This window comes from Ruegeria sp. HKCCA4008 (assembly GCF_013033125.1).
In the GTDB taxonomy this organism is placed as follows: Bacteria; Pseudomonadota; Alphaproteobacteria; order Rhodobacterales; family Rhodobacteraceae; genus Ruegeria.
Genome location: NZ_WQDM01000007.1, coordinates 167,459 through 219,658, shown reverse-complemented (window position 1 = coordinate 219,658; position 52,200 = coordinate 167,459). Strand labels below are relative to the sequence as shown.

Below are 52,200 nucleotides of genomic sequence, written 5' to 3'. Positions count from 1 at the left end.
CGTGGTCCTCCGTTTCCTAAACATAACGGTGGACCAGTTCAGTGGGGGAGGCTCAACTCAAATCACCGTTAGGCCGCGCGCCACGGATATCATTGGCGCAGTTGCCTACACCGGCATGTCCCGCGCAACACTGTATGCAGAGATGAAGACGGGGGCTCTTAAGTTTGTCAAAATCGGTGGCGCAACTCGTTTGGAATACAACGAGTTAGACCGCTGGTTTGACGAGAAATCAAAAGAGGTCGCTGCTTAAATCGAAACCCGCGCCATGGGTCAAACATTGGCACGCGGCATTTCGTTTGTAAGTCGGTGGCTATGACTGCAAGAAATGCAACGTGTTCTGACCTAAAGCGCAAGCTTGAGGAATTGAGCATGAATACCAAAACCCCCGAACTACTCGTAAGAAACGCATTGTGGGTTACCGCATGGCGTGACCTTTCGCCAGACACCGAACCGGCTGAGTACCGGGTAACCGGTGAGTCAAGTGAAACCCGCAACATCTGGGTAAGTAAGAAAAAGCGCCGCATGCTGGATTCGTTGATTGACGGCCCGGTTCACTGCGCATCGCCCTGCAGTTTGAGCCACTTCGTCATGGGTCTACGAGATGAACAGGGCCCAAACATTAAGACGATATGGTTCTACAATGACCCAAAGGCCGGACGCAGCCGGTTTGGCGTTTACAACCTTTTGGACAGCGTGACCCGTATTGGCGGTCAGGAGTTAGCGGCATGAAAACCCGCGACCTTCAGATCCACACATTTCGCCGCAAGCATGGCCTCTCGGACTCTGCTGCACGCATCGTCGCAACGCTGTACTACGGGGAGGGCCGCTAATGGCCCTCATCACCCAGATCCCCAAGAACAACCACGAGGAATACCGTGTCAGCCGGAATGACTTTCAGGGGCATGACCTCATCAATATCCGTGTCTATTTCGTCTCTGAAGATGGTGAGATGCGCCCTAGCAAACAGGGCGTGTCGTTCCGGGCTGAGTTGCTGCCAGAGTTCATAGCCGCGCTCAACAAGGCGGAGGCTGCTTAGATGGGATATCATAAAGCGCTCAACGCCCAATCGGGCTGTGTGCCGGTTGAGGAGATGGCCCGCCTTCAATCGCTTGGCCACAGCTTGTTGCCGCTCGGAGGTGGCATCGATGGGAAGTCGCCCCTTCTCGGTTTAACCGACCCAACACGCCTGTCCCTCAAGCGCGTGCTTGGACCGATGTACGGCAAGGGCAGTTCCTGCTATGGGGTTCGCCTTGATGGGCTGGCAGTAGTCGATTGCGACGAAAACAACCCATCTTTGCTAACAGACATGGAGGCGCGCTTTGGGATGTCTCCGGTCCAAGTTTCGACCCCGCGTGGCGTGCATCTGTATTTTAAGGGTGCTGGCGGTAAAGTGCCTAACCTGCGCGCTCAAGGTTATCCTGTAGATGTGAAGCGCGGTGCCAGCAGCTATGTCGTCGGGCCGTACTCTGTCCGACCAGATGGCGGCGAATACCAACCACTAGCCGGTGCTTTGGGCAAGAATGATTTGCCTACGATTTCACTAGAAACCAGCGAGGTACAATTCCGCGCCGGAGCCATTACTAAAGGCAACCGCAACCGTGAGCTAAGCCTAGCCGCCATTAAAATGGTGGAGGCCGTTGAAACGCTCGACGAGTTGTTCTGCAACCTTGCATTCATTCGGGACGACGAGTGCGAGGATCCGGCCACAATGCCAGATTCTGAACTTCGCAAAATTGCCGATTGGGCCTGGACCAAGCGATTGGAGGGCAAAGTGTACCAAGGCCGCGACAGTGAATTTCGTGTCAACCGAACAGCGTTGGACAGGTTGTCCACTTTTGACAATTCTTATGACGCAATCGGCCTATTTGTAGTTCTTCAATCCAACCACGGGCATATTCCCGGCCAGATATTCCCACTCGATCATGCTGCCATGACCAAGTCGGGGCACACCAACCTTGGCCGCCGCCGCTTCAGGGCTGCCATTCAAACACTGCGCTCTGCGGGCCTTTTGGGCATCGCAAAGGAATACTCCGCCGGTAACCATCCTCGGTCGTATCAACTGGTGTGCTCTCGCCCAGATGCGCCCAACGTCCGTTCGCTTCTAGTTGCCAAGGAGGTGTCCTGATGCAGGGGGGAGGGGTTTATCTATTACTTATGTTGACCGCTTCCGGTCAAAAGGGGCTTTGCCCCAGAAATCACCAAAAAACCAACCACATCGAGGCATGAGCAATGACGGATGAACCCAGCCGAAAAAACGGAACTAATACGGACGAACGAAACCCGGATGGAACCTTTGCGACTGGTAATCCCGGCAAGCCCAGAGGAACCCGAAACCGGGTCACTCGGGCAGTAGAGGAACTGCTTGAGGGGCAATCGGAGGCAATCACGCAAAAAGCGGTTGAGTTGGCGCTTGAGGGTGACAGCACGGCCCTCCGTCTTTGTCTGGAGCGGATTGCGCCCACCAGAAAGGACGCACCGGTCAGTTTTGACCTTCCCCCCATCAGATCCGCTGCCGACGCCTCAGAGGCCGCACAGGCGGTGCTACAAGCCGTTTCTCAGGGTGACGTGACACCTTTGGAGGGAGCGACGGTCATGGGGCTTATTGAGCAATACAGGCGGGTTCTGGAAACGACGGAACTAGAGAAACGAATAGCAGCTTTGGAGGCTTCAAAATGAGTGTTCGTAGCAGGGTGGAAAAACTGGAAAAGGACGCAGGAAACCAGTTCAATGTCGTCGTCACTCAGGGCGAGTTCTTTGACAAGCACGGGAACCCAATTTCGACCGAAAACGGCTGGCCCCCCAATCTAAAAGAGGACGTTCATCGTGCCATAGTGAGCGTTTCGGATTCAGAGGAAACTGTCACTTTGCAACGGAGACAAGACGAGTCGGGCGCTGAGTTCATGCGTCGCTTCGACCAGACAGGCATCGAGATAGGTAAGAAGGTTGGCACGACCGTTTGCCTGCCCTGGGATGCCAAGTGGACTTAATTGCATGTTTGAGCTTCGAGCCAGCCGGAGTCTGAGCGTGAAAAGACTGATTAGGATCATATTGACCAGCTCTGGGCCTACCAAGACAGGTACTGCCGCTCGGGTTCTAGCCCAAGGATTACTATTCGTGACAATCTCCTCTGGCTTGTGTCTCTTCGTTGCCATGCTGATCTTCGGTTTTCCCAAGCATAATGGCGGACCAGTTCATTGGGGGAGGATCAGGCCAACTCATTTTGGCGTTTCAGTCGCGGCAATCATTTTGGCGACTCAGCCCGATGACCGCACCTCCGTTGCTCAAACCCCTAATTTTGCCTGAAGAGTGCTGGCTTCAGGCACCTGGGGTCAACAGTCAAGGTTACTCTGCCGCGATCGCCTTCTCTTGCCGTCTCTCGACGTCTTCGATCAGCAGCGTGCGGGTTGGAAACGGAATATTGATATCGGCGTCGTCCAGCGCCTCTTTGACTTTGCGCTTCATGTCTGCCTGGTACTGGAAGTAGTCCGAAGTCTTGCACCAAACGCGGACAAGAAAATCGACGCTGCTGCTGCCAAGGTTGTTCACCTGGATGAACGGTTCGGGATCTGCCTGCGAACGGGCGTCCGACATGATCGTCTCGCGAATGACGCGCTCGGCCTCCGCCAAGTTGACGCCGTATCCAACGCCGAACGTCCACTCGGCACGACGGGTCTCGTAGACGGAATAGTTCTTGATGGTGTTTCCCCACACCTCGGCGTTGGGAACGATAACCTTGACGTTCCCCATATCCGCAATTTCGGTGTAATTCAGGGTGATATCTTTTACGGTTCCGAGCACGCCATTCACGTCAACGAAATCGCCGATCTTGAGCGGCCGGAACAGGATGATCATCACGCCGGCTGCAACGTTGGACAATGTACCTTGCAGGGCAAGACCAATGGCCAAACCCGCGGCACCTATCAACGCGATGATCGACGTCGTCTGCACCCCGAACGTGTTCAGAATGAACAGCGCGGTAAACGCCAGGATCGTATAGCGCGCCAGATTGCCCAGAAAGTTGAACAGCGTGTCGTCCAGGCGTTCCGATTTTTCACCGACGCCCCGGATCTTCCGGCTGACATATCTTGAAATCACAAGCCCGAGAACCAGAAGGATCAGCGCGGCGATCGTGTTCGCGACGAGGCCAAGAAGGGCCTCGAGCGTCAACAGGTCGCTCAGCGATTTCCCGTCATAAAGCTCGGTATTCAGAACTTGCGACAGTTCGGCCCAAACGGTGTTCGTCACGGTCTCTGCGGTCTGTGCAATCTCGTTTTCCATGGTGTTCCTCGTCGTGTCTCATCGCCTGAGTTTTCGTGTCTTGCAGCGCGGCCCCTGCCGCGTCAGACCTCGATCACGGCGCTAGAGGCAAAGAACATGGCCTGGCTGACGGCCGATTTGACCTGTTCTTCGGTGTAGGGTTTGGAAATCAAAAAGGCCGGTTCGGGCCCTTTGCCCGTCAGAAGGCGCTCGGGGAATGCGGTAATGAAAATGACGGGACAATCGCCGTGCTGGGCAATGATGCGGTTCACTGCATCGATTCCACTGGATTTGTCCGCCAGTTGGATGTCCGACAGGATCAGGTCGAACGGCTCGCGCTCGGCCAGTTCGATGGCGGCCGTCTCGGTGCGTGCGACCCCTGTGACCCGGTGGCCCAGGTCGGTCACCATAGTTTCAAGATCCATCGCGATGATTGCCTCGTCTTCGATGATCAAAATGCGCCCAGAAGTGTGGCGGGCCATTTCCTCGTAGGCGATATCGATCAGCTTCTGAGCCTCGGCAGGTTCTATCTGCATGATTGCGGCGATATCGCTGACCGAGAACTCTTCGACCGTGCGCAGCAGCAAGGCCTCGCGCGTATTGGGCGTCAGGCGTGCCAACTGGGCGTGGGCGCGCGTTTGGATGTCAGAGCTGTGGCCATCTGCGTCAACGGGCATTCCCGATGTTGACCAGATGCTGTGAAACACACGAAACAGCGCGACCCGCGGCGCGAGATCGGCATCGAACTGGGCGGGATCTGCAAGGATCGCCTCAAGCGATGCTGCGGCGTAGGCGTCGCCACTGTCCTGTGAGCCGGTGAGGGCACGGGCATAACGGCGCAGAAACGGCAAGAGCGGGCCAATTTGATCTGCGACGGAAACTCCGGTCAGCTCGGTCATCTATGTTTTCCTCATTTTTTTCTCTAAACTCGGGAACCAAACGCATACTGGGGCGTTATGGTTCCAGCAAAAGTAAAAAATTTTTGATGATGCCATGACAAAACCACAGCCAAGCCGAAGCCATCGGCAAGAAATAGAGCAAAGGATCGACGAAAACCTCAAGCGGGCTTTCGATGAGGTAGCCAACGAACCGGTTCCGGATCGGTTCGTCGATCTTCTTGAAAAACTGCGCAATCAGACCAGTGTTCCCAAAAGCGGTGACACGGGAGGCTCGGATGGTTGATCCGCGAGAAGAGCTTGTCGAACATATTGGTGCGATGCGTGCCTTTGCGATCAGCCTATGCCGAAACGGGGCCACGGCCGATGACATCGTGCAGGACGCATTGATCAAGGCATGGAGCAATATCGACTCGTTTCAGGAAGGCACCAACATGCGGGCGTGGTTGTTCACCATCGTCCGGAACACCTATTTTTCGCTGCGCCGCAAGCGCAAACGTGAGGTCGAGGATGTGGATGGCGCGATGGCCGAAAGCCTGTCGCAAAAGCCCGACCATGACGGACGGTTGGCGTTAAAGGATTTTGCTGTTGCATTTGACCAACTGACGGATGAACAGCGCGAAGCCTTGGTGCTGGTCGGTGCACAAGGGTTTTCCTATGAGGAAGCAGCCGAGATGTGCGGCGTCGCTCTTGGAACGATCAAAAGCCGGGTGAACCGTGCCCGCGCGCAACTGGCCGAACTGATGGATTTGGAAGATGACGAACCCATCGAATTGACCGATACGGTGACGGCGGCGATCGTTCAGACGCAACCGGCGGCCTGACGATCGATGGATGCGAAACCGCGCAGCCTAACCGTCTATCTTGCCGCGCTGGTCACCTTGGCGCTTTTGCCTTTGGGGCTGATTGCGGTATTGCAGACACGCGCTGTGATTACCGAAGCCGACGAAAGATCTCAGGCCTCGGTTTTGGCGCGCACGATCGAAGCTGCCACCCGGGAACGGGAGCTTCTGCAAAAAGCTGTTGGTGCCAGTTCGGGACTTACCGCCGCGCTTTCGGCTGTAGGTATGGACAAAGCCGCTTGCTCGGACCTTATGCGCCGGTTCGTCGAACGGCAGCCCGAGTTTGTATTTGCCGGGTTTATCCAGCCGAACGGTGTCATGGCTTGCTCAACCGTCGAGAAAGACATCGATTTGTCGGACGCACCCGGTTTCGGGCAGATCTCGGAAAATCCGCAGCTTACTTTTTCTGTCAGTCGTGCCGGGGCGGCGACAGGGCAATCAGTGATCATCGTAACCCAGCCGGTCATGAACAGGACCGAGCTTATGGGGTTCGTCTCCATCTCGATACCTCATGCGCTGGCGCGCACGCCCTTGGATGTTGGCAACATTGGTAGTGACGTGGTCATCGCCCTGTTCGACGCGACTGGAGAAGTGCTGTCATCAAATGTGGGCTTGGATGAGGTCAAACCATTCCTACCGCCCGCGAAAGAAAACCTGTTGGTTCTGTCCAGTTCCGGCAAAACATTTTCGGCTAAAACGGCCGACGGAGAGGATCGGGTTTTTGCAGTTGCCAGCATCATTCCGGGCGAAGTCGCCGTGATTGGCAGTTGGCCACGCGAGGCGGCGCTGGCCTCTGTCGGTGCAGGCAGCACTGCCCTGACCATTGCTTTTCCGATCCTGATGTGGGTGACCGGTCTGGGAGTTGCCTTGTGGGGCCTGCATCGATTGGTGATCCGGCATCTCGACAGCTTGCGTTCGGCCGTGCGTCGTTTCGCGTTGGGCGAGCGCGACCCGATTGAAAGCCTTGCAGGCGCGCCGCAGGAGTTCCAGCAAATCCAGACTGCATTCAACCGCATGGTCTTGTTGATCCGCGAGGCTGAGGCGCAGCACGAACGCGATCTTGTCGAAAAAACGCTGTTGTTGCGCGAGGTGCACCATCGCGTCAAAAACAACCTGCAACTGATCGCTTCGATCATGAACATGCATTTGCGCAAGGCCGAAACCCCCGAGGCCCGGCGCTTGCTGGAACAGTTGCAGCGGCGGGTTCGCGGTCTGGCCATGGTGCACCAGACCTTGAACCAAAACTCGCAGATGACGACGATCAACACCGAGGCTCTGATCGGGCATTTGGTCGCCGAACTGGCGCATCGACCGCCAATTCTGGGTCAGGTGGTCGAGGTTGACTGCCGGATCGCGCCGGTCGAACTGGGGCAGGATCAGGCCGTCACGCTGTCGATGCTGGTGGCCGAGGCGCTGACGAACGCGGTCAAATACGTAGGCGTTCCGCAGGACGGACCGCCGACAATTTCGGTGGAATTGACCCGACCCGAGGAGAGCACCCTGCACCTGAAAATCTCCAACACGCGCGGGCAGTCGGACGACGGTGCGGATCTGTTCCACAGCGGCGGGATCGGTCAACGGCTGATGCAGGCCTTCCTCCGCCAATTGGACGGTTCCGAAACCATAACCGAGACGTCATCGCATTATGTGTATGAGGTAACGTTCGATATCGCCGAAGTAGAAGGCGATAGCGAACCTCAGACCATTGCGGATGAGAGAGGCGGTGATGCCCGTGCCGCAGCAGAATGACTTTGAGGTCCTGATTACGGCCGCGCATGCCTGGCCCGCCTTGGAAAAAGCGGTTCTTGAGGCCCGGCACCAGATCAAGGCAAGTTTTCGGATATTCGATTTCATGACACGGCTGCGCAGCGATCAGGCGCGCCAGATTGGGGAAACCTGGTTTGACCTGATCGAGCATGTCATTCGCAAGGGTGTAACGTTTCATTTGGTCATCAGCGATTTCGATCCGATCTTCGCGACCGAGTTGCACGAGCTGAGCTGGCGCACGAAACGGCAGGCGGTTGCGCTGGCGGAAATCCTGGGTCCAGAAATCGCCTCGCGCTTGACCGTTCGCGTGTCCATGCACCCCGCGCAGGCCGGCGCATTGCCTTGGGCCACGCTGTTGCCCGCGGTTCTGCGTAAAAAGGCGCAGCGAATGCAGGAGCTGTCCCGCGAACGACGCAAACGGCAGGCGGTACGGCTGGGGTCGGACACGCTGCCCCGGCTTCACACCGTGTCGCACCATCAGAAAGTCGCCGTGATCGACAATGAGGTCTGCTACCTCGGCGGATTGGACTTGAACGAAAGGCGCTTTGACACACCGGATCACGATCGTCTGGCCAAAAACACCTGGTCAGACGTTCAATTGCTGGTCCGCGGACCCGAGGCCGCCGAGGCCGCACGCCATATCGACCGGTTCGAACATGAAATCGCAACCGGACAACCGGCCCCACAGGCAACCCACCTGCGCCGCACCCTGTCCAGCCCGCGCCGGTTTGCATTCTGGCGGCTGTCGCCAAAGACCATCGCGCATGAGATCGAGGATGAGCACATCGCCGCCTTTCAAGCCGCGCGGCAACTTCTGCACATCGAGACCCAGTATTTCAGATCAACCCGGCTAGCCGAGGCCTTGGCTGAGGCGGGCCATTCCAAGCAGGATCTGAAACTGGTACTTGTTTTACCAGCCTTGCCCGAGGAAGTGGCCTTTGGCGGGCATGACGGATTGGACGCGCAATTCGGGTTGGACCTTCAAGCCAAATGCCTGGAGATCATCCAGCAGGGGTTCCAAGACCGTGTATCGCTTTCGACCCCGGTCCAGCCGATTGCCGCCAGCGGGGCCGATGCCAGCGTCGAGGTTTTGAGCGGGTCTCCGATCATTCACGTTCACAACAAAGTTCTGGTGGTGGATGACCATCATGCTTTGGTCGGGTCCGCCAACCTGAACGGACGGTCTTTGCGGTGGGACACAGAAGTCGCCCTTCGGGTCACCGACCGGCAGCGGATCGCGGTTCTGCGGCAGGCCCTAGTGGACCATTGGTGGTTCTCGGATGATCTGAGCAAACCGATCGAGACAGATGCCATGTTCGCGTGGTGGGGGCGAGAGGTACAGGCCAACGGCGTGCGGCGCCCCGAAGCGCGCAGCGGCTTCCTGGTTCCGCATGACGCCGACGTTGCGCGCGACATGCGGCAACCGCTTCCGGGGGTAACTGAAAACATCGTTTAGGTGGTCGCGACCGGGCTCATGACCTTGGGGTGCATCAATACGCCGAACCACAGCAGGATCGGCAGTGCGACGATGGCGCCGACCGGCCCCCACAGCCAAAGCCCAAAGATGATGGCAATGAACACGACCAACGGGTTCACCTGCAGACGTTGGCCGACGAAGGCGGGTGTTACGAATTGTGCTTCAGAAAGATTGATCGCCAGGAAAATCAGGGGGGGCAACAGGGCCGCGGCTCCACCGAACTGGGTTAAACCGGCGATCAGAAGGCCGGTCAGGATCATCAGCGGGCCGAGATACAGCACAAAATTCAGAAGGCCGGCGGCCACCCCCCAGATTACGGCGTCATTGATGCCGATCAGCCCCAAGGCCACAGCCGTAACAGTCCCAAGGCCGATATTGACTAACGTCACGGCAGCGAAATAGCGATAGACCGCGCGGTCAGCCAGATACAGCCGCTCTGTCAACGGGCCGGCTGCGGCATAGAGCTCGGGTCGGGTCAAAACGAAAAAGAACAGCGTGCCGATGAAAATCAGGATCTTTGATCCAAAATTGGGCGCCAGCCACAAAGCATCCATCACCGACGGAAGGGCGGACTCCGTTTCCGCTGCCCCATCGGCGCCGACGGTTTCTTCGATCTCGCGTCCAAGCGTTTCGATACCCCGAATGAACTCGGACATCGCGGCGACCCAAGAGCGCAACTCGCGTTTGATTGCGGGCAACTGTTCGACCAGCGTGGACAGCAATGGTTCAAGCAGAAGGAACGCCGCGACGATGACGGTGCTGGTCACGAATAGCAGTGCCGAGGCAGATATCACTCGTGGGCAACCGACCTTCTCAAGCTTGTCGGCAAGCGGGGCGACCACGACCCCCAAAACCAACGCAAAGGTGATCGGCGCGACGATCGACCGGGCCAGGTACAAAGCGGTGATGACGGCGATCCCGGTCAGGATCGCCATCATCGCACGCAAGGCCGATGGAGAGCTGAAAGCAGTGGGCATGGGCGCGCTTCACTGACTGCGCAAAGCGTGAGAGGCCCGATCAGCCGCCTCATCCAGCCGTACACTTGCCGCAGCATGCAGCTTGTCCAGTTCTTCGTTCAAAACCCTTTGGGCCTGTCGCATCAGCTGATCGCGCCGATGGCCCAGCAGCTCGTCCTCCTTGCGAGTGTTGGGCAGCAGAGCACCAGCCAGAATACCTACGCCCAGCGCCAATGCGCCGGCCGCCAGCGGCTGATCATGGACGAAGGTCTGCGAGGCCTTCGTCGCCTTCCGCGCACGCTTCTCGACCGCTTGCTGCGCACCGATTGCGGCCTTGCGCGCTTCGATCACACGGGCACGGGCCTGGGGTGAGAGCTTGTCCAGACCACGATCCAAGGCGGCGGACAGCACGCTGGCAGATTGGCTGTGTTCAGTCATTCCGGTCATCTCCTGTTTCATGCGGCTGTCGGCGTCGGCGACACGCCGATCAAAGCCGTCGAAGGCCTGCTGCGGAGGTACGGCCTGGCGCGGGGATTGGGTGCTTTTTGAGCCAGACCCTGGACCCGCAACCAAAAGGGCTGCTCCTGCACCGAGCAGAGCAAAGGCGGCCGGGTTTTTTTGAGCCGAGGACCAGAGTTGCGCACCGATCTGCCCGCCATAGGCTTCGAGCGTCGATTTCGCCTCGTCTGCCAGGCGCGGCGGTGCCAGCGTATCCGACAGAGCATTCAGCGAGCGTGCAAGAGCGCTGCGTTCGTATGCGATCTGCGTTTCAAGAGGTGTCAGGTCAGACATGGGTCGACTCCTTCATCGCTTCGATGTCGCGCTGCAGGTTTTTCATGGCTTGCTCGGGGACCAGCGCGGTGGCGGACAAGCGGGACCGGCCAAAAAGCGCCAGGCACCCAGCAACCAGTGCTAAGCCCGCGCCAACGAGCAACGAGGCCATACCCACCGAAAAACCATTGGCGGCGAAATACGCGACCAGGGATGTCGCCATGAGGTTCAGTGCGATCATCAAAAGGATCAGAGCAACGCCAAGGCAAGCCAGCCCTAAGCCCGCTCGCGTCAGGTTTCGGGACAACTCCTCCTTGGCAAGCTTTACCTCAGCCTGAAGCAAACCCGACAGATGTTTGAGCGCGTTTGCCAAAAGCCCCGGTGCAGATCGCAGATCGTTGGGGTTATGCATCGCGGCCACCATTCATTCGCGTCAACGCGCTGGTGTGGCCCGAGATATCGACCGAGGTACCATGCAGCAGCGACGGATCAATATCCCAAGGATCTGCACCAAAAGATGCGGATTGGGCCGCGCCCGTATTGCGCGCGCTCAGGAAACGGGCCGCAGCAAACCCGGCCAAGGCAGCCGATCCGACGAACAACAGCGGGTTTTCGCGGGCGAAATCAGACACCTTTCGGCTCATAATGGCCAAGTCGGCAGAACGGACTTGCCCAGCCACAGCTTCCATGTTGTCCGCAATCCTCGACAAGACCTGATGCTGCACCGATTGGTCGGGAAATGCATCGGCAGCTGCGTCGGCTGCATGAGCGGCGCTCTCAACCTCCTGCGCTGCGCTGTCCTTCAGGGATTCGGCCCGGGCCGAGGCCTCGGCGGTCACGGTGTCCTTGACCTTGCCGGCCAGATCCTGGGCATGGGCTTTTGCTTTCTCCGTGGTCTCAGTTCGACGTGGCATGCTTCGATCTCCTGTGTTGAGGTCTCGGTCACCCAACGCATGGCCGGCGAGATTGTTCCCAAGACCGGTTCGAACGCCACGGTGGACCCAGTTCGGATACCGTCAGATCACCCTTGCACGGTGTCAGTTGCAGAAAAAACGCCGCCGCCCGGAACCAGCTCGCGTTTGGCGCGTTTCACTGACAGCGACGAAGAAATCGAAAGGAATTTACGATGAACAGGAACCAAATTCTTGGACGCTGGACCGAATTCAAAGGCAAGCTGATCGAGCGTTTCGGCGATTTGACCGATGATGAGATCGAGCAAGCCCGCGGCGATCGCGAGCAACTGGAAGGCATCATCCAAAAGAAATACGGAGATTCGAAAGAAGACGTTCGGGAAATCGTGGATCGCCTGATGAAGGACATGTAGCCCAAAGGTGGATTCGCACATCGCGTGGGGTGGCATCAAGTCAATGGCGCCCCACAGACTCCCAAGATCGACCCCAACAGGTAATCACGAGCGCCATGAAACTGTCTGACCTCATCAACACGCCCGTTGTCCCAGCTGGAACCGACCACGCAATTGGTCGCGTTTCCGATATCGCCATTCGCGCTGGGCAGACCGAGTTGGAGTACGTCTTAGTCAATCTGAGCGTGGCCGGAGGGAATGACCCGGTGGCGTTCACCGCCGATACGCTCGAACTTGGTGCAAGCGAGGTAGTGTGCGCGTTATCCCAACACCAAGTGAATCATCTTCGACAACGGGAAGGAGGAGAAGATCCCCTCGCAGTGGACATTAAAGGCCTGCCGCCCCTGGTCGTAGGGCCGTTCGGCAACGCGATTGCGCCGGTTGTGATGGGGGCGATCCTGAATCACGCTCTCCGCCAACGCCCCCAGCCCACGCCACCCGGAAGCAACTTCCGATGGTTTGCGAAGTTGCAGGGCAACCCCGTGTTTGACGCGACTGGTGAGTTGGGAAGGTTTATGGATATTGAGCTCGACCCAAACACCAAGGCTCTGCGGTTTCTCTTGATCGACGGGCGACCAGATATCCTGAGTTTTCCGTTCGCTGAGTTACGCAATATTCCCGACGATGAACACTACATGGTTCTGTCCAGATCTTCCGATCCTCTGCACCCGGTCTGAGGGTCTGGCCACGGCTTGTCATACCGCGCAGATGCGCGGTTTTTTCTTTTTAAAACAAATATTTTTGCATTTTTCTGGGAACAAGTCGCGGCGTCATTCGTTTGTTCAACAAGACCGCGGGAAACGCGGTCAGAACAGACCAAAGGAGTGAGCTATGAAACGTTTTCTGACCACAACTTCGATCGTTCTGGTGATGTCGGCATCGGCCTATGCAGAAAGCTCGAATGTCGAAGAAGTCGGCAAGAACCTGGAAGAGGCAGCCGAGGCAGCCGGTGATGCGCTGTCCAATACCGCGCAGGATATCAAGAACGCTGCGCAGAACACGGCGAAAGACGTCGACCAAGCAGCCGAAGCAACCGGTGAGTACATCAGCGAAAAAGCCGGTCAGATGGCCGATGCGGTTGACCCAACCACCATCGACATCAAGGGTTATGTCCCCGTTGCCCAAGGCACCATCCCGGCCGAAGATCTGACCGGCATGCGCGTCTATGACGTCTCGCAAGAGTGGATCGGCGAGATCGAAGAGGTCGTCGTCGACATGGACGGATCGGTAGATGGGGCCGTGATCGGCGTTGGCGGGTTCCTCGGCTTGGGGGAAAAGGATGTTCTGATCGATTTCTCGCGCGTGTCGCTGATGCGTGAAGTCAATGGTGACAACACCTATGCCTTCGTTCACGCTGACAAGGAGATGCTGAAGGATATGCCGGCCTACGAAGGGTCGTAAAACGGCTCCTCAGTCGCAAAGCATGTGATCAAGCCGTCGGCCGATTTTTCGGTCGGCGGTTCTTTAATTCCTGTCCATCCGCCACGTTTAGATCAGCGGGCGCGGAACGGCTTCGGTGATTTCGACCAAGCCAAGCTCGGCTAGACCCTCAAGATCGTTAATCTGCAGCACATTGTTGGACCATTCGGCCAGACCGAGATCCTTCAGCCGGCGCAGGGTCTTGTTCGTGTGAACCAGCGACAAGCCCAACGCATCCGCAAGATCCTGCTGCCGGTAGGGCAGCGGACACTGCAAGCCTTTGGCCAATCCGACAGCCTGCGACCTTGTGTAGAAGCGGTGCAGGCTCCACGCGATCTTCTCGATCGCGCCGCGCTGGCCGACTGTTGTCAGGGCGTCGCCCAGAAAATGCTCTTCGACGGCGGCCAGGAATGTCAGGTCAAAGGCGCGATCAGGCTGGTTCTGATATAACTCGAACAGCCGCGAGCGATTGAAAACGCACAGCCGCATCGCGGTTGTCGCTTCGACCGAGTGCCGCATCTCGCCCATGACCCCAGCTTGCAACCCGACCAGATCGCCGGGAAGCACAAAACCGATGACCTGCCTACGACCGTTTTCCAACGTTTTGTAACGAACGCCCATCCCGCTCAGAACCGTGAACAGATGCGCGGATTTCGCGCCCTCAATGAACAGTTGCGTTCCGGGTTCGGCCTGCATCTCGCCGGTTTTGAACCCCTGCATGAACCGCAGGTCGTCTCCCGAGAACGGCAGGAAGACATCCATCTGCCTCAGCGGACAGTCCGCACATGCGATCAGAGAAATTTTTCGTTGCTGTGTCATAGTTTATTGCGGCGCTGCGGGATTGCCCTACGGTGGCATCGAACAGATTTCAGGATGGTATTGATGAAAGCCTCTTCCCGCAGCGTAGCAGATGTTTTGATTGTTACGGAAAACTTTATCGAAGCAGCGGACATCAGTGACGCCATCCCCGGAGTTTCGCCCGATCGAATTGTCCATATCCGCGAGCTGCACGCTGGCGGGCATTTCTGGCAGGATCCCGAATTCGCCCCGGCCCTGAGCGTTCTGAGCTATCGCAGAAGTGAGACGTCATTCGACGCCGTCGCGCGGCTGTTGGTTGACCGCGGCAGTGCACTGTTGCTGCTGGACCCGTCCCCCGAGGTGCAAGCGCAATTTGAATGCGCGGCTCTGATACGGCCTTTCACGGCCGCAGATCTTGCCCGCAAGATCGCAGCCATTGATTTCAGTGGGAACGGCTTGAAGGTCGGTTCAGATCCTGGGTGAGCCGGCGCAGGGCGCATTGTGGCCCAAGACCATTGAACCAAAAAAGCGCGGCCGATGCCGCGCTTTCTTTTTGTACTGACAATTTCCGAACTGATCAGATCGCGCTGCGCGCGGCCTTCGGGCCAAAGATCAGCCAGCAGATGAATCCGATGACCGGAAGCAACAGAACGAAAAGGACCCACAGGATTTTCGCACCGGTCGTCGCAGACGAACCGATGATCGAGATTATGGCCCAGATCGACAAAACCAGGACGATCAGACCGCCAATGCCATATACTTCCACCATACCGAAGTTCCTTTCGAATTACGTGTCGTTGTTCCTACGAGGAAACAACGCGATAGGTGGCCGAAAGTTCCCGACAAAGATCTGGGCGTGATCCCAGTTCTTTCAGAAGGTTTGCGGAACTTTGTGGCTGACGGAACCAAAACGACCGGCAGAACGTTGGGTTTGAAGGTCGATACATGGGGTCAAAATGTCCGATAAAAACGAAGCGCCGCGAAAAGATCTTGTCGAGAAAGAGAGCGAGCGCGAAGCGGTCGAAGAAGCGTCCGGCCTGTCTCCGCGCCTGATATTCGAGACCATCCGCCAAAACGGTGAGGAGGAACTGGACCGCCCGACCAAAGCGTTGTTCTGGTCCGGGATTGCCGCTGGAGTGCTGATCAGCTTTTCGGTGCTGGGCGAAGCGATCTTGCGGGCACATCTGCCCGAAACCAACGGGCGCTTTCTGATCGAGAACCTGGGTTATTCCCTCGGCTTTGTCTTAGTCATCCTGGGGCGGATGCAGCTATTCACCGAGAACACGATTACGACCGTCGTTCCAGCCATGATAAATCCGTCCGTCGCGTGCTTCACCAAAACCGCGAGGCTGTGGGCAATCGTTCTGGGTGCCAATGTGCTGGGGGCGTTTGCGATATCTGCCTTCCTGATCTATACGCCAGTGTTGTCGCCCCAACTCGTCGCGGTCATCAACGACCTGAGCCACCACGCCACCGGCATGGGCGCCTGGGTTGGCTTTCTGCGCGGAATACCGGCGGGGATCCTGATTGCGGCGATCGTTTGGATGCTGCCTTCGGCACAGAACAACGAGGTGCTGGTCATCGTAATCTTCACCTGGATGATTGCGGCCGGTGACTTTACCCACGTCGTTGCCGGATCGGTGGAAATGGCGGTTCTGATGCTTCAGGGGCAGTTGCCACCAGGCGCAGCCGTTTTCAGCTTTTTCCTGCCCGTTCTGGCCGGCAACATCATCGGAGGAACCGCTGTCTTCACGATGCTGGCCTATGCCCAGATCAAACCCGAAATAGAAGAAGACCCAAAGCGCGACTGAGGCGCTTTGGGTCGTTGGGATGGCGGGTTGGTTGGCATGGCAGTGAAGAATAGCGCTGTCAACGATTCCTGATGAAGAACCAGATCAGTAGACCGGCCAAACCCAAGCCGAGCATGGCCGGCAATACGTACTCGATGCCCATATCGGTCGCAAAGTATCGCGTGTTCTAACCGCGGTCCGCTTTGCGCAACGCGAGGCCCAGCAGGACACCCGCGCCCAACGCTCCGACCATAGCCAAACCCGGGTTCTCGCGCACGAATGCGGCGCCCTTCTCGGATGTGTGCGTCAGCTGCTTTTGCGCCTCGTCGCGCGCCGTTTTCAACGTGTCGCGCGTTGCGGTTACGCCATCTTCCAAGGCTGATTTGGCCTCCTTGGCCACTTCGTCGATCCGCGCCGCCATTTCCGCATGCGGAGTGTCCTGAGGGGCCTTTTTCGCCGTTTTCTGTGTCATGTCAGATCTCCTTTCATCGACCCAACGCGGGCGCTCGCCAAAGGTTCCACCGAAATGACCCGGAACCAATCTGGGGTTCCAAGCGTTGACCCGTCAGTAGCCACAGAAATGAAAGGAAATCCCATGTTGTCCTGGGCGCTGATCTTTTTCGCACTTGCTATCGTTGCTGGCATCTTCGGGTTTGGCGGCATCGCGTCGGCCTCGGCCGGTATCGCGCAGATCCTTTTCGTGATCTTTCTGGTCCTGTTCATCGGTTCGCTGATCTTGCGGCTGATCCGTGGGTAAGCCCCCGCGCATCCGCACTCCCTGAAACAGTACCCCGAGGTTCAAAGCCCTATGAAAGATACCATCCATACCCAAACCGCCGCCGAATTGCTGATTGCCTGCCTGGAAGCCAACGGCGTGACCTGTGCATTCGGTGTTCCGGGTGAGGAAACAACCGATCTGATCGCCGCATTCGACAAGTCGAGCATCGACTTCGTCCTGTGCCGGCACGAGCAGTCGGCGGCGTTCATGGCATCGGTTCACGGTCGATTGACAGGGAACCCCGCGGTATGCCTCTCGACACTTGGACCTGGGGCGACCAACCTTGTCACCGGTGTGGCGGACGCCACGCTTGACCATGTGCCGCTGATCGCCCTCACGGGACAGGGTGCGCGGTCCAGTCTGGGTCGCGAAAGCCATCAGATCATCGATCTCGAAGCACTCTTCGCGCCAGTCACCAAGTTGAGCCGAACGCTGATGGTTGCGGATGAAATCCCCCAAGTCGTGGCCGAGGCCGTGCGATTGAGCAAGCTCGACAAACCCGGAGCCGTCCATCTTTCCGTGCCCGAAGATCTGGCCGAGGTCCCGATTCTGGCCGAACCTTTCGTGGCGCCGCCCCCAGCCGAGGTGCGACCGGCGGCCGATGCGGTCATCCGTTCCGCGCGCCTGCTGGCCGAGGCGAAAAAGCCCTTGATCCTTGCAGGGCACGGGGTCATCCGATCTGGCACCGCAAGCGACGTTCGGGCACTTGCAGAAAGCCTTTTTGCCCCGGTCGTCACGACATTCATGGCCAAAGGCGTTTTGCCTCCGGGGCACCCGCTCTCGTTGCATTCGATCGGTCAACCGGGCAAAGAATTGGCGTCTGAAGCCTTCGACCTGTGCGACCTGATCATCGCCATCGGGTTTGACCCGGTTGAATATCCACCCTCGAACATTTCGATGGGCGGTAAGAAGCCGGTTCTCGAGATCTCGGACGTGGCCTCGACTGTTGATGTAGACTGGCCGGTAAAGGCCGCTCTGACTGGCGACCTCCCGCACTGCATCGACGTTCTGGCGAAGGCCACGGCCGAACGTCCCCCGCAAAGCTGGTTCAAAGATCTTCAGCGGAGGATTGACGCCTCGCTGGAAGGTGGATCAACAGCTACCGATGCCGCTTGTGCCGCGCCGTCGGACATATGTCAGGCGATTTCCGAAACGCTTCGCGAAAGCGACGTTCTGTTGTCTGGCGTGGGCCTGCACAAGCTTTGGGTCGCCAGCAAGGTTCAAGCACGCCGGGCGGGTCAAATCATTATTCCGAACGGCCTCGCCGGTATGGGCGTTGCGCTGCCCGGAGCGATCGAGGCGGCCCGTCTGTTGGACGAGGGTCGGGTGATCGCCGTTTGCGGTGATGGGGACTTCCTGATGAACGTTCAGGAGATGGAGACGGCGGCCCGGTTGTGCGTGCCCATTACCGTTCTGATCTGGGAAGACAACGGCTATGGTCTGATCGACGAAAAACAGCCAGGTGCGCGCGAGTTTTCCTTCGGCAACCCCGATTGGGAGTCACTGGCCCGATCCTTTGGCTGGGTCTACCACGATATCGAAAGTCACAGCAAACTTGCTCCTGCGCTGCAGGCGGCAGCCGGCGTCGCCGTTCCGACCTTGCTGCGGGTGTCAGTCGACTATTCGGCTGATGGCGGGATGCCCACCGTCACCTGATTTTTCCGCCGAAAGTGGAACCAAATCCGCCTTTGGGCGTTTCTTCCCCAGTAGAAAAAAGGAGTTGTCATGACCGACGCATTGAACGTTGTCCCGAACGAAAACCCCGTTTCCACTGGCGTGCGCGACACCGCGCCCTTGGCCAAGGGTCTGGCTGATGTTCTGGCCGACACCTACCGGCTGACCTTCAAGACACATGCGTATCACTGGAACGTGGAAGGCCCGCTGTTCTATTCGATTCACAAGCTGACCGAAGAACAGTACGAAAACATGTTCGCCGCCGCTGATGAGATCGCGGAACGCATCCGCGCGCTGGGTCATCTGGCACCCTCGCGTATGTCCGACATCCTCGATTTCTCGGCCATCAAAGATCGCGAAGGGGACCTGTCCGCCGCCGACATGATCGAAGATCTGGCCGCCGATCACGAGCGGGTGGCGCACCGCCTGCACGCCCTGACCGAGCTTGCAGGCAGCCGCAAAGACGTCGTGACCGAAGATCTGGCGACCGAACGTTCGGCATTTCATGAGCAGGCAGCTTGGATGCTGCGGGCGATCTCGAAATCAAGCTGACGGGGTGACCGGGCGCGTGTGTCGTTTTGCGACCCAACTTTGCGCGTCTTAGGTCTTGTGCAGACTTGCCGAAAAACCGGCAAGCCTGCACATTCCAATCTGGTGACTAGTCCAAAGGGCGGCAATGTCTGAAAAAAACACGAAAAGCCAAAACTTGGCCGAGGAGCGGACCGACTGGGCCGAAGACCGCACCATTTTGGCAAATGAGCGCACATTTGCGGGATGGATGAGAACCGGAATGGCATGCGTGGCCATCGCCCTTGGCCTTAAGGCCGTATTTTCCGCTGTCGAACCCGAGTGGCTGGCGAAGGCTGCAGCCACCCTTTTTGTGTTGATCTCGCTGCTGATCTATTGGGGAGCCTGGATGAACGCCCGACGCGTGTATTCCCGATTGGAAGCGCACAGCGCCCAACCGGCATCTCGCTTCCACTTGCAATTGGTTGTTGGAAGCCTGTCCCTCGGATCAATCGCATGTTGCCTTGTGTTGTGGCTTGTCTAAGCGGGCTTGCGCCGACATCGCCTTCGTGCCAGTCAAGACCGGACTCCTGAATCTCGTGGCGATCGCGGACTAGGCGTCGTACAGGGCTCTGAGCTGTCATTCCAACGTTGACTTGTGTGTCGAGGCCCGGAACGAGGCCATCATTGCACATAGCCCGCCCGCGCAAATCAATACACACTCGCCGATGAAAGCTGGTCAGCATTTTGACGAAAGATGATGCAGACGCACTTCCTTTGAAGGAATGCTAAAAAACCTGACATCAGCTAGGCTCGCTACGGGTTTGAACTAGGGTTAGAAATCAGCGGCTTTTGTCCCCCATATGTCCCCCATTCAAAGCAGCTGTTCTTGCTGAGCAAGTAGTAACACAATCGCTACAGCGCATAACACATTATTTTAACTTAGAAAAAAGTGGTGAGCCGTGCAGGATTCGAACCTGCGACCCACTGATTAAAAGTCAGTTGCTCTACCAACTGAGCTAACGGCCCACTCTTTTGTTGGATCTGTCGATCCGTGGCGCTCTTTACGGCAATTCCCCGACCGAGTTCAAGCCCTTATTTCGCGCCTCGTTTCGCCGTAACAACGCGTGTTTCCGGCAACCCGATAGGCGGCCTAATTAGGCAGGTGGCGCTGGAGGGTCAACCCCTTTTTTGAGGAATCTTCGCGACAGGGTGGATTCATGTTCGGACCGACGTTATATGCCCGCCATGCAACAGAGACTCGACACCGGACTGCCGTTCATAAAGATGCACGGGCTGGGCAATGACTTTGTCATTGTTGACGCACGCGCGCAGGATGCCCCGATCACGCCGGCGCTGGCCCGGGGAATCGGGCATCGGCAATTTGGTGTGGGATTCGATCAGTTGGCCGTTATCGAAAAAGGTGAAGCCGACGCGCATCTGGTGTTCTACAATTCCGATGGATCAACCTCGGCCGCCTGCGGCAACGCCACCCGCTGTATTGCACGATTGCTTATGGATGAGACGGGTCGCTCTGCCCTGAAGCTCACCACGGAACGTGGAACCCTTCATGCGCGGGATGCCGGCGATGGGCTTACCTCAGTCAACATGGGGCACCCGCAGCTGGACTGGCGCGAAGTTCCTCTGGCAGAAGAGATGGACACGCTGGAATTGCCAATCGAAGGCACCCCGACGGCAACGGGAATGGGAAACCCGCATTGCACATTCTTCGTTGAAAACGCCGAAGCGATCCCGTTGGCAGAATTTGGCGCGCGTTACGAATACCACCCGCTTTATCCCGAACGCACTAATGTCCAGGTGGCCCAGGTCATTGGCCCGGATCACATCCGTATGCGCGTCTGGGAGCGCGGAGTAGGCATCACTTTGGCATCTGGGTCTTCATCCTGTGCAACAGCCGTGGCTGCCGCGCGACGGGGGCTGACCGGTCGCAAGGTGCGGATTGATTTGGATGGTGGCACGCTTTGGGTCGACTGGCGCGACGATGGTGTCTGGATGACCGGCCCGACATGTCACGTTTTCTCTGGCACTCTGACGCCTGAATTTCTGAGGTCGCTGGGATGAACCCGCCCAAGTTCACCACGTTGGGCTGCCGCCTGAACGCCTATGAAACCGAGGCGATGAAAGAGCTGTCGCAACAGGCCGGTCTGACAGACGCTGTGGTGGTGAACACATGCGCAGTGACGGCTGAGGCCGTGCGCAAGGCCCGGCAAGAGATCCGCAAGCTACGGCGCGAGAATCCAAATGCCCGTCTGATCGTCACAGGCTGTGCCGCCCAGACCGAGCCCGAAACCTTTGCACGGATGGACGAGGTCGATGCGGTCATCGGCAACACCGAAAAGATGCGCCCCGAGACCTGGAACGGCATGGCCGCCGATTTCATCGGCGAGACCGAGGCGGTGCAGGTCGATGACATCATGTCGGTCACCGAAACCGCAGGCCACCTGATCGACGGGTTCGGCACCCGCTCGCGCGCCTATGTGCAGGTTCAGAACGGCTGTGACCACCGCTGTACCTTCTGCATCATTCCCTATGGCCGGGGCAACTCGCGCAGCGTGCCGGCCGGTGTTGTGGTGGATCAGATCAAGCGGCTTGTCTACAAGGGCTATAACGAGGTCGTGCTGACCGGGGTCGATCTGACATCCTGGGGTGCCGACCTGCCCGCAAGCCCCAAGCTGGGCGATCTTGTGATGCGCATCCTCAAGCTGGTGCCGGATTTGCCACGCCTGCGCATCAGTTCGATCGATTCGATCGAGGTTGATGAGAATCTGATGCAGGCCATCGCAACCGAACCGCGCCTGATGCCGCACCTGCACCTGTCGCTTCAGCACGGCGACGATCTGATTCTAAAGCGCATGAAACGCCGCCATCTGCGCGACGACGCCATCCGCTTTACCGAAGAGGCACGCAAGCTGCGCCCTGAGATCACTTTTGGCGCGGATATCATCGCAGGCTTCCCGACCGAGTCCGAAGCGCATTTCGAAAACTCGCTGAAGCTGATCACCGACTGCGACCTGACCTGGCTGCATGTCTTCCCCTACTCCAAGCGTGAAGGCACACCGGCAGCCCGCATACCGCAGCAGGTGAATGGAACGGTCATCAAGGAACGCGCCGCCCGCTTGCGCGCGGCAGGCGACGGTCAGGTCACAAAGCACCTGTCGCAGCAAATCGGCAAGACCCATCACATCCTGATGGAAAACCCGCATATGGGCCGGACCGAGCAGTTCACCGAGGTGTCCTTTTCGGCCCCCCGGACCGAGGGCGAGATCGTGACGGCGGCAATCACCGGTCATACTCAAACCCAGCTGATCGCGTGATGGCGTCGGCTGCCGGCGGCATTCATTGCCGGGTCACGGCAGCGAGGGCGGCCGTGTCGTAGAATTCCTGATATTCGCAGACCCGGTCGCCGCAGAACTTGCAAATTACAACGACCGGCGTTTCGACCTTCTGGCCGGTGGCTTTGTGTCTCCAGGCCGTGACGCCCACCCCGACGACCCGGTCGTCCTGGGCTATGGTGTCCTTCAACGTCCAGTGGATCATTTCGAAGGCATCCGTCAATTCCTTCAGATATTGGTGCATCTGATTCTGCCCTTTGCGGGCGCAACTGAAGTCCAGCCCGTTTTTCCCGTCGCCAAGAGAGCGGATGCAGATATCGTCGGTCGTGTAGTCGTCCCACATCCTCAGATCCGAACCCTTGCATTCGTTCCATCTGGCAAAGGCCTCGCGCAGTTTCGCGGCATTCGACAAAGCGTTCATGACAATTCACTCCAAAATGACTTCTACAATGCAACCAGCGTCGTGCCGCACGGGGTTGGCGTCAAGGAAGAAGTTGTCGAGCGGTTTCAAAGAAAAAGCCCCGCGCGATGCACGGGGCCTTTCAAACTTTCTTAAACTTACCCTAGACGGGTCAGACCGATTTCTTGCCCTTATGCGGAGCCCACAGGCGCTTGTTGACCAGATAGAGAAGCACCGACAGAACGGTCAGGAAAATCACGCCAACAAAGCCAGCGTTCTTGCGCTCCATCATCTTCGGCTCGGCCGCCCACATCAGGAACGCCGAGACGTCCTCTGACATGTGTTCGACAGAGTTCGAGTGCCCGTCAGCGAACTCGACCTGTTCATCCGCCAGCGGCGGTGCCATCGAAATCCAGCCGCCGGGGAAGGCCTTGTTTTCGTAGAGGACAGTTCCTGCCTCTTCCTTCTCTTCACCAGTATAGCCGTCCAGCAGTGAGGCGATGTACTCGGCTCCGCCCATGCCTTTGACCAGCTGATTGATGCCCAAACCGTAAGGTCCGTGGAAGCCCGCGCGGGCCTTGGCCATCAGGCTCAGGTCCGGTGCGCCGACACCGTTGTTGGCCGGGAAGTGGTCTGTCGGAATCGCCGGGCGGAAATCGTCCAGCTCGGGATCGAACACTTCGAAGTTGTCAGCCGCATAGGCGATGACTTCTTCTTCCGAATAGCCCAGCGCTTCCAGATCGCGCAAAGGCACATATTGCAGACCGTGGCAGGCTGCACAGACCTCGGTATAGATCTGAAGGCCGCGCTGCAGCTGATGCTGGTCCCAGGTACCGAAGGGTCCTTCGAACGAGAAGTCGAAGTCTTCGATATGCTGCTCACCCCCACCTGCTGCAATGGATGCAACAGGGGTCAGGGCCAAGGCAAACGCGGCGCCGATTGCAAGTTTCTTGAACATGTTTCCGGTCCCTCTTCTTACTCGGCCGGCGTGGCTTTGGCGTCAGCCTTGCCATAATGCGCGTTGAAGTCTTCTTCGATGGTCTCGGGCTGTGCCAGAGGCTTCTCGATCACTCCGAGGATCGGCAGGATCACGAAGAAATAGGCGAACCAGTAGGCGGACGCGATCAGCGAGAAGGTCGCATAGGGCTCTTCCGCGGGCATCGCACCCAGCCACATCAGGGCAAAGAAGTCGATGACCAGCAGGTAGAACCACCATTTGAACATCGGACGGTACTTACCCGAACGCACGTTAGACGTGTCCAGCCAGGGCGCCAGCGCCATGGCCAGGATCGCGCCGAACATCGCAAGAACACCGAAGAACTTGGCATCGATGATACCGCCGGTGATGAAGCTTGCGAATTGAACGACCCAGACCTCACCGGTGAACGCACGCAGGATCGCGTAGAACGGCAGGAAGTACCATTCGGGAACGATGTGTGCAGGTGTCACCAGAGGGTTGGCTTCGATGTAGTTGTCCGGGTGGCCCAGATAGTTCGGCATAAAGCCCACGACGGCCCAGAACACGACCAGGATCACGGCCAGCGCGAAGAGATCCTTGATCACGAAATACGGCCAGAACGGCAGCGTGTCTTTCTCGGCCTCAGCTTTCGAGCCCCGGCGCACTTCAACACCTGTCGGGTTGTTGTTGCCGGTGGTGTGGAAGGCCCAGATATGCACCACAACCAATGCCGCAATGATAAACGGCAGCAGATAGTGCAACGAGAAGAAGCGGTTCAGCGTGGCGTTGTCCACGGCGGGCCCGCCCAGCAACCAGGTCTGAAGCGCGTCACCAACAAACGGGATCGCACCAAACAGGCCGGTGATCACGGTCGCACCCCAGAAGGACATCTGACCCCAGGGCAGAACATAGCCCATGAAGGCGGTGCCCATCATCATCAGGTAGATCAGCATACCAATGATCCACGTGATCTCACGCGGGGCTTTGTACGAGCCATAATACAGGCCGCGGAACATATGGATGTAAACCGCCACAAAGAACAGCGATGCGCCATTCATGTGCAGATAGCGGATAAAGTGACCGCCATTCACGTTGCGCATGATGTGCTCGATGCTGGCAAAGGCCAGATCAACATGCGGGGTATAGTGCATCACTAAAACGATACCGGTGATGATTTGCAGCGCCAGGCAGAATGCCAGAACGATGCCCCAGATCCACCACCAGTTCAGGTTCTTGGGGGTCGGGATCATAAGGGTATCGTACAGCAGGCCGACAATCGGCAGGCGGCTGTTCAGCCACTTCTCGCCGTTTGTCTTCGGCTCGTAATGATCGTGGGGAATTCCGGACATAAGTTTGGGTCTCCCTTAGCCGAGTTTGATTGTGCTGTTGTCCACCCATTCTGCGGGCGGGACAGGCAGGTTCTCAGGCGCGGGGCCTTTACGGATACGACCGGCGAGGTCGTAGTGCGAACCGTGGCACGGGCAGAACCAGCCACCGAAGTCGCCGGCATCCCCCAAAGGCACACAGCCGAGGTGCGTACAAACGCCCATCTGAACGATCCAGGCACCCGGCGCTTCGCCTTCCGGTGACGGCATGACGCGGTTTGCGTCAGTCGCAGGCGCATCTGCGCTCAGGTTGAAGTTGCGTGCAAGCGGATCTGGCAGCGCATCAACACCTTCGGCGTCCTGTTCCTGGGCTTCCTGAATCTCGGCACCAGTGCGGTGACGGACAAAAACGGGTTTTCCCAGCCATTTTACCGTCAGTTGCGTGCCCGGCTCGACGCCGCTCACATCCACACGGATCGAGGACAGCGCCTGAACGTCTGCCGACGGGTTCATTTGGTTGATCAGTGGCCATACGGCTGCACCCGTTGCAACGACACCTGCGCCGCCAGCGACGTAGTACAGGAAATCTCTGCGGGTGCCTTCGTGGTCTTCTGCGTGGGACACGAGGTTATCTCCGATTATCTGGCGCCCGCGGACGGGCAAATAGCTCGCGCACCGCACGAATGCGGTGTCTTAACCGCGCTTACTATCGGGGAGAATAGTGTTCGTCCAGCGTTCATAAACGCGCAATACGCCGCATGTGTCCCTTCGTGCACGTGAGGAGGGGCTTTTTTTGGTGATTTTTTTGGTGATTCTCGTCCGCAACTTTGCCTGCGACTTCGAATCAAGGGGGGGTTGATTCGAACCTCGAACTCCGTTTTGCAGGCGAAATCCAGCCCGATTCTGACCACCAGTCGGCCAGTCATTTGAGAGCGTATTCTTGACAATCAGCATCACGAAGCAACGATTGTCTGCTGAGTAAATCATATTCGCCAAATAGATGATTTAAATCGAAAATTGAGCGCAATTACACAGTTGCACTTTTTCCGTGAATACCGGACAGCGCAAAAACGCGCGAACTCCTGCAAGGAGACCCCAATGTCAAAAATCACCCTGGCCACTGCGATATTCACATTGGCCCTGTCCTCGCAAACACTTGCGGCAGGTGATCCTGCGAAAGGCGAGGCGATGTACAACCGCTGTTCATCGTGTCATGCGATCATCAAGGACGGTGAAATACTGGTCAAAGGCGGAATCACCGGCCCGAATCTCTATGGCGTCGTCGGACGTGTCGCCGGCTCCGAAAAAGACTATCGCTATGGCAGCGAGCGCCTGCCGGTCGGTATGTTCACCGATGACATGATCCGCGCCGGCGAAGAGGGTCTGATCTGGACCGAAGAAAACATCGCCGCCTATTCCAAAGACCCCATCGGTTTCATCAAAGAGTATCTGGATGACGAAACCGCCCGCCCGAACATGAGCGTCAAGCTCAGGAAAGGCGCGGAAGATATCGCCGCCTATCTGGCAACGTTCAGTTCCGAGTAATCCTTTTTCCCGGTGCTGGTTACGCCTTGTGCATCAAGGCGGCCAGCTGACCGGTTTCACTGCCAAATCCGCCGGGCACTTTGTCGGCGGCAGCGATTCTTGCCTCCTCCGGCTTGTTCTGGCCCAGTTTCCAGGTGCCCTGGATATCCTCTACCTGCATCCGGCATGGTACGATCATCCGCATCATACTGGCCAACGCGTCATCAGACATTTTCCCGGTGACCCATGGCGCCTTGGGCAGCAGTCGATCTTCAAAGAATGCGGTTTGTCGGTCCAGCAAATCACGCAGCTCGTCCTGCGGGCGCAGTTCAAGCCGTCCGGTCAGGTGCACGGCGACATAGTTCCACGTCGGAACCTGATCGGCGACACCGTACCAGTCGGGCGAGACATAGCCATCAGGCCCCTGCACCGCGATCCTGACCTCTTTCGGCCCGTGCAGCATACGGACAATCGGGTTTGATCGCACAAGATGAAGATCGACCACCGCACCGTCCTCTGACAGCAGAAAGGGCACGTGACTGATCAATGGCGCGCCGTCGCCGGAAATCGCCAGAACGCCAAAAGCCCGGTCACGGGCAAATTCAATATGACGCGCACGATCCTCGGCGCGGAAGGCTGGATTTGGGTGCATGGGCGACCTCCTGCCAAATCTCTTGCAGATGGGGTTGGTTCTTGGCAAGGTCTGCCTCGTTCTCAGGGCGGGGTGGAATTCCCCACCGGCGGTATGCGGGCCATGACCCGCAAGCCCGCGAGCGGCTCTGCCGTGTCCACGATCCGAACGGCAGGGGCCGGTATTCGGACAAAGTGTGGAACCACGAAAGAGTGTCAGCAGATCTGGTGAGAGGCTAGAGCCGACGGTCAAAGTCCGGATGGAAGAGAACGTGCAAGCCGTGCCGGTGAACCGGCGCGCCTGCTCGTGATCGCCTTGGGTGACGTGTCATGCCGGGCTGGCAGCGAAGGTTTTCGCAACCGCCAGCAGGCCACCGAACTGAAAGGAGATCACGATGACACACACCCGCTATGCTTTTGTCAAAGCCAACTGGCATTCCGACATCGTCGACCGCGCGCTTGACGGTTTTCTGGAACTGATCCCGGCCGATCAGGTCGATGTTTTCGACGTTCCCGGCGCGTTCGAGATGCCGCTGCTGGCCCGCGATCTGGCCCAAACCGGCCGCTACGCCGCTGTCGCCTGCGCCGCATTTGTCGTGGATGGCGGCATTTACCGTCACGACTTCGTGGCCCAGGCCGTCGTGGACGGTTTGATGCGCGCCGGCATGGATACAGGCGTGCCGGTCCTGTCCGTTTCCCTGACGCCGCACCAGTACCAGGAGACGGATCACCACAACGCCATCTACCGTGCGCATTTTGTTGAGAAAGGCCGCGAAGCAGCACAAGCCGCGCTGAAAATCACAGCGACCCGAGCGGTGCTGACGCAGGCCGCCTGATCTTCATCTTTTCAAAAATACTCATTCGCGCCACCGCAAGGTGGCGCCCACCAATTCGCAAATCCGCTTGAGGCCAAGGGCCTTGCCCGCTAATCACGACGCTCAAAGGAGCACGCCCCATGTCGATGAACAGTTTTGGCCATCTATTCCGCGTCACCACCTGGGGTGAAAGCCATGGACCCGCCTTGGGTGCCACCGTTGACGGCTGTCCGCCGGGTGTCACCATCGACGAGACCATGATCCAGCACTGGCTGGACAAGCGCAAACCGGGGCAGAACAAGTTTACCACCCAGCGGCGCGAACCCGATCAGGTGAAAATCCTGTCCGGCGTGTTCGAAGGGCAAACCACCGGAACGCCTGTGCAGCTGATGATCGAGAACACCGATCAGCGCTCGAAAGACTATGGCGATATCATCGACAAGTTCCGTCCGGGGCACGCCGATATCACATATTGGCAGAAATACGGAATCCGGGATTATCGCGGCGGCGGGCGCAGTTCTGCACGCGAAACAGCATCACGTGTTGCAGCAGGTGGATTGGCGCGTGAGGCGATCAAACAGATCGCACCCAACGTGCAGATCACCGGGTACATGACCCAGATTGGGCCGCATAAGATCGAGCGCGACAATTTCGATTGGTCCCAGATCGAACAGAACCCGTTCTGGACACCGGATGCGCAAGCCGCCGAGACGTGGGCCACCTATCTGGACGATCTGCGCAAGTCCGGCAACTCGGTTGGCGCAATTGTCGAAGTTGTGGCGCGCGGCGTGCCCGCAGGGCTTGGCGCGCCGGTTTACGCCAAGTTAGACACTGATCTTGCTGCTGCGATGATGTCGATCAACGCGGTCAAAGGCGTCGAAATCGGCGAAGGCATGGCCGCGGCTGAACTGACGGGCGAGGCCAATGCCGACGAAATATTCATGGGACAGAACGGCCCGCAATACAGCTCGAACCATGCGGGCGGGATTCTGGGCGGCATTTCTACCGGGCAGGACATCGTCGTGCGCTTTGCGGTCAAGCCGACCTCGTCGATTCTGACCACACGCAAAACCATCACCAAATCAGGCGAAGAGACCGAGATCATCACCAAGGGCCGTCACGACCCTTGTGTTGGTATTCGCGCGGTCCCGGTAGGAGAGGCGATGATGGCCTGCGTGATCCTCGACCACCTGCTGTTGCATCGCGGCCAGATCGGAGAGAACCGTGGACGGATCGGCTGATCTGCGCACCCGCCTGCGGGCCGTGGTCGCACATCGCATGGAAACGGATCCAGCCCATGATCTGGCCCATCTGGATCGTGTTTGGACCAACGCCCGAGCCATCGCAGATGATCAAACCGATATGTCTGTGCTGCTGGCCGCAAGTTACCTGCACGATCTTGTGAATCTGCCCAAAGACGATCCCGACCGGCATCTTGCCTCGCGCAGGTCCGCAAGGGAATCAGAGCCTATTCTTGAGGAAATCGGGTTTTCGGTCGATCAGGTCCGTGCGATCCAGCACGCGATCGAAGCCCATAGCTTTTCTGCGGATATCCCCCCTGAAACGATCGAGGCGCGCATTCTGCGCGATGCGGACCGCCTTGACGCCCTGGGCGCCATCGGTATCGCCCGCAACTTTTCCGTTTCCGGAGCCTTGGGGCGTACTCTTTACGATCCGGCTGACCCTTTTGCCCAAGCCCGGCCACTGGACGACCTTCATTTCTCGCTCGACCACTGGAAGGTGAAACTTCTGCGCCTGCCAAGTGACATGTTGACCGAGACCGGAAGGCGGATTGCAGAACAACGCACCGCGCGCATGATCCGCTTTCTTGAAGAATTCGCCGAAGAAATCGGCTGTTCCTTGCCGCAATCCTGGGTGAATTGCTGAATCCACCCGTTGATCTTTGCCCGTCAAAGACGCAGGTTCGCGCCGATGACAAAACCCTTAACTTCGCATCGACCTCTGCTTGCCGTAACGCTGAAGCTGTGCGCCTTGTTCCTGTTCACGTCGATGTCCGCGCTGGTCAAAGCACTTTCTGATGAATTCCCGCCGGGCCAATTGGTGTTTTTTCGGTCCCTGTTCGCAATCCCCGTGATCATTCTTTGGCTCATCGCGCGGGGGGAGTCGTCGAAAGGCTTCGTGGTCAAGAAACCCATGGGCCATTTCTGGCGCGGTGTTTTGGGAACAAGCGCCATGGGTCTTACCTTTACCGGCCTCAGCCTGTTGCCCCTGCCGGAAGTCACCGCCATCGGCTACGCGACACCGATCTTCACCCTGATTCTGGCCGCCGTCATGCTGGGCGAACGGATTCGGCTTATTCGTATCGGCGCGGTGGCTCTTGGTCTGTTGGGCGTTTTGATCATGATTTGGCCGCGCCTGGGCACCACTGAAATGGAGGTTGCAGCCACCATTGGTGCACTTTGCGTTTTGGGCGCGACCGTCGCGCGCGCCTTTGTTCAGATCCATATCCGGCAATTGGTCAAGGTCGATCACCCTGCGGCCATCGTGTTCTATTTCTCGATGACCGCGACGCTCCTGTCCGCTCTGACAGCATTCTGGGGATGGACGATGCCCACCTGGAATCAGGCTCTGATCATGGTCATGATGGGCCTGATCGGCGGCGTCGCGCAGATTTTGGTCACATCTTCCTATCGGTTTGGTCAGGCCTCGATGCTGGCACCTTATGACTATGCAACGATGCTTTTTGCGATCGTGATCGGCTATGTCTGGTTCGACGAACTGCCAACGCTTGCAATCCTGATCGGGGCCGCGCTGGTGATTGCAGGCAATGTTGTCGTCATCTGGCGCGAACACCAGTTGGGGCTGGAGCGGGGCAAAGTCCGATCGGTTACAGACCCCAAAGCATGACTTTACCTTTTGCAATCTTCCCCTAGGTTGGGCCGAACAGTCAAAGAGGTTCCCAAATGAGCGACGCGCCGGATCACAAGGAAAAGATGCAGAAGGTGCAGGCCCAGCACCGCAAGAAAGTGTCCGAGGCCGTGGATCCAGGCCGCGGTCTGGTCCTGATCAATACCGGCAAGGGCAAAGGCAAGTCCTCGGCCGCGTTCGGCGTGGTCATTCGCGCCCTGGGCTGGGGCCAGAAGGTTGCTGTGGTGCAGTTCATCAAGGGCAAATGGAAAACCGGCGAGCGCCGTTTCTTCGAAGAGCGTGATCTGGTGACATGGCATACGATGGGCGAAGGTTTTACCTGGGACACACAGGACCGGGAACGCGATATTGCAGCTGCCAATGCCGCCTTTGACAAGGCCCGCGCCCTGATGTCCAGCGGCGAATACGATCTGGTTGTGCTGGACGAGATCAACATCGCCCTGCGTTACGAATACCTGTCGGTCGAACAGGTCATCGAAGGTTTGAACGCGCGTTCGGAAAAGACCAGTGTTTTCTTGACTGGCCGCGATGCGCCGAACGCGCTGCGTGACTATGCTGATCTGGTCACCGAAATGACCGAGGAGAAACACCCGTTCCAAGCGGGCATCAAAGCACAGCGCGGCGTGGATTTCTGAAGCAACGTTGCTGCAAGGCTGGCGGTGCATAGCCGCCAGTTCCGGTCATCGCCCTACCGCGTTGACCGGTTCTGTCATGTTGCAGGTTCCGGGAAACGCTGGCGTGTTCGGTTGGCGAAAGCCACAAGCGACAGCATCACCGGCACTTCGACCAGGACCCCCACGACCGTCGCCAGTGCCGCGCCGGAATGAAGACCGAACAAGCTGATTGCGACGGCAACGGCCAATTCGAAGAAATTCGATGTCCCGATCATGGCACAGGGCGCTGCGATCCGGTGGGGTACCTTCAGCGCATAAGCGGCACCATAGGCAATGGCAAAAATACCATAGCTTTGGATCAGAATGGGAACGGCGATCAGAACGATGACCGTAGGTTTCGCCAGAATGGTCTCACCTTGCAGGCCGAACAGGATGACCACGGTTGCAATCAATCCCATGACAGACCACGGTTTTACCCGCGAAGAAAAGGCTTCTATCGCTTGTTTAGAGCCTAATTTGCGGCGGGTGATCAACCCGGCGACAAGCGGCAGCACCACATAAAGGACCGTGGCCAAAACCAAAGTTTGCCACGGCACTTCGATGTCGGCAACACCCAGCAAAAAGGCCACGATCGGCGCAAATGCCACGACCATGATCAGATCATTGACAGAAACCTGAACCAGCGTGTACGTCGCGTCGCCTCTGGTTAGCTGCGACCATACAAACACCATGGCGGTGCAAGGGGCGGCCCCCAGCAGGATCAGACCGGCAGTGTATTGCGCGGCATCTTCGGGCGCGATCCAGGGTGCGAAGACATAGTCGAAAAACAGGACGGCAAGCAGTGCCATGGTGAAAGGCTTTATCAGCCAGTTCACCACCAGCGTCACAATCAGACCACGTGGCTGGCGGGCGACTCCGGCGACTGCACCGAAATCGACGTTGACCATCATCGGGTAGACCATTGCCCAGATCAGCACTGCCACCACCAGGTTGACGCTGGCAATTTCGGCGCTTGCCACCAACTGCACCAGCCCTGGCGCGGCCAGCCCGATCAGGACGCCACCGATCATCGCAAGTGCAACCCAGATCGTGAGATATCGTTCAAAAATGCTCATGATAACGCCTCAGTCGTTTGATCCGTAAGTTTGCCAGAGGTCAGCGCGGCCGGCCCGACCATCACGGCCGCCGTGCCCAGCACCAGGGGCAGCCCCCCGACCTGATAGGTCAGGCCAGACAAGACGGTGCCGGCCAACCGCCCCGTCGCATTTGCCATGTAGTAAAAGCCGACATCCATCGTCACACGCTCGGACCGGGTGAAGGCAAGAATCAGATAGGAATGCAGCGATGAGTTGACCGCGAAGATCGCACCAAAGACCAAAAGCCCGACGACCAGCGTCAGGGTCAGCCAAGCCTCGGGCCCATTTGCCAGCAAAACAGCCAGTGTCAGAGCCGCAGGAACGCAGAACAGGATCGCCGCCCAGCTGCGTGCGGCACGGATCAGATCACCTTCGGTGCGATCCGACGCACGAAGAATCCTTGGCGCGTTGGCCTGCACGGCGCCATAGAGGATGATCCACACCGCCATAAATGTTCCGATCATGAAGAACGCGGCCCGATTGCCCTCTTCGGTGCCATCTGAAAGAACAGCATAGAAATAGATCGGGATGCCGACCACGAACCAGACGTCCCGCGCGCCGAACAGGAAGACACGCGCCGCGGACAACCAGTTCACATTCGCGGATTTTGAAAAAACCTCAGAGAACTTTGCGCCCTTGCGCCCCTTCGGCAGGCCCGCTGGCATGAACAGCATCACTGCGACCAGGATCACCGCCAGAACGACGGCCATGGCAAGCACTGCCGGAATGAAGCCCAGCGTCGCAAGCATGGCGGCACCCAACAGGAATCCCAGCCCTTTGACCGCGTTTTTCGAACCCGTCAGTACCGCAACCCATCGAAACAACGCGCCTCCTTCGGAGGGAGCCAGCAATTTGACCGCCGATTTCGAAGACATCTTGGCCAGATCCTTGGCCACGCCGCTGGCCCCTTGCACGACCATGACAAAAGTGACCGAAGCGGCGACGGTCCAGTTTGGATCAAGCTGCGTCATGGCGAGCAACGCGACGATCTGCACCCCCAACCCTGCATAGAGGGTCGAGGTCAGCCCGAACCGTGCGGCGATCCAACCGGCGGACAGGTTGGTGACGATCCCGGCGATTTCATAGAGCACAAACAGATAGGCAAGCTGCACCGGCGAGAAGCCCAGGGTGTGAAAGTGCAACAGCACCAACATCCTGAGCGCCCCGTCGGTCAGCATGAAGGCCCAATAGGCAGCCGTGACCGCGATATAGGCCGACAGTCCTTCGGGGCGTTGCGTCACAATGATGCCCCGACCATCAGCGCAACATCCACCAGCCGATGCGCATAGCCCATCTCGTTGTCATACCACGCATAGATTTTCACCTGCGTCCCGTTCACAACCATGGTCGAGGGCGCATCGACGATCGAAGAGCGTTCGTCATTGGTATAATCGGTGGACACCAGCGGGCGCGTCTCATAGCCCAGAATGCCCTTCAGTTCGCCCTCGGCAGCGGCTTTGAAGAAGGCGTTGACCTCTTCAACCGTGGTTTCACGCTCAACCTCAAACACGCAATCGGTCAGCGAGGCGTTCAGCAACGGCACCCGAACCGCATGGCCGTTCAGACGACCTTTGAGTTCCGGATAGATCAGAGTGATGGCCGTGGCCGAGCCGGTCGTGGTCGGGATCAAAGAGTTCAGGGCCGAGCGTGCGCGCCTGAGATCCTTGGCAGGCCGATCCACGATTGTCTGCGTATTGGTTACGTCGTGAATCGTCGTCATCGATCCATGGCGGATGCCAAGGTTTTCGTGAATGACCTTCACGACAGGCGCAAGACAGTTTGTCGTGCACGAGGCCGCCGTCACGATCTTATGCGCCGCGGGGTCGTAGGTTCCGTCATTCACACCCATGACGATATTGGCCGTCGGCCCGTCCTTGACCGGAGCAGAGACAACAACCTTCTTCACCCCAGCGTCAAAATACGGTGCCAGCTTCGCTTCAGTCTTGAACACGCCGGTGCAGTCGATCGCCACGTCAACACCGTCCAACGGCAACGCGCTCAGGTCTTTTGTGCCAATGAACGGAAGGCGGGTTCCGTCGACCGTGATGCTGTCTGCATCATAGTCGAATTCCGCGTCCCAGCGCCCATGGACGGTGTCGAACTCCAGCAGATGCGCATGCATCTCGGGATCACCGACGGCATCGTTGATCCAGGCTATCTTAGCGCCTTTTTCAAGCAAAGGCTTCAGGGCCAGTTTTCCCATACGGCCAAGGCCGTTCAGTGCGTAGGTGGTCATTTCGTTTCCTCGGTAGGCGTGCGCCCGATTTCATCGACGGCGGATTGCAATGCGATCCGGTCAAGGCTTTCGACCGGCAATGATGAAAAGGCCTGAATCCGGCGCTTCAGTGCGCCGTAGGCGGTTTGAAAGGCCAGGCTTTTCTCGGCGTCGGTACCTTCGGCCTTGACCGGATCTTCCACGCCCCAGTGGCCACTTATCGGTTGACCCTCCCAAGCCGGGCATTCCTCGTTGGCGGCCTGATTGCAGACAGTAAAGACAAAATCCATGACAGGCGCGTCCGGCGCCGAAAACTCGGACAGATTCTTCGGCCGCAGGACCGAGATATCGTGCCCCTTGTCGCGCAGAACCTGCACAGCAAAGGGATTGAGTTCTGAACTGGGCCGCGTCCCGGCCGAATAGACGTTGAACCGGTCGTCGCCGATCTGTCGCAGCAAGGATTCGGCAAAAATCGAACGGGCCGAGTTGCCGGAGCAAATGAACAGCACATTGAACTTTCGGTTCGTCGCGGTGTCTTTGGGAATGGGCATGCAGATATCCGGTCGGCCACGGCAGCAATCCACGATCAGGAAATCGAGCATTTGCTGCACAGTTTTCATTTCAATCGAATAGAGCAGAGACGTCCCGGATCGTTCCTGTTTCACCAGCCCCGACCGCTGCAAAGCATTCAGATAGTTCGACATGGTGCTGGGTTTGACATCCAGCTCCGCCGCCAGCTCGCCCGCGGGAACCCTGTCAGGAAACCGTCGCATCAACATGCGAAACACGGTGATGCGCTGCGGGTGGCCAAGGATGGTCAATTGATCGGTTATCTGTTCTATCATATTTCATGAATTATTGAAATATGGAATGCGAGTCAATTTCATTCCGCGCCGTCACAAAAAATTCACGGATCAGAGCGCCAATTTGAAAGATTGGCCGCAGGCTTTCGGTTCACAACTCGAGGCCCGGCCGTACTGAGCAACGCCAAAACGGTTACAACCGGGCTTGCAGGCGCCAGACTGACAGTTTAAACGAAGCTTCGCATCCGGTCATAATGTGTTCGGTATGACCTACGGTGCCGCTGTAGCTCAGCTGGTAGAGCACGTCATTCGTAATGATGGGGTCGGGGGTTCGAGTCCCTTCAGCGGCACCAGATTTCATCGAATTCGTATGGAAAAACTTCTGCTAAGAAAAAATGTTCCCACTATGTTCTTATGCCGGGATTTATATAACGCAGTTAAAACGGACGTCCGCACGCTCTATAGCGGATGATCGCTTCGAGCCCGTATTGACCGATGCTGCACTGATCACGAGCGTCTGGTCTCAAAAAAACGGGCCAAAATGTCACAAAATCAAAAGCAATTTTGTCAATGGTTCGTGACACAAGACTTATCAACGGTTTCGGTGATGGTGCGAAAAGTGACAGAATCGACCGTTTTTTGCAACAAACCGACCTGAGTTCTGCCACTTTGAGTAGAGACTGTGATGGGTTCGGGGCACTTATCTTCCCAAGGAATGTGTTGACACTGGCGGCTCCCATTCCGAGACTATGCAAACCATTTTATCTCCTTTAGGTTCGCCGTTTGCCTAACCTAATTGCCTGTCCATCATGCGGCAATGAAGTCAGTCGAAGGGCTCGATCCTGCCCACAATCCGGAGAACCAGAACCGGGAACGGCACAGCGGCGATATGACAAAGAGAGGCTTCTGAGCGAGTTTCAGGGTCGAGTTTTACCCGCCAAAGTGATCCATATCGTCGATTTTGGCGCTTATGCGCAAATCTCCTATGATGGGATGATTTTTGATGGTCTTGTCCACGTCTCACAACTCTCGAACTCGCGTTTAGAGCACCCTAGTGAGATAGTTTCAGAAGGAGATACTATCTCCGTAAAAGTCCTGGGAATGAGTGAGCACGGTATACCCCGCTAATCAATGAAGGATGCGTGACCGGGAATTCTAAGATTTACATCGATCAACTCAGGGCGGTGCACGCACTTCAAACCCAATTCGACCGTTTTTGATAATGCGGCAATCGTTAAAGCAACCATTGGCGTAGCCGCAGCGAAGGGGCGCTTTGTCCGCATAGCGATCGCTCGCGATATTCGGGCGAACGACTAAAACGAACCCATTTTAGCCATGAAACATGAGCGCGTTTACGGTGAAGTGTTATCCCTCCGGAGTGTACCAAATGGGCGAAGTATAAGCCCGTTCTTGTGTGGATGTCGGTACTTCTTCGGGTAGTTCGTCGCCGAACCGAATAGCTTCGTAAACCGTCCATCGTGGCGTGGGGATTTCCAGCACGCGCGCGTAGTAAAAAGCCTTTTGTTCCGGATCAAATTCGGGATCAGACCAGACGGTTATCAATTCTGGCGATCCGATTGAGTTCGTGAACGTACCGGTTTCGACGTCCACGGTGTTGCCGACAGGCGGCAGCTTGCCTTCCGCACCGAGATCCCGATCGCCGGACCAGACGACATCAAAAACCTTTTCTTGTGTCTCACCGTCTTCTGTTACCCAGCCCTTGACTATCTGAATACGATCCAGATTACCCGAGTACGGATCCTTGAGTGCAGCGACAAGAAAACTTGGCGCAGAGGCATCACCGGGCGCTTCCGGTAGATCTGCCCCCATGGGTACGCCTTTGTCATAACCAATCTTCGCAGGAAGCCGCGATTGAGCGTCGTTTTCTTCGAAATCCCATCCCCCGAAGAAACGTACCGTGATCCGACTACCTGTTGTACCATATACTTCCTTGCGTTCCATCGCGTCGAAAATAGATGCTCGCGTATTTTCCTCGGCCCAAACGGCCGCATAACCAGAGGCAGCCATCTGCCAGCCCAGAATTCTGGTTGCTTCAAACTCGCCGACAACATGCTGCCAGCGCCCAGGCTCAGGTTCCACGCCCGAGTGCTTACCAAAAAAGTTATCTTCTTGGGCTGTCGCCAAAGCCGTGTGACTGTCTGTGGATCCCACGACACCGAACTTGTAAGGGTTGGTCCCAAGCTGCGCCTCGAGCTTCAGGCCATTTTTTAAAGCCTCGCGAGCATACTCGTACTGCAACATCCAGTCTTCTTTGGGGACAGGGCCGAGGTTTGCGACGTCCCACGTTTCGTAATCTGCAAACTCGTCATTTGGGCTCAGGAACGGGTGGGCCTCGCCGTCGCCTTTGATCTGAGTGATCTCATACAGTGGCTCCCATTTGGCGCGTCTTTCCGCGTAATCTCCTGTGAGCGGTTCGCCGGTATCGGGGTTTGTCTCGACAGGAAACATCAAACCATTAGAAACATTTCCGTTGTGCGCCAATGCAAGGACGCGCCCGCCTGTCGTTTCTTCGTATCTTTCCATCCAATCCCACAGATCTTCCGGATTGAATGTCTCGGCAGTCGTAAACGGCAACATTTGCCGCGCCCGAATTCTGTCGTCCCTATAGATGACATTGCGGTGCAAGTTGTTGCCACCTTCCGTCGAGGTCCATTCGTAGCCGATAAACGCGGTAAACGATCCCGGTTGATCATAAGCATCTGCAGTTTCCGTAAAGTCATCCCAAACTGACTGTACGAAACGACGGTCAGCAATCGCCTCTGGCAAAGCTTCACCGGTAATTCCAGCGAAAGTCTCGATAACCTCCATTGTCGCTCCAAGGGCAACATTCCCTCCTTGGTTCAACCTGTCGTTCCAGTCACGTAACGTTGGGTCGCCCATCAAAGTTGCGTTCCCCGCGACGATCTCGTTCATCGCGCCCATCGCGTCTGAATGGTCTGAAACAACGAGCCAATCCAGCGGGCGAGACAGCTTCGCCCGTAGGCCGTGAGAAGTAGTTACTTCTTCTCCACGCGCAAACCGAAACGCGTCTGAAGGCGAAAGAAGTACACCAAACGCACGCGCGTCGAGTGAGAGCGATGTATGCAAGTGGGTGTCGCCCCAAAGAGGTCTAGTTGGAAAGTCACGTCCTGCATAAGGCGAAAACGCATCTGATGCAGGGGCATGCATGTCGGCCCCTGAGATGGTCATCTCACCAACTTGTCCGCCCTCGGCGGTTTCCTGTGCCCAAGCAGAGGTCGAGGACATACAGAGATAAAAGAATAAGGTCGCACTGAAAGGAACTTTCATGGCTGTATTCCCTGCAAATCAGATTATAGCTCATGCGACCATTCTCATATGCTTGCTGTCAACCTCGTTTTTGTTTCCGCGAAGAGCGTCTGTACTTGGTTGAATCGGTGTGTAACTACCCAAATCCCTGGCCGCGTCTTAGTCTCGTTTACGGCGGAACCAAACAGCGGCTTTGTCCGCAGAGCATTCACTGATGCACTGCGCAACGAGGACTGTTCCGAGCCCAGATCAAACGTTCATTTCTAACCGCTTATAGCCTTTGAAAGTCGCATGCGGGCGTTCAGCGAAAGCCTGATGGTAGCAGCTTTGGTTGACTTCCGACTTCCTCAAAGTATGCACATGCGATTGCACTAGAGCTTGATGCGGAATGCCGCGAAGCCATCTGCACCATCTCCGGCATCTTCGATTAAAACGCCTTTGACATCGGCGATGTAGTCTCGGGCCTTTGGGCCGGTCTCGAATAGCACGGTTGTGTTCTTCAAAGGAGCAAATGACCAGTTGCCGTCCGCTTTTGGGTTGATCGTTCCCTGTTCGACAATATAGCGCACGATAACGTCGCGATTAGTGTCCGGGGCTTCGAACACGATTGTATCACCCAATGCGCCGGGGAATGAACCGCCACCCGATGCACGATAATTGTTTGTGGCGATGATAAACTCCATGTCATTAGTGACCGATTCGCCTTGGAAGGACAAGTTCACAATTCGGGCGGCATCGGGATTCACCTCTTCCCCCTTTGGCCCAAAGCGCGACGGCTGCGACAGGTCGATCTGGTATGTCACGCCATCCATCACATCGAAATTGTAGGATGGAAACTCTGGATTCAGAAGAACCGCATCCTCTGAGCCTCGCTCGATCTGGTTGAACATACCGGCCGAACGTTCCAGCCAACCACGCAGTTGAACACCGTTCACTCGCACCGCGCGCACTGTGTTGGGATAGAGATACAGATCAGCCACATTTTTGATAGCAACATCCCCAACCGGGACGTCGGTGTAATAGTCCGGGCCCCCGCGACCACCCGCCTTGAACGGCGCCGCCGCTGACAGGATCGGCAATCCTTCGTGCTCGGTGCCTTTCAGCATCTCTTCGACATACCATTTCTGTGCGATCGAAACGATCTGTACAGACGGATCATCAGCAACCAATGCAAAATAGCTGTGCAACGGAGCAGATGTTTTGCCAACGGCTCGGCGGACATAGGCGAGCGTTTCGTCGTGATCCTTCGCAACCGAGTCGAGAACCTTCTGATCGTCTCCGACCAAAGCGGTGATTGAGCGGTCTTCATTGCGTTTGGAAATCGCGCGGGCCTCGGACGTGGTGGTAATCACGCGCCACTCATTTCCTTCCCGTTCCAGCAGCAGGTCCAACAACCCAAGATGTGAGCCCCAGAAGCCGCCCATAACAGCAGGTTTACCCATCAGGGTGCCCTTTTCGACGTCGATGCCGGGTCGGTCCGCAAATGTCGGCGAGGGAAAGACAAGGTGATTGTGCCCCGTGACCAGAGCGTCGATTCCGTCAACACCCGCCAAAACGACTGAGGCGTTTTCCATACCGTCCACATGATTGGCGTCGCCGATCCCAGAATGTGAAAGGGCGATGATTAGGTCACATCCTTGTTCCTTCATCTCTGGCACGTATGCCCGCGCGGTTTCGACGATATCGCGGGCCTGAACATTTCCTTCCAGATGCTTTCGGTCCCAGTTCATGATCTGCGGCGGCGTAAAGCCTATGACACCGATTTTGATTGAGTGCTTGGTCCCATCACCCATTTCGATTTCACGGTCGATGATTGTATATGGTTTGATCAGCGTTTTGTCGTCACGCGGAGTTGCGCCTTGTGACTTTGCAACATTGGCCAAAACGACCGGGAACTCTGCGCCCGCGAGTGATTTTTCCAGGAAATCCAGCCCGTAGTTGAATTCGTGATTGCCCAGAGTTGCAGCATCATAGCCAACCGTGTTGAACGCGGTGATGATGGGGTGAGCGTCCCCTTCTTTCATGCCACGCTCATAGGCGATGTAGTCGCCCATTGGATTCCCTTGAAGAAAGTCACCGTTGTCGACCAAGATCGAATTTGTCGCCTCAGCGCGAATTTCGTTGATGATTGAGGCCGTACGGGACAAGCCCACTGTGTCACGGGGTTTGTCAGCATAGTAGTCATAGGGGAACACATGAACATGGATGTCCGTTGTTTCCATGATGCGCAGATGCGCTTGATTGTTGGATGCCAAAACTGAAAAAGGATGCAAGGTGATGGCCGCTGCACCGGCTGTTGTTGCAAGAAATTGGCGACGCGAAATTGACGAGCGGTTGGAAAAAGACATGGGTCACCTTTCGAGTTGGCTGGCAATAAGAATAGTTGCCGGTATTGCATAACGATCTTATGACAGTGTCTTCTAACACATTTTACAGACTTATTTCAGGGGGTATGGACGAGGCCATGCGCCAGATCCGTGAAGTCGCTGAATGATTGGATCAGGTGAAACCAAGCCGGGACTGGTTTGACAACGTATGTGAAGAATAATCAGTGCCTTTTCCCATCACACGTGCTGTATTGTCGGCGCAAAACTATTCTGGAGGTTGTTGTTGGAGCGGGCATTTGCCGATGTGTTGCCCATGCCTGCCAGCGACGTACACTACCGATAATCGACGTGAACGACACCGCCGACACTACCGTCGCCATGACTAAAGAAGGACGCAACGGGATACATCTTTTGTTGTCACGCAATCTCCGTACCTGAGGCCCAGTGAAAGCTGACTGTAAACATCTGGCCAATCGTCGACTCGGAGCAGGCGGGCGAAAAACATTTAGCTCCGCCGCGACATTTCGAAAGTCTGGTGCTACTGACGGTGAGTTATGATGCTAAAACCCTCTTCGGGTGATGGTGGCACAAAATGCCGCGCAATACGCCGATATTGATCTTCCGTCGCTGCAAATGCGTGCGCGCCTTCTTTGTTGCGCTTGTGGAGCCGGTGCAGACAAACCTCATCTGACACATCCAAAAAGTGAAGGTGGTGCTGCGCAGCAGTGTCTTCCAGCAGGTCGCGCATCCAAGCCCTGTTGTCAATTGTGTTCGCTGGAAAATCGAGAACGACCGAAACGCCAGCCTTCAGCAGAGCAGCCACGTGAGGACCCATGACCAGTCGCAGTTTCAAAGCGCAGTCCACATAATCCTGCAAGGACTTCATTTGATCCCCAAACAGCGCGCTAAGCCATTCATCTTCTGAAATGAGCACGGCCCCGTGACTTTTCGCAAGTCTCGCTGCCAGAGTTGATTTTCCAGAAGCAACTTTGCCGCATAGCAAGTGGAACGTTGGAATAGCCTGTGACATAGAGCGAACTCCCGGATTACCTAGTGGTCCCTGCGCTAAGTTGGTCTGCCAGTTGATCAAACACCAACCTGATCCTTCGTGCGGTATGTAGCTCGGAGTGCGTCGCCAGCCAAATCGGGAACTTAAACGGCTCGCGGTCGGGAAGCACGCGCTCCACTCCTGGTGTTAGGGCAGCCACGTCATCCGACATTACACATATGCCAAACCCTTGGCGCACCAGCTCCCAGGATACAATCCCGCTTTGTGAGCCGACCCGGAAGCTTTTTCGAGTGACCTTAATGCCCGCCGGATCAAGAAAACCGATCATCGTGTCAATGTCACCAAATCCGACAAAGTCCAACTTAGCGAGTTCGTCTTCATTTTTTGGCCGTCCAACCTGATCAAGGTACGAAGGTGCCGCGTAGAAATGTGCTGTGGCCTCGGCGACAAGCTTTGCCGTCAGATCCTGCTGCGTCGGACGTACATGTCGGATGGCGATATCAGCCTCACGTCGCTGTATGTCTCGTATGTCATTTGCAGCAACGATGTCTATCTCCAGTCGCGGTGCTGCAAGTCGGATCTTTTTCAGTATTGGCGGCAGCTGATAGGCAGACATCACATCGGACGCAGTTATCCTGACTTGCCCTTCAACAGCTTGCGACTGGCTTGTCGCAGTAAGTGAAATCCTGTTTGCCACATCCGCCATTTCTCTGACGTGCAACAAAAGCTCGGCGCCAGCAGTCGTCAAATTGAGCGACTTGCCGACTCTTTCGAACAGGGTGATGCCAAGTGCCATTTCCAGCGCGGCAACTTGCCGGCCCACAGTGGGTTGAGTTTGCTCAAGAACGCGCGCCGCTGCGGAAAACGAGCCTTCTTCGGCGGTCGCAAGAAAGGACCGTACCTGATTCCAGTCGAAATTGATGGCTTTCCAATTCATGCATTTATGCATAACACTTCTGCGGATTGGGGCAATTCCATAAATGAATGTTTGGTATTACAGGATGAAGCGACAACCTTGTTAGAGAGTATTGAAATGGCTGCTTTGTCTAAGGATGCCGCATTCTGGAGCAAAATCTCGCGAAAGTATGCGGCAGACCCAATCCGCAACATGGAAGGGTACCTGAAAACACTGGAACGTACCAAGTCGCACCTGAAAGCGGAGGACAACGTACTGGAAATCGGGTGCGGGACAGGTTCAACTGCGCTGCTGCTTGCACCGAATGTCGCCCATGTCACTGCCACGGATCTCGCTCCGGGCATGATCGAGATTGCCGATGAGAAGCTTGATAAAGAAGGGCTGGAGAATGTCACTTTCAAGGTGGCCGACGTTCTTGAGCACAGTCTTGACGAAGGCTCTTACGATGCCGTCTTGGCGCATAACTTGCTTCATCTTCTGCCCGATTTGGACCAAGCGCTCGAGCACATTGCTGCGCTGACAAAACCGGGTGGGCTTTTCATATCCAAAACCGTCTGCGCGCCTGAGAGCGGTGGTTTCAAGTTTGCGATGATCAGTCGGATTGCAATCCCAATCATGCAGGCTTTTGGGAAAGCCCCATTTGTGAACTTCGTGTCTGGATCGGTACTTACGAGGAAAATTGCGTCCGCAGGCTTCGATGTTCTTTATACTTCTGATCAAGCCTCGATGCTCCAGAGTCGTTATATTGTCGCGCAAAAATCATGAAGCTCCAGTTCGTGCAGCTCCGTCCTTTGAAATGATCTTTGCATCACAGTGTTTTATATAAACCATTCTCAAGTGATCGGATGTTACAAAGGTCTGTTTCAAATTTAATTAAGCGACTGCGAGTGGCAGCATTGTCCGCATAGCGATCGTTCGCGATATTCAGGCGAATGTCAGCATCGGTTCTCAAGCAGAAAAAAAAGTGGTCCAACAAACGCTTTGGCGTGGTTCCGAAATGCGGCGAATTCAGTCTTGACCAATTACGTGTTTGAAGCGCTGGAAAAAGGTATCGGCCAGTTCGTTTAGTAAAGCCATTTAAGTCGACAGGGTTTTAAAATTCACTTGCGCGTTTCCGCCTGAAATCCTGGAAACCACAAAGGTCCCAACAAAAAACTTCGAATTTGTGGTAGGTTATTCGGAGTTAACAAGAAATTTTGGGAGGACGAATATGAAATACAGAACAAAATCCACCATAGTGGCGGCACTATTTGCCGCAACCGCTACGGCCGTTTACGCACAAGATGAACCTCCTATGAACTTCCTGATTATTTGGGGAGATGACATTGGGTTTTGGAATATTAGTGCCTACAACCATGGCATGATGGGTTATCAGACACCCAACATCGACCGTATAGCCAAAGAAGGCGCGCTATTTACTGACTGGTACGGAGAGCAGTCCTGTACTGCAGGACGAGCGGCATTCATAACTGGACAATCTCCCATTCGTACGGGTTTGACGAAGGTCGGCCTTCCTGGCGCACCTGAGGGTATGCCCGTGGAAGACCCCACCATCGCTGGACTACTCAAAAACCACGGGTATATGACAGGCCAGTTTGGCAAAAACCATCTAGGTGACCGTGACGAGCACCTCCCCACCAATCACGGTTTCGATGAATTTTTCGGGAATCTCTACCACCTCAACGCAGAAGAAGAGCCTGAAAATCCAGATTATCCCAAGGATGAAACCTTTAGGGAGAATTTCGGCCCGCGCGGGGTGATCAAGTCAACCGCAGATGGCTCGATCGAGGATACCGGGCCGCTTACAAAAAAACGCATGGAAACCGTTGACGAAGAAGTCACGGCAAGCGCGTTGGATTTCATGGATAGAGCTGTTGAACAGGACAAGCCTTTCTTCCTTTGGTGGAATTCCACTCGCATGCACATTTTTACGCATCTTAAGGAAGACTCCGACGGAGTGACGGGACTTGGTGTTTATCCTGACGGCATGGTCGAGCATGATGGGCACGTCGGTGTACTACTTGATAAACTTGAGGAGCTTGGGATCGCCGAAAACACTGTCGTAATGTATTCAACGGACAACGGAGCCGAGACCTTCACGTGGCCGGACGGAGGTACTACACCTTTCCGCGGCGAGAAAAATACGCAATGGGAAGGTGGCTATCGTGTCCCGACTGTCATCAAGTGGCCGGGCGTCATCGAACCGGGATCGAAGATCAATGGCGTAGCTTCACATGCGGACATGTTGCCAACCATTATGGCTTCTGTCGGCGAGCCAGACATCAAAGAAAGGCTACTTGATGGTGGCGTTGAAGCGATCGGTCGCCAATACAAGGCACATCTGGACGGCTACAATCTACTTCCGTCGCTTTCAGGTGAAACTGATGATTGGCCACGCAGTGAATTCATTTATTGGACTGACGATGGCAGCGTAGCCGCCTTGCGCTATGAACAGTACAAGGTGACATTCCTAAAACAGAACGCACATGGACTTGATGTTTGGCTCTCACCTTTCGAGGTGTTGCGCGCACCGATGCTTTCAAACTTACGCAGCGATCCGTTCGAGAGAGCCGAGGAAGAGAACGCTATGGGTTACCAGCGCTGGTTCCTTGAACATATGTTCGCGATAGCTCCTGCTGCCGCCTACGTTGGGCAGTGGTTGCAAAGCTTCGAGGAGTTTCCGCCAAGGCAGAAACCCGGCAGCTTCAACCTCGACAACGTTATGGAGGAACTCACCAGCCGTGCCGGCAACCAATAGCTCTGACGGAAGCCAGTGAGCTTGAATTCAAAGACAACACTCTGTCGAATTTCAACGCGCGAATCATCCCCTTGGACTGAAAATTGGCGCAGTCCATTGGCGCAGTCCAAGGGAGAGAATGAACGGCGGCTTTGTCCGCGAAGCAGTCGTTCACGCCGAGTGCACCGAATGACTCTGCCGAGCCCATTGCCGACTTTGCCGGGTGACTAAAAACAGAATTGACTTGAGTAATCCCGAAGCGATTGAGCGAGAAATTGGTTAACATTCCTGCCGGACACACACGGTGGGAGCGCAACAGAGTTTTGGAAAAATGCAAGAAAATTCAAAAAATTCTATGTATGTATAAATCCCTTGGTATTCTTACGTTATGAATTCACTAACGAGAATTACGCGAGGTATAGGCGTCGCCTTTAAAGACGGCAGGGTGAAGGGCCTTCTAGCATTCACAGCTGGCATGATCCTGTGGGCGTCGGTGTTTTACCGTTATGTCGAAGGTTGGAGCTGGCTTGACTCTATCTATTTTTCTGTTGTGACAATTTCGACCGTTGGGTTCGGTGACTTTTCTCCTGAAACAGCGGCAGGGAAAATATTTACAATTTTCTACATCATCGTTGGGCTCGGTATCTTCGTGACTGCAGCGACTACGGTGGCAGATACAATCCTGTCCCAGGACGACAAGCAAGAGGACAACTAGTTTTGCCCCGCCGAGCCACTGCGATTTCATACCCAGGCAATACGTCGACCGAACAGCCCCTCTGAAATCCAGATTTGCGATATATTTCAAATAATTGCAGGTTTTTCGGTATTTTAAATATACATATTAATTTTTTTGAGTGTAAAGTTTGAACAAACAAATGTTGGAGGGATGGTATGGAAAAGACTCAGGACGCGAAGATTGTCGATCTCGCGATTAGATTGCTGTTTCTCGGGCTATTCCTTTACAGCGCTTTGGTAATGGTCGCCCCGCTGGCAAGCGTGGTCATCTGGGCGACGATCCTGTGCGTCGCACTCTATCCGGTTTTCGATTGGCTGCAGTCCAGGTTGGGCGGAAGAAAGAAGCTTGCGACGACGATACTGGTGTTGTTGGGCCTCGTTCTGACCTTGGGGCCGGTCGCGACAGCGGTATCCGGAGCAGCCGAACTTGGGTCTGGATTTGCAGAACAAGCTGACAACGGCGAGCTAAAAGTCCCACCGGCACCCGATGGCTTAAAGGAGCTGCCGCTGGTCGGAAACAAAATTGCTGAAGTCTGGGGCTTGTTTGAACGAAACCTTGACGGCGCGCTTGCCAAATACGGCGCGCAGATTCTTGAGATCACCAAATCACTGTTCGGAAAGGTGCTAAGCATCGGGCTTGGGCTCTTGGCGTTGGCCCTGTCCGTCTTGATCATGGGGGCTTTGTTCAGCCCTGGTCCAAGTCTGGTGCAAGGCCTGCAGCGCTTTGCCAACCGTGTCTTTGCGCCCCGTGGCGGTGAGTTCGTTACACTTGCCGGCGCTACGATCCGCAATGTGACAAAAGGTGTGATTGGCGTGGCTGCGATTCAGGCGGTCGTGGTTTGGATATTGTTGGCGCTGTTCGGAATTGGCTCGGCCGCCACGCTGGCGTTTATCTGTTTGATCCTCTCGATTATCCAGATCGGGCCCGGCTTGGTTCTTTTGCCAGTGATTATTTACGCCTGGAGCACCATGTCCGGCGGTGCCGCGTTGATCTTCACAATCCTGGCTATTCCCGTTGCGATAATGGACAGCTTCCTAAGGCCTGTATTCATCTCAAAAGGCCTCGAAACACCAATGCTGGTCATACTCATTGGTGTTCTTGGCGGCATGATGGCCTATGGCTTGATCGGCATTTTTATGGGACCTGTTCTGTTTGCCGTGTTTTATGAGCTGTTCAAGGTCTGGATCGACGCCCCTGCAGAAGCTGAAAGCGCGGCTGAAGGAGCCACGAAATGAGAAAGACGATTTGGACCACTTTGGCCGTCATTCTTGCTTTTCTTATCTGGTATCTTGTCGCTGACCGAAAAACGCCGTTTACCGGGAATGCCAGAGTAAAGGCCATTGCGACCCAGATCGTTCCACAGGTCACCGGTACAGTGACCGAAGTTCTTGTCGAAAACGGACAGATCGTCTCGGCAGGTGATATTCTGGTTCGGATCGACCCCAGGCCCTACGAAATTCAACGCAACAAGGCGGAAGCTGATCTAGAAGCGGCCACGCAGGAGGTGGGTGCATCCTCGGCAGAGGTAAGAGCCGCGCAAGCCAAACTGGCGCGGGCCCAGAGCGATCTGGACACAATACGCATTCAAACAGAGCGTGTTTTTGCGCTGGAAAGAAAGGGATTGATCGCCGTCTCAAAAGCCGACGATGCCCGAGGTCAACTGGCAGAGTCCGAGGCAAATTATGAGAACGCCAAAGCGGATCTTGAAAAAGCAAAGCAGAGGCTGGGTGACGACGGGATCGAAAATCCAAAAATTCAGCGCGCGTTAGCTGCCTTGGCGGATGCAGAGCTAAACCTGGAATGGACTGAACTGCGTGCTCCGGCGACGGGTGTCATATCCAATCTGTTGATCGCACCTGGTACGTATGCACGGTCCGGTCAGGACCTTTTGACGTTCCTGGATGCAACCGACATATGGATAGAGGCGTATTTTACGGAAAACAACCTAGGCCGGGCAGGGGTGGGTTCTCCTGTTGATGTCGTGTTGGATATGCACCCCGGTCAAATTATCCCGGGTGTCATTGAGAGCTTCAGCGCGGCTGTATCCTTGAGCGGTGGCGATGAACCTGGCCAGTTGGCCAGCCCGCCAAGTACCAAGGGGTTTCTGCGCGAACCAGAACGGTTTCCCGTTCGGATCGTGCTGCCGGGATATGAGGCCGGAAACGCCGAAGACGAACTGCGCTTCCAACTCAACGGGCAGGCCGACGTGATCATGTATTTGAGCGACAATTCCCTGCTGAATGTGGTCGGCCGGACCTATATCCGTTTAGTCTCAATACTATCCTATGCCTATTGAGGATCGAAAATCCGTTATCCGGCTTGCGCTGGGTGTGACCGGCGTTTTCGCCTTAGGCTTGTTTCTGGGGTGGCCGTTGGCGGTTGTGGGGGCAGTTTTCACCGCGCTGTTCCTACAAGCGCCCACCGCGCTGCCGTTGGCGGCATTCGCAAAGCTGTTTGTTTTCTCTATAGGATTGATGTTCATCTCATTCCTGTTGTCGTCCGTTTTCGCACCCTATCCCGTGGTATTCCTTATTCTGGTTGCCATCGGGATCATCCTGTCCTTCATGTGGTCAGTTTCAGGGGCCGGTGTTCTACCCGGTGTCATAGCACTCATGGGGGCGTTGATGATCCCGAACCTCGTTTTGCAATCGCAGGATCTGGCGCTTGTGCTTGTATTTTGGATACCGATTAACCTGCTATTTGCAGGTTTCGTATCCACGCTGATGTTTGTGATGATCCCAGCGGAACCTCAAACAGTCGCCCAAAAGAAAGCCGACGCGCCACCAGATTTTGACCGGTACCGGCGGATCGTCAGAATGTCGCTTGTGACGCTTCCATTTGCCATGGTGTTTTTTGTGTCCGGCGCTTCTGCTTTGTTGGTTCTGTTCTTTGTCGCTCTTTTGAGCCAGCAGTTGGCCGCCATGCCGTCGATGGGAAAAGCCGTCGCCAAAGCTATGCTTACGGCAAACCTGCTTGGGGCAGCGGTGTCGATCATCTGTTACGAGATAAACGTGATCGCACCGGTTATTCTGACGCCCATTTTATTATGTCTGTTTTTCTGCTTCACCCTGGGAGCGCTTGGGAAGTCTCAGGCCGCACTCGCGGCAGCAGCCGGTTCGGCGTTGACAACGGTTCTGATCGTTTACGGTGGGTCGGTTGCACCGTTTTCGGATGAAGCTGACGTCAAAAGTATCACGCGCGTTTTGCAAGTTGCAGGGGCCGCTTTCTTCGTGATTGTCGCTTATGTCATAGTGGACGAGTTCTGGCCGGAGAGGGAAATGCAAGTTTCATGAGTTGCCCAAAGTAAAGCTTTCAGGCGTCCACTCCAGCAACAAGAAGAATGTGCTTCGAAATCAGTGTTACTACCCAAGCGCGCGTCGACAACTCAGGTTAATCCCTTTCAGATTCAACACTGTTCTTCCGAATTTGGCAAACACGGTGCGCTTTTAGTGCCGGCGGAAACAAGGGGGCGATCGCATAAAACATCGACTGCCTAATCCGCAAAGTAGACGTTCAAGCAAAGCTCAGCGAAAGTCGGCAATGCGGACAAAGCGGACGCTCAATCGTTTGGCTTTCGCTCTGGTTTGTATTCTGGAAGCTTGGACAAGGCCGATTTCAACGCGTCGCCCCACACCTCGGAAATGGTGCGAAAATACTGATCGTCGGGTTCGAATCTGGACCGTGTGCCGCCTTCAAGACTGTCTTCATCGTAAAGAAGAAGGTCAAGCGGAGCTCCTACAGAAAGATTGGCCTTTATCGTGGAGTCGAAGCTGACAAGCAGGAGTTTCACAGTTTCCGCAAAGCTCATCTCCGGATCATAGGCGCGCACCAGAATTGGACGACCGTATTTCGTCTCTCCAATCTGAAAGAATGGAGTGTCAGCGCCAGCCTCGATAAAGTTGCCTTCGGGGTAGATCAGAAACAGGCGAGACGGGCCGCCTTTGATCTGGCCACCTAAAATGAGTGTCGCATGAAAGGCGCTGTCGGCTTGCTGACCGGATTGGGAATGCTGCTGTATGACGTCGTTCAACGTAGCTGCGACCAGTTGCGCGACTTGGAACATTGTCGGTGCTTCCAGTATGGACGGCGAGCGATCTTCTGGCGCTTTGGTCCGCTCTTCCAGAAGGCTTATGGTGGCCTGAGTAGTCGCAAGGTTTCCGGCCGTTAGGATAGTGATCGACCGATCGCCATCAACTGTCCAATTGAACATCTTGTTGAAGGTCGAAACATTATCGACGCCTGCATTCGTGCGCGTGTCGGACATGAACACCAACCCGCGATTCAGCCGCATACCCACAGCATAGGTCATCAAGTTCTCCGTTATTGCTGTGCGACCTGCAACTGCACTGTCAATTGCTCACCCGCTGCCCCAATTCTGTTCCCTATTACTGGGGCAGCTTGGGAATAGTCCAGACCGGTCGCGACGCGTACGTATCGATCGTCAGGAGAAATCCCGTTTGAAACGTCGAACCCGACCCACCCAAGCCCGTCCAAGTACACTTCGGCCCAGGCATGGGTCGCGTCCTGTAGTTCCGTTTCGTTCATCATCAGGTAACCCGATACATAGCGTGCCGGAACTCCGATCTGTCGTGCGCAGGCAATGAAAATATGCGCGTGGTCCTGACACACGCCGCACCCGGATTCGAGTGCGTCTTCTGCGCTCCAGCCCGGGTGCGAACTTCCAATCTCGTACACGACCTGAGTGCGAATGCTTTCGGAAAGGGCATGCATCTTTTCCAGCGGTTCGCCTTTGGGCAACGCGCCTATCACTTCGGCAACCCCTTTCCCCGGCGTTGTCTGCGGGGTGCTCCTTTTGAATAACCATAATGGAGTCGACCCTTCGTGACGCCCGAGGACGCCATGTGTGTCTTCCACTTCTACAACGCCTTCTGAAATCAACAAGATGCTTTGGGTGTTTACGTCGAAACTGATCAATTCCACGGTGTTGCGGTGGTAGTCTTCAAAAGTCAGTTCTTTGCGCCCGCCAGTGATTTGGGTGCTCCAACTTACAATGTTCTGGTTGCGAAATGACTTTGGTGTCTTTCTCAGCTGTTGCAGCCCGAAGGGAACGGGTGCATCGAAATCGTATCGTGTCTCGTGTCGAATGTGCAGTTTCATTGGCTACTCGTAGAACCTGTAATCAACCTCGATCTGTCGACTTAAGCTGCCGAGATCTGTCAGAAAATCCTGAATGTACTCATGCAGACCGATTTCGAAGATTTCAGAGATT

At 56.2% G+C, this 52,200-nt stretch carries 59 protein-coding genes, 2 tRNA genes and 1 riboswitch (1 of these 62 running past the window's edge); of the genes, 35 read left to right on the top strand and 26 right to left on the bottom strand.

The annotated features are described in order from the left end of the window. The 6 genes from GOW60_RS16085 to GOW60_RS16060 form a co-directional block, all read left to right on the top strand. Window positions 1-250: helix-turn-helix domain-containing protein (locus GOW60_RS16085; RefSeq protein WP_217355588.1), on the top strand; the 250-nt coding region annotated here is incomplete at its 5' end. A gap of 119 nt (window positions 251-369) precedes the next feature. Next, entirely contained in the window at window positions 370-729 is a 360-nt protein-coding gene (locus GOW60_RS16080) for a hypothetical protein (RefSeq protein WP_171230052.1), read from the top strand. Window positions 730-829: 100 nt separating this feature from the next. Beyond that, window positions 830-1,036: a transcriptional coactivator p15/PC4 family protein gene (locus tag GOW60_RS16075; RefSeq protein ID WP_171230051.1), complete on the top strand. Its 207-nt coding sequence runs from the start codon at window positions 830-832 to the stop codon at window positions 1,034-1,036. Next, window positions 1,037-2,125, top strand: coding sequence for a bifunctional DNA primase/polymerase (locus GOW60_RS16070; protein ID WP_171230050.1), 1,089 nt, complete (start codon window positions 1,037-1,039; stop codon window positions 2,123-2,125). Window positions 2,126-2,229: 104 nt separating this feature from the next. Continuing rightward, window positions 2,230-2,676 (top strand): DUF5681 domain-containing protein, encoded by a 447-nt coding sequence (locus GOW60_RS16065; protein WP_171230049.1) that lies wholly within the window; start codon window positions 2,230-2,232, stop codon window positions 2,674-2,676. Beyond that, a complete protein-coding gene (locus GOW60_RS16060) occupies window positions 2,673-2,987 on the top strand; it encodes a hypothetical protein (RefSeq protein WP_171230048.1) in 315 nt (104 codons plus the stop codon). The genes GOW60_RS16065 and GOW60_RS16060 overlap by 4 nt, the downstream gene beginning before the upstream one ends. 355 nt (window positions 2,988-3,342) lie before the next feature. Here the strand turns inward: GOW60_RS16060 and GOW60_RS16055 are convergent, their stop codons facing one another. Both GOW60_RS16055 and GOW60_RS16050 read right to left on the bottom strand, forming a co-directional pair. Next, on the bottom strand, window positions 3,343-4,278 hold the full coding sequence (locus GOW60_RS16055) for a mechanosensitive ion channel family protein (RefSeq protein WP_171230047.1): 936 nt from the start codon (window positions 4,276-4,278) through the stop codon (window positions 3,343-3,345). 62 nt (window positions 4,279-4,340) lie between these two features. Continuing rightward, window positions 4,341-5,156: a response regulator gene (locus tag GOW60_RS16050; RefSeq protein ID WP_171116889.1), complete on the bottom strand. Its 816-nt coding sequence runs from the start codon at window positions 5,154-5,156 to the stop codon at window positions 4,341-4,343. A gap of 94 nt (window positions 5,157-5,250) precedes the next feature. Here GOW60_RS16050 and GOW60_RS16045 point away from each other — a divergent pair, with 94 nt between their 5' ends. The 4 genes from GOW60_RS16045 to GOW60_RS16030 are packed head-to-tail and all read left to right on the top strand — an operon-like array spanning window position 5,251 to window position 9,218. After that, window positions 5,251-5,439: a NepR family anti-sigma factor gene (locus GOW60_RS16045; protein ID WP_170452416.1), complete on the top strand. Its 189-nt coding sequence runs from the start codon at window positions 5,251-5,253 to the stop codon at window positions 5,437-5,439. Beyond that, complete coding sequence (locus GOW60_RS16040; RefSeq protein WP_171230046.1) at window positions 5,432-5,977, top strand: RNA polymerase sigma factor; 546 nt, start codon at window positions 5,432-5,434, stop codon at window positions 5,975-5,977. The genes GOW60_RS16045 and GOW60_RS16040 overlap by 8 nt, the downstream gene beginning before the upstream one ends. Window positions 5,978-5,983: 6 nt before the next feature. Beyond that, window positions 5,984-7,744: a sensor histidine kinase gene (locus GOW60_RS16035; protein WP_171230045.1), complete on the top strand. Its 1,761-nt coding sequence runs from the start codon at window positions 5,984-5,986 to the stop codon at window positions 7,742-7,744. Beyond that, window positions 7,722-9,218 (top strand): phospholipase D-like domain-containing protein, encoded by a 1,497-nt coding sequence (locus GOW60_RS16030; protein ID WP_171230044.1) that lies wholly within the window; start codon window positions 7,722-7,724, stop codon window positions 9,216-9,218. The genes GOW60_RS16035 and GOW60_RS16030 overlap by 23 nt, the downstream gene beginning before the upstream one ends. Here GOW60_RS16030 and GOW60_RS16025 read toward each other — a convergent pair. From GOW60_RS16025 to GOW60_RS16010, 4 genes are read right to left on the bottom strand one after another with little or no spacing between them, the layout of a single operon-like run. Next, a complete protein-coding gene (locus GOW60_RS16025; protein WP_171230043.1) occupies window positions 9,215-10,216 on the bottom strand; it encodes an AI-2E family transporter in 1,002 nt (333 codons plus the stop codon). The two genes, GOW60_RS16030 and GOW60_RS16025, sit on opposite strands and share 4 nt — an antisense overlap. A 9-nt stretch (window positions 10,217-10,225) precedes the next feature. Further along, complete coding sequence (locus GOW60_RS16020) at window positions 10,226-10,987, bottom strand: DUF883 family protein (RefSeq protein WP_171230042.1); 762 nt, start codon at window positions 10,985-10,987, stop codon at window positions 10,226-10,228. Further along, complete coding sequence (locus GOW60_RS16015; protein WP_171230041.1) at window positions 10,980-11,378, bottom strand: phage holin family protein; 399 nt, start codon at window positions 11,376-11,378, stop codon at window positions 10,980-10,982. The genes GOW60_RS16020 and GOW60_RS16015 overlap by 8 nt, the downstream gene beginning before the upstream one ends. Beyond that, window positions 11,371-11,880, bottom strand: coding sequence for a hypothetical protein (locus GOW60_RS16010; RefSeq protein ID WP_171230040.1), 510 nt, complete (start codon window positions 11,878-11,880; stop codon window positions 11,371-11,373). The genes GOW60_RS16015 and GOW60_RS16010 overlap by 8 nt, the downstream gene beginning before the upstream one ends. 212 nt (window positions 11,881-12,092) lie before the next feature. Here GOW60_RS16010 and GOW60_RS16005 point away from each other — a divergent pair, with 212 nt between their 5' ends. The 3 genes from GOW60_RS16005 (at window position 12,093) to GOW60_RS15995 (ending at window position 13,730) form a co-directional block, all read left to right on the top strand. Beyond that, window positions 12,093-12,290 (top strand): CsbD family protein, encoded by a 198-nt coding sequence (locus tag GOW60_RS16005; RefSeq protein WP_171230039.1) that lies wholly within the window; start codon window positions 12,093-12,095, stop codon window positions 12,288-12,290. Window positions 12,291-12,385: 95 nt separating this feature from the next. Next, entirely contained in the window at window positions 12,386-13,006 is a 621-nt protein-coding gene (locus GOW60_RS16000; RefSeq protein WP_171230038.1) for a PRC-barrel domain-containing protein, read from the top strand. 154 nt (window positions 13,007-13,160) lie between these two features. Further along, the gene (locus GOW60_RS15995) at window positions 13,161-13,730 is read left to right on the top strand and encodes a PRC-barrel domain-containing protein (RefSeq protein ID WP_171230037.1); all 570 of its coding nucleotides are present in this window, start codon (window positions 13,161-13,163) and stop codon (window positions 13,728-13,730) included. A gap of 87 nt (window positions 13,731-13,817) precedes the next feature. Here GOW60_RS15995 and GOW60_RS15990 read toward each other — a convergent pair whose 3' ends face one another. Then, entirely contained in the window at window positions 13,818-14,567 is a 750-nt protein-coding gene (locus GOW60_RS15990; RefSeq protein WP_171230036.1) for a Crp/Fnr family transcriptional regulator, read from the bottom strand. Between the two features lie 63 nt (window positions 14,568-14,630). Here GOW60_RS15990 and GOW60_RS15985 point away from each other — a divergent pair, with 63 nt between their 5' ends. After that, complete coding sequence (locus GOW60_RS15985) at window positions 14,631-15,029, top strand: hypothetical protein (protein WP_171230035.1); 399 nt, start codon at window positions 14,631-14,633, stop codon at window positions 15,027-15,029. A 94-nt stretch (window positions 15,030-15,123) separates the two neighbouring features. Here GOW60_RS15985 and GOW60_RS15980 read toward each other — a convergent pair whose 3' ends face one another. Then, window positions 15,124-15,315: a PLD nuclease N-terminal domain-containing protein gene (locus GOW60_RS15980; RefSeq protein ID WP_093961670.1), complete on the bottom strand. Its 192-nt coding sequence runs from the start codon at window positions 15,313-15,315 to the stop codon at window positions 15,124-15,126. Between the two features lie 187 nt (window positions 15,316-15,502). Between GOW60_RS15980 and GOW60_RS15975 the strand changes: the two genes are divergently transcribed. Continuing rightward, window positions 15,503-16,357, top strand: coding sequence for a formate/nitrite transporter family protein (locus GOW60_RS15975; RefSeq protein WP_171230034.1), 855 nt, complete (start codon window positions 15,503-15,505; stop codon window positions 16,355-16,357). 166 nt (window positions 16,358-16,523) lie between these two features. Here GOW60_RS15975 and GOW60_RS15970 read toward each other — a convergent pair whose 3' ends face one another. Continuing rightward, a complete protein-coding gene (locus GOW60_RS15970; RefSeq protein ID WP_171230033.1) occupies window positions 16,524-16,808 on the bottom strand; it encodes a hypothetical protein in 285 nt (94 codons plus the stop codon). 123 nt (window positions 16,809-16,931) lie between these two features. On the opposite strand from GOW60_RS15970, the gene GOW60_RS15965 reads away from it, so the two are divergent. From GOW60_RS15965 to GOW60_RS15950, 4 genes are all read left to right on the top strand, one after another. Then, window positions 16,932-17,093: a DUF1328 domain-containing protein gene (locus GOW60_RS15965; RefSeq protein WP_093961673.1), complete on the top strand. Its 162-nt coding sequence runs from the start codon at window positions 16,932-16,934 to the stop codon at window positions 17,091-17,093. Between the two features lie 51 nt (window positions 17,094-17,144). Next, entirely contained in the window at window positions 17,145-18,770 is a 1,626-nt protein-coding gene (locus GOW60_RS15960; RefSeq protein WP_171230032.1) for an acetolactate synthase large subunit, read from the top strand. Between the two features lie 69 nt (window positions 18,771-18,839). Continuing rightward, window positions 18,840-19,340, top strand: coding sequence for a Dps family protein (locus tag GOW60_RS15955; RefSeq protein ID WP_170360286.1), 501 nt, complete (start codon window positions 18,840-18,842; stop codon window positions 19,338-19,340). A 154-nt stretch (window positions 19,341-19,494) separates the two neighbouring features. Further along, complete coding sequence (locus GOW60_RS15950; RefSeq protein ID WP_371808027.1) at window positions 19,495-19,839, top strand: YidH family protein; 345 nt, start codon at window positions 19,495-19,497, stop codon at window positions 19,837-19,839. 409 nt (window positions 19,840-20,248) lie between these two features. On the opposite strand, the gene GOW60_RS15945 is transcribed toward GOW60_RS15950, so the two are convergent. Beyond that, window positions 20,249-20,324, bottom strand: a tRNA-Lys gene (locus tag GOW60_RS15945). Between the two features lie 210 nt (window positions 20,325-20,534). Here GOW60_RS15945 and dapF point away from each other — a divergent pair. Both dapF and mtaB read left to right on the top strand, forming a co-directional pair. Next, complete coding sequence (gene dapF, locus GOW60_RS15940) at window positions 20,535-21,377, top strand: diaminopimelate epimerase (protein WP_171230031.1); 843 nt, start codon at window positions 20,535-20,537, stop codon at window positions 21,375-21,377. Then, a complete protein-coding gene (mtaB, locus tag GOW60_RS15935; protein ID WP_171230030.1) occupies window positions 21,374-22,630 on the top strand; it encodes a tRNA (N(6)-L-threonylcarbamoyladenosine(37)-C(2))-methylthiotransferase MtaB in 1,257 nt (418 codons plus the stop codon). The genes dapF and mtaB overlap by 4 nt, the downstream gene beginning before the upstream one ends. A gap of 22 nt (window positions 22,631-22,652) precedes the next feature. On the opposite strand, the gene GOW60_RS15930 is transcribed toward mtaB, so the two are convergent. The 4 genes from GOW60_RS15930 to petA form a co-directional block, all read right to left on the bottom strand. Beyond that, window positions 22,653-23,069: a nuclear transport factor 2 family protein gene (locus GOW60_RS15930; protein ID WP_171230029.1), complete on the bottom strand. Its 417-nt coding sequence runs from the start codon at window positions 23,067-23,069 to the stop codon at window positions 22,653-22,655. A 151-nt stretch (window positions 23,070-23,220) separates the two neighbouring features. After that, a complete protein-coding gene (locus GOW60_RS15925; RefSeq protein ID WP_171230028.1) occupies window positions 23,221-24,006 on the bottom strand; it encodes a cytochrome c1 in 786 nt (261 codons plus the stop codon). Window positions 24,007-24,023: 17 nt separating this feature from the next. Continuing rightward, the gene (gene petB, locus GOW60_RS15920) at window positions 24,024-25,355 is read right to left on the bottom strand and encodes a cytochrome b (protein WP_152459512.1); all 1,332 of its coding nucleotides are present in this window, start codon (window positions 25,353-25,355) and stop codon (window positions 24,024-24,026) included. Between the two features lie 15 nt (window positions 25,356-25,370). Next, window positions 25,371-25,955, bottom strand: coding sequence for a ubiquinol-cytochrome c reductase iron-sulfur subunit (gene petA, locus GOW60_RS15915; RefSeq protein WP_152459513.1), 585 nt, complete (start codon window positions 25,953-25,955; stop codon window positions 25,371-25,373). Between the two features lie 474 nt (window positions 25,956-26,429). Here petA and GOW60_RS15910 point away from each other — a divergent pair, with 474 nt between their 5' ends. After that, window positions 26,430-26,876 carry a cytochrome c family protein gene (locus GOW60_RS15910; protein WP_171172669.1) on the top strand — a complete coding sequence of 149 codons (447 nt, stop codon included), beginning with the start codon at window positions 26,430-26,432 and terminating at the stop codon, window positions 26,874-26,876. 19 nt (window positions 26,877-26,895) lie between these two features. On the opposite strand, the gene GOW60_RS15905 is transcribed toward GOW60_RS15910, so the two are convergent. Continuing rightward, entirely contained in the window at window positions 26,896-27,507 is a 612-nt protein-coding gene (locus GOW60_RS15905) for an FMN-binding negative transcriptional regulator (protein WP_171230027.1), read from the bottom strand. Window positions 27,508-27,561: 54 nt separating this feature from the next. Then, window positions 27,562-27,761: riboswitch (FMN riboswitch) on the top strand. 119 nt (window positions 27,762-27,880) lie between these two features. On the opposite strand from GOW60_RS15905, the gene GOW60_RS15900 reads away from it, so the two are divergent. The 5 genes from GOW60_RS15900 to cobO all read left to right on the top strand — a co-directional run bounded on the left by GOW60_RS15900 (window position 27,881) and on the right by cobO (window position 31,824). After that, window positions 27,881-28,321 (top strand): 6,7-dimethyl-8-ribityllumazine synthase, encoded by a 441-nt coding sequence (locus GOW60_RS15900; protein WP_170347485.1) that lies wholly within the window; start codon window positions 27,881-27,883, stop codon window positions 28,319-28,321. A 119-nt stretch (window positions 28,322-28,440) separates the two neighbouring features. Next, window positions 28,441-29,541: a chorismate synthase gene (aroC, locus tag GOW60_RS15895; RefSeq protein ID WP_171230026.1), complete on the top strand. Its 1,101-nt coding sequence runs from the start codon at window positions 28,441-28,443 to the stop codon at window positions 29,539-29,541. Beyond that, on the top strand, window positions 29,525-30,187 hold the full coding sequence (locus tag GOW60_RS15890) for an HD domain-containing protein (protein WP_371813369.1): 663 nt from the start codon (window positions 29,525-29,527) through the stop codon (window positions 30,185-30,187). The genes aroC and GOW60_RS15890 overlap by 17 nt, the downstream gene beginning before the upstream one ends. Window positions 30,188-30,232: 45 nt before the next feature. After that, a complete protein-coding gene (locus tag GOW60_RS15885) occupies window positions 30,233-31,168 on the top strand; it encodes a DMT family transporter (protein WP_171230025.1) in 936 nt (311 codons plus the stop codon). 56 nt (window positions 31,169-31,224) lie between these two features. Beyond that, window positions 31,225-31,824: a cob(I)yrinic acid a,c-diamide adenosyltransferase gene (gene cobO / locus GOW60_RS15880; RefSeq protein ID WP_171230024.1), complete on the top strand. Its 600-nt coding sequence runs from the start codon at window positions 31,225-31,227 to the stop codon at window positions 31,822-31,824. Between the two features lie 74 nt (window positions 31,825-31,898). Here cobO and arsB read toward each other — a convergent pair whose 3' ends face one another. Genes arsB through GOW60_RS15860 form a run of 4 tightly spaced genes read right to left on the bottom strand, consistent with a single transcriptional unit; the run spans window position 31,899 to window position 35,999 of the window. Beyond that, complete coding sequence (gene arsB / locus GOW60_RS15875) at window positions 31,899-32,918, bottom strand: ACR3 family arsenite efflux transporter (protein WP_171230023.1); 1,020 nt, start codon at window positions 32,916-32,918, stop codon at window positions 31,899-31,901. Then, on the bottom strand, window positions 32,915-34,180 hold the full coding sequence (arsJ, locus tag GOW60_RS15870) for an organoarsenical effux MFS transporter ArsJ (protein ID WP_171230022.1): 1,266 nt from the start codon (window positions 34,178-34,180) through the stop codon (window positions 32,915-32,917). Before arsJ ends, arsB begins: the two co-directional genes overlap by 4 nt. Continuing rightward, window positions 34,177-35,175, bottom strand: coding sequence for an ArsJ-associated glyceraldehyde-3-phosphate dehydrogenase (locus tag GOW60_RS15865; RefSeq protein ID WP_171230021.1), 999 nt, complete (start codon window positions 35,173-35,175; stop codon window positions 34,177-34,179). Before GOW60_RS15865 ends, arsJ begins: the two co-directional genes overlap by 4 nt. Next, window positions 35,172-35,999, bottom strand: a complete 828-nt coding sequence (locus GOW60_RS15860) for a helix-turn-helix domain-containing protein (RefSeq protein ID WP_171230020.1) — start codon at window positions 35,997-35,999, stop codon at window positions 35,172-35,174. Before GOW60_RS15860 ends, GOW60_RS15865 begins: the two co-directional genes overlap by 4 nt. A gap of 235 nt (window positions 36,000-36,234) precedes the next feature. On the opposite strand from GOW60_RS15860, the gene GOW60_RS15855 reads away from it, so the two are divergent. Together GOW60_RS15855 and GOW60_RS21445 are read left to right on the top strand one after the other, a co-directional pair. Further along, a tRNA-Thr gene (locus GOW60_RS15855) sits at window positions 36,235-36,310 on the top strand. A 430-nt stretch (window positions 36,311-36,740) separates the two neighbouring features. Then, window positions 36,741-37,085 carry a S1 RNA-binding domain-containing protein gene (locus GOW60_RS21445; RefSeq protein ID WP_371813368.1) on the top strand — a complete coding sequence of 115 codons (345 nt, stop codon included), beginning with the start codon at window positions 36,741-36,743 and terminating at the stop codon, window positions 37,083-37,085. Window positions 37,086-37,322: 237 nt separating this feature from the next. Here GOW60_RS21445 and GOW60_RS15845 read toward each other — a convergent pair whose 3' ends face one another. The 4 genes from GOW60_RS15845 to GOW60_RS15830 form a co-directional block, all read right to left on the bottom strand. Then, a complete protein-coding gene (locus GOW60_RS15845; RefSeq protein WP_171230018.1) occupies window positions 37,323-39,266 on the bottom strand; it encodes a DUF3604 domain-containing protein in 1,944 nt (647 codons plus the stop codon). Between the two features lie 350 nt (window positions 39,267-39,616). Then, window positions 39,617-41,593, bottom strand: coding sequence for a bifunctional 2',3'-cyclic-nucleotide 2'-phosphodiesterase/3'-nucleotidase (locus GOW60_RS15840; RefSeq protein WP_171230017.1), 1,977 nt, complete (start codon window positions 41,591-41,593; stop codon window positions 39,617-39,619). A gap of 517 nt (window positions 41,594-42,110) precedes the next feature. Continuing rightward, window positions 42,111-42,602: an ATP-binding protein gene (locus tag GOW60_RS15835; RefSeq protein ID WP_171230016.1), complete on the bottom strand. Its 492-nt coding sequence runs from the start codon at window positions 42,600-42,602 to the stop codon at window positions 42,111-42,113. A 16-nt stretch (window positions 42,603-42,618) separates the two neighbouring features. Next, window positions 42,619-43,518, bottom strand: a complete 900-nt coding sequence (locus GOW60_RS15830; protein ID WP_171230015.1) for a LysR family transcriptional regulator — start codon at window positions 43,516-43,518, stop codon at window positions 42,619-42,621. Window positions 43,519-43,524: 6 nt separating this feature from the next. Here GOW60_RS15830 and GOW60_RS15825 point away from each other — a divergent pair, with 6 nt between their 5' ends. From GOW60_RS15825 to GOW60_RS15800, 6 genes are all read left to right on the top strand, one after another. Continuing rightward, a complete protein-coding gene (locus GOW60_RS15825) occupies window positions 43,525-44,262 on the top strand; it encodes a class I SAM-dependent methyltransferase (protein ID WP_254443986.1) in 738 nt (245 codons plus the stop codon). A 445-nt stretch (window positions 44,263-44,707) separates the two neighbouring features. Next, window positions 44,708-46,255, top strand: a complete 1,548-nt coding sequence (locus GOW60_RS15820) for an arylsulfatase (protein ID WP_171230014.1) — start codon at window positions 44,708-44,710, stop codon at window positions 46,253-46,255. Between the two features lie 454 nt (window positions 46,256-46,709). Beyond that, window positions 46,710-46,949, top strand: a complete 240-nt coding sequence (locus tag GOW60_RS15815; protein ID WP_253282527.1) for a potassium channel family protein — start codon at window positions 46,710-46,712, stop codon at window positions 46,947-46,949. A 176-nt stretch (window positions 46,950-47,125) separates the two neighbouring features. Next, window positions 47,126-48,205 (top strand): AI-2E family transporter, encoded by a 1,080-nt coding sequence (locus GOW60_RS15810; protein WP_171230012.1) that lies wholly within the window; start codon window positions 47,126-47,128, stop codon window positions 48,203-48,205. Continuing rightward, the gene (locus GOW60_RS15805; protein WP_171230011.1) at window positions 48,202-49,266 is read left to right on the top strand and encodes an HlyD family secretion protein; all 1,065 of its coding nucleotides are present in this window, start codon (window positions 48,202-48,204) and stop codon (window positions 49,264-49,266) included. Before GOW60_RS15810 ends, GOW60_RS15805 begins: the two co-directional genes overlap by 4 nt. After that, window positions 49,256-50,263, top strand: a complete 1,008-nt coding sequence (locus GOW60_RS15800; protein WP_171230010.1) for a DUF2955 domain-containing protein — start codon at window positions 49,256-49,258, stop codon at window positions 50,261-50,263. Before GOW60_RS15805 ends, GOW60_RS15800 begins: the two co-directional genes overlap by 11 nt. A 266-nt stretch (window positions 50,264-50,529) precedes the next feature. Here GOW60_RS15800 and GOW60_RS15795 read toward each other — a convergent pair whose 3' ends face one another. The 3 genes in view from GOW60_RS15795 to GOW60_RS15785 are tightly spaced (at most 11 nt apart) and all read right to left on the bottom strand, a layout consistent with a single transcriptional unit that may run on beyond the window. Beyond that, complete coding sequence (locus GOW60_RS15795) at window positions 50,530-51,279, bottom strand: proteasome-type protease (protein ID WP_171230009.1); 750 nt, start codon at window positions 51,277-51,279, stop codon at window positions 50,530-50,532. Between the two features lie 11 nt (window positions 51,280-51,290). Then, complete coding sequence (locus GOW60_RS15790) at window positions 51,291-52,088, bottom strand: transglutaminase family protein (protein ID WP_171230008.1); 798 nt, start codon at window positions 52,086-52,088, stop codon at window positions 51,291-51,293. Window positions 52,089-52,091: 3 nt separating this feature from the next. Continuing rightward, window positions 52,092-52,200, bottom strand: partial view of an alpha-E domain-containing protein gene (locus GOW60_RS15785; RefSeq protein WP_171230007.1) — the 3' portion only. Its footprint extends 833 nt past the window's final position; 109 of the gene's 942 nt are visible here — the last part of the coding sequence; the start codon falls outside the window, past its right edge; its stop codon occupies window positions 52,092-52,094.

Coding starts and splice junctions, on each gene's coding strand:
- GOW60_RS16005 (WP_171230039.1), top strand. CDS start 12,093: ATGAACAGGAACCAAATTCTTGGACGCTGGACCGAATTCAAAGGCAAG.
- GOW60_RS16065 (WP_171230049.1), top strand. CDS start 2,230: ATGACGGATGAACCCAGCCGAAAAAACGGAACTAATACGGACGAACGA.
- GOW60_RS16050 (WP_171116889.1), bottom strand. CDS start 5,156: ATGACCGAGCTGACCGGAGTTTCCGTCGCAGATCAAATTGGCCCGCTC.
- petB (WP_152459512.1), bottom strand. CDS start 25,355: ATGTCCGGAATTCCCCACGATCATTACGAGCCGAAGACAAACGGCGAG.
- GOW60_RS15970 (WP_171230033.1), bottom strand. CDS start 16,808: ATGACACAGAAAACGGCGAAAAAGGCCCCTCAGGACACTCCGCATGCG.
- GOW60_RS15965 (WP_093961673.1), top strand. CDS start 16,932: ATGTTGTCCTGGGCGCTGATCTTTTTCGCACTTGCTATCGTTGCTGGC.
- GOW60_RS15955 (WP_170360286.1), top strand. CDS start 18,840: ATGACCGACGCATTGAACGTTGTCCCGAACGAAAACCCCGTTTCCACT.
- GOW60_RS15860 (WP_171230020.1), bottom strand. CDS start 35,999: ATGATAGAACAGATAACCGATCAATTGACCATCCTTGGCCACCCGCAG.
- GOW60_RS16075 (WP_171230051.1), top strand. CDS start 830: ATGGCCCTCATCACCCAGATCCCCAAGAACAACCACGAGGAATACCGT.
- GOW60_RS16080 (WP_171230052.1), top strand. CDS start 370: ATGAATACCAAAACCCCCGAACTACTCGTAAGAAACGCATTGTGGGTT.
- GOW60_RS16055 (WP_171230047.1), bottom strand. CDS start 4,278: ATGGAAAACGAGATTGCACAGACCGCAGAGACCGTGACGAACACCGTT.
- GOW60_RS15830 (WP_171230015.1), bottom strand. CDS start 43,518: ATGAATTGGAAAGCCATCAATTTCGACTGGAATCAGGTACGGTCCTTT.
- GOW60_RS15845 (WP_171230018.1), bottom strand. CDS start 39,266: ATGAAAGTTCCTTTCAGTGCGACCTTATTCTTTTATCTCTGTATGTCC.
- GOW60_RS16045 (WP_170452416.1), top strand. CDS start 5,251: ATGACAAAACCACAGCCAAGCCGAAGCCATCGGCAAGAAATAGAGCAA.
- GOW60_RS15885 (WP_171230025.1), top strand. CDS start 30,233: ATGACAAAACCCTTAACTTCGCATCGACCTCTGCTTGCCGTAACGCTG.
- GOW60_RS15835 (WP_171230016.1), bottom strand. CDS start 42,602: ATGTCACAGGCTATTCCAACGTTCCACTTGCTATGCGGCAAAGTTGCT.
- GOW60_RS15910 (WP_171172669.1), top strand. CDS start 26,430: ATGTCAAAAATCACCCTGGCCACTGCGATATTCACATTGGCCCTGTCC.
- GOW60_RS15960 (WP_171230032.1), top strand. CDS start 17,145: ATGAAAGATACCATCCATACCCAAACCGCCGCCGAATTGCTGATTGCC.
- GOW60_RS16020 (WP_171230042.1), bottom strand. CDS start 10,987: ATGTCTGACCTGACACCTCTTGAAACGCAGATCGCATACGAACGCAGC.
- GOW60_RS15810 (WP_171230012.1), top strand. CDS start 47,126: ATGGAAAAGACTCAGGACGCGAAGATTGTCGATCTCGCGATTAGATTG.
- GOW60_RS15980 (WP_093961670.1), bottom strand. CDS start 15,315: ATGGTGGAAGTATATGGCATTGGCGGTCTGATCGTCCTGGTTTTGTCG.
- GOW60_RS15990 (WP_171230036.1), bottom strand. CDS start 14,567: ATGACACAGCAACGAAAAATTTCTCTGATCGCATGTGCGGACTGTCCG.
- GOW60_RS15805 (WP_171230011.1), top strand. CDS start 48,202: ATGAGAAAGACGATTTGGACCACTTTGGCCGTCATTCTTGCTTTTCTT.
- GOW60_RS15930 (WP_171230029.1), bottom strand. CDS start 23,069: ATGAACGCTTTGTCGAATGCCGCGAAACTGCGCGAGGCCTTTGCCAGA.
- GOW60_RS16070 (WP_171230050.1), top strand. CDS start 1,037: ATGGGATATCATAAAGCGCTCAACGCCCAATCGGGCTGTGTGCCGGTT.
- GOW60_RS16000 (WP_171230038.1), top strand. CDS start 12,386: ATGAAACTGTCTGACCTCATCAACACGCCCGTTGTCCCAGCTGGAACC.
- GOW60_RS15795 (WP_171230009.1), bottom strand. CDS start 51,279: ATGACCTATGCTGTGGGTATGCGGCTGAATCGCGGGTTGGTGTTCATG.
- GOW60_RS16035 (WP_171230045.1), top strand. CDS start 5,984: ATGGATGCGAAACCGCGCAGCCTAACCGTCTATCTTGCCGCGCTGGTC.
- GOW60_RS15800 (WP_171230010.1), top strand. CDS start 49,256: ATGCCTATTGAGGATCGAAAATCCGTTATCCGGCTTGCGCTGGGTGTG.
- GOW60_RS15840 (WP_171230017.1), bottom strand. CDS start 41,593: ATGTCTTTTTCCAACCGCTCGTCAATTTCGCGTCGCCAATTTCTTGCA.
- GOW60_RS16030 (WP_171230044.1), top strand. CDS start 7,722: ATGCCCGTGCCGCAGCAGAATGACTTTGAGGTCCTGATTACGGCCGCG.
- GOW60_RS15820 (WP_171230014.1), top strand. CDS start 44,708: ATGAAATACAGAACAAAATCCACCATAGTGGCGGCACTATTTGCCGCA.
- dapF (WP_171230031.1), top strand. CDS start 20,535: ATGCCCGCCATGCAACAGAGACTCGACACCGGACTGCCGTTCATAAAG.
- GOW60_RS15925 (WP_171230028.1), bottom strand. CDS start 24,006: ATGTTCAAGAAACTTGCAATCGGCGCCGCGTTTGCCTTGGCCCTGACC.
- GOW60_RS15865 (WP_171230021.1), bottom strand. CDS start 35,175: ATGACCACCTACGCACTGAACGGCCTTGGCCGTATGGGAAAACTGGCC.
- GOW60_RS15995 (WP_171230037.1), top strand. CDS start 13,161: ATGAAACGTTTTCTGACCACAACTTCGATCGTTCTGGTGATGTCGGCA.
- GOW60_RS15825 (WP_254443986.1), top strand. CDS start 43,525: ATGCATAACACTTCTGCGGATTGGGGCAATTCCATAAATGAATGTTTG.
- GOW60_RS16010 (WP_171230040.1), bottom strand. CDS start 11,880: ATGCCACGTCGAACTGAGACCACGGAGAAAGCAAAAGCCCATGCCCAG.
- GOW60_RS16060 (WP_171230048.1), top strand. CDS start 2,673: ATGAGTGTTCGTAGCAGGGTGGAAAAACTGGAAAAGGACGCAGGAAAC.
- aroC (WP_171230026.1), top strand. CDS start 28,441: ATGTCGATGAACAGTTTTGGCCATCTATTCCGCGTCACCACCTGGGGT.
- cobO (WP_171230024.1), top strand. CDS start 31,225: ATGAGCGACGCGCCGGATCACAAGGAAAAGATGCAGAAGGTGCAGGCC.
- GOW60_RS15815 (WP_253282527.1), top strand. CDS start 46,710: ATGATCCTGTGGGCGTCGGTGTTTTACCGTTATGTCGAAGGTTGGAGC.
- GOW60_RS15900 (WP_170347485.1), top strand. CDS start 27,881: ATGACACACACCCGCTATGCTTTTGTCAAAGCCAACTGGCATTCCGAC.
- GOW60_RS15790 (WP_171230008.1), bottom strand. CDS start 52,088: ATGAAACTGCACATTCGACACGAGACACGATACGATTTCGATGCACCC.
- GOW60_RS16015 (WP_171230041.1), bottom strand. CDS start 11,378: ATGCATAACCCCAACGATCTGCGATCTGCACCGGGGCTTTTGGCAAAC.
- GOW60_RS16040 (WP_171230046.1), top strand. CDS start 5,432: ATGGTTGATCCGCGAGAAGAGCTTGTCGAACATATTGGTGCGATGCGT.
- GOW60_RS15905 (WP_171230027.1), bottom strand. CDS start 27,507: ATGCACCCAAATCCAGCCTTCCGCGCCGAGGATCGTGCGCGTCATATT.
- GOW60_RS15985 (WP_171230035.1), top strand. CDS start 14,631: ATGAAAGCCTCTTCCCGCAGCGTAGCAGATGTTTTGATTGTTACGGAA.
- GOW60_RS15975 (WP_171230034.1), top strand. CDS start 15,503: ATGTCCGATAAAAACGAAGCGCCGCGAAAAGATCTTGTCGAGAAAGAG.
- GOW60_RS16025 (WP_171230043.1), bottom strand. CDS start 10,216: ATGCCCACTGCTTTCAGCTCTCCATCGGCCTTGCGTGCGATGATGGCG.
- arsB (WP_171230023.1), bottom strand. CDS start 32,918: ATGAGCATTTTTGAACGATATCTCACGATCTGGGTTGCACTTGCGATG.
- mtaB (WP_171230030.1), top strand. CDS start 21,374: ATGAACCCGCCCAAGTTCACCACGTTGGGCTGCCGCCTGAACGCCTAT.